The organism is Rhodoferax sp. (genome assembly GCF_030653815.1).
Taxonomy (GTDB): domain Bacteria; phylum Pseudomonadota; class Gammaproteobacteria; order Burkholderiales; family Burkholderiaceae_C; genus Rhodoferax.
In genome coordinates this window covers 1-56,285 of sequence record NZ_JAURYQ010000044.1, presented here as the reverse complement: position 1 = coordinate 56,285, position 56,285 = coordinate 1, and the positions used below count along the sequence as shown (strand labels likewise).

Sequence of the window (56,285 nt, the reverse complement as noted above, 5' to 3'; positions counted from 1 at the left end):
CCCAGGTACTTGGCCGAGGCGCCGGTGGCCAGAACGAGCGAATCGCAGGTGTAGGTTCCGCTGTCGCCGGTCAGGGTGAACGGTCGTTTGGAAAAATCGACCTTGTTGATGTGGTCAAACACAATTTCGGTTTTGAAACGCTCGGCATGGGCCAAAAAGCGTTGCATCAGCTCGGGGCCCTGCACGCCATCGACATCGGCGGGCCAGTTGTCGACCTCGGTGGTGGTCATCAGTTGCCCTCCCTGGGCGATGCCGGTGATCAGCAGCGGTTGCAGATTGGCGCGTGCGGCGTAAATGGCGGCGGTGTAGCCGGCCGGGCCGGAGCCCAAAATAAGCACTTTGGCGTGTCGTGTGTCAGTCATGTTGAACCTTGGGAAGTGGTGGCTTGTGCCGTGTATATTCAGCGAGAGTTTAAAGAAAACGGAAATGACCTACTCTCTCAATACTTTCAACGCGTCAGAAGCCGACACGGCCCGTCACGGCCTGATCCGGTTTGCCAAGGAAATTGGCCTGTTTTTTGGCTTTGTCGGGCTGGCCCTGTGGATCATGGCCTTGCTCACCTACACGCCGCAAGATTCGGCCTGGTCGACTTCGGGCGCGGGTGGAGCGACGCAAAACCTGGCTGGACAATTGGGTGCCTGGTTGGCTGACGCCAGTTATTTTCTTCTTGGATTTTCGGTGTGGTGGTGCGTTGCCGCCGCCGTGCGGGTCTGGTTGAGCGCGCTGGCGCACTGGCTGCGTGGCCATTCGGTGTGGGCGCTGGACGGCGCGCCCGGCGCAGCAACCGTGGCGCAGCGTCTGCGCCGACAGCTGACTTTTTGGGGCGGGCTGGCCCTGTTGCTGGGCGGCAGCGTGATGCTGGAGTGGTCCCGCTTTTACAGCCTGGAGGCGCAATTGCCAGGTCATGTGGGCGGCGTGCTGGGGTTCTGGTTGGGGCCTTTGAGCGTTCATTGGCTGGGTTTTGTCGGTTCGGCCTTGACAGCCATCGTGTCCGGTGTGGTGGGCGCCGCGCTGGTGTTCCGGTTTTCCTGGGGACAGCTGGCCGAGCGACTCGGCGCCTGGCTGTACTCGAAAATTGAGAACCGGCGTGAACAACTCGAACTGCAACAGGATTTTTCTCTGGGTCAGGAAGCGGCACGGGCACGGGAAGAGGTGCTGGTGGAGGAGCGTCAGGAGCGTCAGGAGCATCCTGCCAAGACGGTGCTGATCGAGCCGCTGTTGGTGGACCCGCCCAAGAGCGTGCGGGTGGCCAAGGAGCGCCAGAAGCCTTTGTTCCACGAATTGCTTGACACCAAACTGCCCCAGGTCGACCTGCTCGATGTCGCGCTGTTGCGCCAGGAAACTGTGGCGCCTGAAACCCTGGAGATGACCAGCCGCCTGATCGAGAAAAAGCTCAAGGACTTTGGTGTCACCGTGACCGTGGTGCTGGCACAGCCGGGCCCGGTCATTACGCGTTACGAAATCGAGCCTGCCACCGGCGTCAAGGGCTCACAGATTGTGGGCTTGGCCAAGGACCTGGCGCGCAGTTTGAGCCTGGTGTCGATCCGGGTGGTGGAAACCATCCCTGGCAAAAACTACATGGCGTTGGAATTGCCCAATGCCAAACGGCAAACCATCAAGCTGTCGGAAATCCTGGGCTCCAACGTCTACCACGAAGCCCGGTCGATGTTGTCCATGGGCTTGGGCAAGGACATCATTGGCAACCCGGTGGTGGCCGACCTGGCCAAAATGCCACATGTGCTGGTGGCCGGTACCACCGGTTCAGGCAAGTCGGTGGGGATCAACGCCATGATCTTGAGCCTCTTGTACAAGGCCGAGGCGCATGATGTGCGCTTGTTGATGATCGACCCCAAGATGCTGGAAATGTCGGTCTACGAAGGCATCCCGCACCTGCTGTGCCCGGTGGTCACCGACATGCGTCAGGCCGCCAATGGCCTGACTTGGTGCGTGGCCGAGATGGAGCGACGCTACAAACTCATGAGCAAGATGGGCGTGCGTAACCTGGCGGGCTTCAATACCAAGATCGACGATGCCAAGGCGCGTGGTGACTACATCGGCAACCCGTTCAGCCTGACGCCTGAAGAACCCGAGCCGTTGGACCGCCTGCCGCACATTGTGGTGGTGATCGACGAGTTGGCGGACCTGATGATGGTGGTGGGAAAAAAGATTGAAGAACTCATTGCCCGGCTGGCGCAAAAAGCCCGCGCGGCCGGCATTCACCTGATACTCGCAACCCAGCGCCCCAGCGTGGATGTGATCACCGGCCTGATCAAGGCCAATATTCCGACGCGCATTGCTTTTCAGGTCAGCAGCAAGATCGACAGCCGCACCATCCTGGACCAGATGGGCGCCGAGGCCTTGCTGGGCATGGGCGACATGCTCTACATGCCCAGTGGCACCGGGCTGCCGATTCGAGTGCACGGCGCTTTTGTCAGCGACGAGGAAGTGCACCGGGTGGTGACCTACCTCAAGAGCCAGGGTGAGCCCAATTACATTGAGGGTATTCTGGAAGGTGGTACTGTTGACGGTGATGACGAGGCGATGGGCGAAGGCGGCAGTGGCGGCGGCGAGAAGGACCCGCTGTACGACCAGGCCGTTGAAGTGGTGCTGAAAAACCGCAAGGCCAGCATTTCGCTGGTGCAGCGCCACCTCAAGATCGGCTACAACCGCGCCGCGCGACTGGTGGAAGATATGGAAAACGCCGGTTTGGTGAGCTCCATGAGCACCAGTGGCCAGCGCGAAATTCTGGTGCCTGCGCGCAACGAATAAGCGGCAACAAAGCTGTCATCGCGAGCGAAGCGTGGCTATCCATGCCTTTGCATTCATCCAACTCCGACGCAAAAGGTCAGCCTTGAAACAATTTTTATTAACGGCACTTTTAACGCTTACCTGCGTTAGCGGTGTGAACGCCAGCGGCCTGAAAAGCCTGGAGAGTTTTGTCAAGACCGTCAAAACCGGCCAGGCAGATTTCACCCAGGTCGTGACCTCGCCAGCGCGCGAAGGGCAGGTGCCCAAGGTCAAGACCTCCAGCGGTCAGTTTGAATTTTCCCGGCCCAACCGGTTCCGCTTCGACTATGTCAAACCCTTTGTGCAAACCATTGTGGCCGACGGCCAGACGTTGTGGCTGCATGATGTGGATCTGAACCAGGTCACGGCGCGCAAGCAGGCCGCCGTGCTGGGCTCGACACCTGCAGCGTTGATTGCGTCGGCGGACGACGTGCAGGCCCTGCAGGCTGATTTTGTGCTGACCGATGCGCCCGAAAAGGACGGCTTGCAGTGGGTTCTGGCCACGCCCAGATCAAAAGACGGGCAATTGCAGTCGGTTCGGGTGGGCTTCAGGGCAACGGGTGATGCGGCAGCCGCCAGCAGCACGCTCGAGGTGCTGGAAATCCTGGACAGCTTTGGCCAGCGTTCGGTCTTGACGTTCAGGCAAATGAAACTCAATCCGCCCCTTGCTGTCACGGCGTTTGCCTTCAAGCCCCCCATTGGCGCCGATTTGATTCGGCAGTAATGCTGGCTGAAAGTGTTGGCTAATGGGGCGTCTGCTTCTTTTCGGGAGGCTGTAGTTTGGCGCGCTCACCCAAACCGGAGGCCCGCGCTGATTTGTCTTCAGCTTCCGCGATGGCCTGGCTCATGTCCTGGTGAAACTCGCTGTCGGATGGCAGCCGCTTAAGCAGGCGCCGCCAGAAGTGCACGGCTTGTGCCCATTCTTCGCGCTGGAAGGCGGCCAGACCAGCCAGTTCCAGCGCTTTTTCGTCTTCAGGGTCCAGTTCCAGGGCTTGCTCAATCAGGGGGGCTGCCTCGCCTTGCAAATTGCCGTTGTGGTTCATGGCCAGCACTTCCGCGTATTGCGACAGCATGCGCGCCTCCTTGGGCGCCAGCCTGGCCGCCTTGGCCAGTGCGGTTTCGGCTTCTGCATGGCGCTGCAAGGCCAGGTAGGACCGCCCCAGCACATACAGGGTCTCGGTGTCGTCGGGGTTGGTCTTGAGTTTGGCTTCCAGGGCGGCCATCATGCTGTCCACGTCATGCTGGCCGCGTGCCTGCAGGAGTTGCTGCGCGCCCACTACAGAGGGTGCACCCAGGTGCAGGTACAGTCCCAGAGTGACCAGCGGCAGCAACAGGATCAGCAAACCGGCAGTCCCGCGATGGCCACGGCCGGGGGGCACTGCGGCTTCTGTCGCGGTGGGCAGTGGCTCACGGCGCAGCGGAAGCAAAACAAAAGCCAGGGCCAGCAGCACCAGAGCGGCGGCAAAGAACCAGAAATTCATGTCATGCTCCTCAGGCGGCGGGCAAGAATGGCGATGGCAGCGCCGCTGGCCATGACCAGGGCTCCGAGCCAGATCCAGATCACCAGGGGTTTGTGGTACAGGCGCACGCTCCAGGCGCCGTCTTTCAGGGGCTCACCTAAAGCGGCATAAAGATCGCCGGTGATGCTGTAACGGATCGCAGACTCTGTCATCTGTTTTCTGGAGGCATGGTAAACCCGCTTTTCCGGGTTCAGCCTGTCGACGTTGTTGCCATCCCGGCTGACGATCAGGTCGGCGACCACCGCCGAGAAGTTGGGGCCCGGGACTTCGGTCACGCCGCGAAAAGTCAGGGTGTAGCCCGCCAGGCTGGCGGTATCGCCCGGGCGCATGGCCAGGTCCTGCTCGCTCTCATAAGAACTCACAAAGCCTACCCCGACAACGCTGATCGCCAGGCCGATGTGGGCCACGCTCATGCCCAGCACCGACAAAGCCTGCCTGCCGCGTGCCTGGTACTGATGCACCAGGCCCTGGACCGTGGCCAGCGTGATCCAGCTCGCCAGGGTGATGGCCAGCATGGCGGGCCAGCGCAAGTCGCGGTAAAGCAAGGGCACGACGGCGCCAAGCATCAGGGCCGCCAGGCCGTGCCATTTGAGTTGGGCAGCGATGGCACGCAGGCGGGTGTCGTGCCCGCGGGCGTGCATGGCCAGACCAACCAGCAGCAGCACCGGAACCATCAAGGGGACGAAAACGGCATTGAAATAGGGCGGGCCGACTGAAACTTTTCCCAGGTCCAGAGCGTCCAGTATCAATGGGTAAAGCGTGCCAAGCAGCACGGTCGCGGCGGCCACCAACAACAGCACGTTGCCCGACAGCACCAGCACCTCGTGTGTCACCAAGGCTTGTTGTGCGTTGCGCAGCAGGCTGGACGCCCGCAGCGCAAACAGCAGCAGCGCGCCGCCAATGACCAGTACCAGAAACAGCAAGATGAACAAACCACGCGCCGGATCCAGGGCGAAGGCATGGACTGATGACAACACGCCCGAACGCACCAGGAAAGTGCCCACCAGGCAAAGTGAAAACACCGTGATGGCCAGAAAAATACTCCACAGGTGCAGCTTGCCGCGTTTTTCGGTCACGGTCAGCGCGTGCATCAGTGCGGTACCCGCCAGCCAGGGCATCAGCGAGGCGTTTTCGGTAGGGTCCCAAAACCACCAGCCGCCCCAGCCCAGTTCGTAATAGGCCCACCATGAACCCACGGTGATGCCAAGGGTCAGAAACCCCCAGGCCGCCTGGGTCCAGGGCCGAGCCCAGCGCGCCCAGTCGTTGCTGGTCGTGTTTCCCAGCATCGTCGCTATGGCAAAGGCAAAAGCCACGACAAAGCCGACATAGCCCATGTAGAGCAGTGGCGGATGAATGATCATGCCCGGGTCCTGCAGCAAGGGGTTGAGGTCCATGCCTTCGGGGGGCGGCGGGTCGAGCCGCAGAAACGGATTCGAGGTGAACAGCACAAACGCCAGCAGGACAGCGCTGACCCCCCCGATCACCCCCAGCACGCGTGCTTTGAGCTCGAGTGGCAACTGACGGGTCCCGAGGTTGAGTGCCACGGTCCAGCCAGACAGGATCAGCACCCACAGCATCATGGAGCCTTCGTGGGAGCCCCAGGTGGCGGTCAGGCGGTAAGGCGTTGGCAACTGGCGCGAGGAATGCTCGGCCACATTCAGCACGCTGAAATCGTTGGCGTAATAGGCCCAGGCCAGCGCGGCAAAGCTGGCCAGCACAAAGAGCAACTGCGCATTGGCGGCACTTTTGCCCGCGCGCATCCAGCCCGCCTGGTTGCGCGCAGCGCCGGCCAGGCAAAGCACGCTTTGCACCAGCGCCAACTGCAGGGCAAGAATAAGGGCCACATGGCCAAGTTCTGGGATCATGAGTCAAAAGTTCCAAAAAAATGGGGGCACGCCGAAGCGCGCCCCCCGTTCAACCAGGTTCAGTGCCTACTTTTTCGCAACAACGGCCTGCATGGCATCGTTGAGCACCTTGATGCCGGCTTGGGACTCGTTGACCGAGCGGGTCAGGGTCTCGCGGGCGGCACCCGGATTATGGAAGCCATCCGAGTTTTCTGCCGTCCACCACTCCCAGTAAATGTGGGCTTGATCGTGGTGGGCTTGCGCTTTTTTGATGGCTTCATCCGGTACACCGGCGGCCTTGGCCTTGGCAAAGGTGTCGATCAACTGGGCCAGCCAGTACTCGGCCTTGGCCAGTTTGCCGCGGGTGTAGTTCTGGATCGAATCGATTTGGTACAGCGCCTGTTCCTTGGTCATTTCGCCATGGCAACGCACGCAGGTGTCGGTCACGTTGTAGCGCGGCGACTTTTGCTGGTGCGAGGTGTAGGTCTTGCCATCACCAATGACCTTGGGCATGTGGCAGTCCTTGCACTCGACACCGGCGCCTTCGTGCTTGCTGCCCCAGAAGGTTTCACTCTCGGGGTGTTGCAGTTTGGACAGCAGGGCGCCCGTGGTGGCATGCTTGAAGTCCTTGAACTTGATTTTCTCTGCCGCAGCCTTGTAGTCAAACACGTTGGCCCAGAAGAAATGGTTGGTTCGGCGGTCGGCCATGGTCACGCTGTACTCGCCGGTGCTGGTGTCAAAGCCGGGATTGCAGTTGTATTCCACGTGGCATTGGGCGCACATCAGGTTGGAGTCGGACTTGCTCAGGATGCCGATGGAACGGAAGCCGTCGCGGAAGCTCACTTTTTTCATGGTGATCTTTTCGCTCTTGGCCTTGTTGTTGGGGTAGGTCCCCATGCCGCGATCTACCACCGCCTCGATCAGTGCGTCACGCACCACGCGGGGTGCCGTGGAGTGCGGGTCATGGCAGCTGTAGCAGTTCATCGGGTGCTTCAGGTCACGGACAAAGTCAACCACCTTGGAGGTGCGTGACCATTGTGCTTTGGGATCGGGGTCGCCCATGTATTTCCACTTCAGGATGTGGTCCTGCGTTTTGCAGTTCAGGCACACCGGGTTCGACGCCGCAGCGGTTTGGGGAAGAAAGATCTTCTGGTCGCTGGTGCCGGGTTCGGCATCTTTCAGCAGCACACTCCACAGTTGTGTTTCGGCGCCTTTGCCGTCGGTCAGGAAGGTCCAGTCCTTGAGCTGAAAGCGCCCGCCATAGCCACGGTCGACGATCAGCTGGTCCATCAGCATGAAGATATGGCTGCGTGGCTCGGCGTGTTCCTTGGTGAAGCCATGGGGTGCCATGAGCTTGTCAAACAGCGGCGAGCGGCCCTTGTAGGTTCCCTTCTCGACCCGGGCCTTGGATTCGTAATTGATCGCCAGGAACGAGTCGTACTGCGCCTGATGGCAGCTGCCGCAGGCCGCGTGGTCGGTACGTGTGCCAATCGCTGCCTTGCCGTCTTTGGCCAGATGCTCTTCGGGTTTGGTGTGGCACTGGGAACAGTTCACGCTGGCATGTTTGCTGTTGGCGTGAAACTCCTTGATGTCCTTGTGGCAGGCATAACAGGTGGCCGCATCGGTCGGGGGTGATTTGCCCGCCGTTGGCGTGGGGATGGCCAGGCGGATCTGGTCAATCGTGGCCTGCGCGCGCTGCTCCTGTTGCTTGACCACGGCGGGGTCGGGCTGTTTGGCAAACACGGCAGACGCCATCAGCAGCGAGGTGGCTGCCAGGGTCACCCAGGCCCGGATGCCCATTGTTTTCAATTCTTTTTTCATGGATCACCTGTATGTCAGTTGTGCTGTCAGCAGACTTGCAGCGAACGGGTTCGCGCTTGAAGTCAGTAAAGACCTCTTCATTTTTTGAAAAATGGCGTTTTTTTGCAAATGCAGTCTTGCAACTATTTGCGTTAAGTCAAAGAAAGCACGGCCTGACGTTGCATTTTGTGCAGAGTTAATCTCAGGGGTCGACTCGGTCACAATATTGCTGTATGCAACATTCCATCGCCCCTCTTTCGCCGCTGGCCGAGCGCCTGCGCCCCAAGACCCTGGGCGAAGTGGTGGGTCAGCAGCATTTGCTGGGTGAGGGTATGGCGCTGCGCCTGGCGTTCGAGTCCGGTCAGCCGCACAGTTGTATTTTCTGGGGACCGCCAGGCACCGGCAAAACCACCATTGCCCGGCTCATGGCCAGCGCCTTCGATGCCCAGTTCATTACCATCAGCGCGGTGCTGGGCGGCGTCAAGGACATTCGTGAAGCCGTTGAAAAAGCGCAACTGGCCCAGCAACAGGGGCGCCGCACGCTGGTTTTTGTCGATGAGGTGCACCGTTTCAACAAGGGCCAGCAGGACGCGTTTTTGCCACATGTGGAAAGCGGCCTGTTCACCTTTATAGGCGCCACCACCGAGAACCCGTCGTTCGAGGTCAATTCGGCGCTGTTGTCTCGTGCGGCGGTCTATGTGTTGCAGCCTTTGACAGCCGACGACCTGAAGCAGATTGTGGCGTCGGCGCAGGCGCTGCAGGCGGTGCCGGAGGTCGAGCCCAAGGCGATCGAGCGCCTGGTGGCCTACGCCGATGGCGACGCGCGCCGGCTGCTCAACACGCTGGAGACGCTGGCCGTGTCTGCCACCCAGGAAAAACGCGCCGAGATCACCGACGTGTGGCTGCTCAAGGTGCTGGGTGAGCGCATGCGCCGCTATGACAAGGGCGGCGAGCAGTTCTACGACACCATCTCGGCGCTGCACAAAAGTGTGCGCGGCTCCGACCCCGATGCCGCACTGTATTGGCTGGTGCGCATGCTCGATGGCGGTGCGGATCCGCGCTATATGGCGCGGCGCCTGATCCGCATGGCCAGCGAAGACATCGGCCTGGCCGACCCGCGCGCGCTGCGTTTGGCGCTCGATGCGGCCGAGGTCTATGAGCGCCTGGGCACCCCCGAGGGCGAACTGGCCCTGGCGGAATGTGTGATGTATCTGGCGGTGGCACCCAAATCCAACGCCGTCTACAAGGCGTTCAATGAAGCGAAAGCCTTTGTCAAGCAGGATGGTACCCGGCCGGTGCCGATGCACCTGCGCAATGCGCCTACGAAATTGATGAAAGACCTGGACTACGGCAAAGCCTACCGCTATGCGCATGATGAACCTGACGGTTTTGCAGCGGGCGAGCACTATCTGCCTGATGGCATGGCCGAGCCGGGTTTTTACCGACCGGTGCCGCGCGGCTTGGAGATCAAGATCGGTGACAAGCTGCGTGCGCTCAAGGCGCGCAACGATCAAGCGCGTTGAAGTGGCATTGCTCTTGCTTGCATGCGCTTGTGCAAGGGTAAACCCGCGCGTTTGGTGCAGATCCCTGAGGCGGCCTCGTGGCTACAATCTTTCGAAACAAACACGTCGTTGACAGGCTTGCCGTCAACTCACGGGCAAAGCTCACAAGGCTGTATAGCGGGTCAGCAAAAGTGTTGACACATCAACCGGCCAAAAATCGGAGAAAACTAAAGTATGGAAACCTTGATCCAGCAGATCATCAATGGTCTGGTGTTGGGCAGCATGTATGCCTTGGTGGCGTTGGGCTACACCATGGTGTACGGCATCATTGGCCTGATCAACTTCGCGCACGGCGAGGTGTTGATGGTGGGCGCCCTGACCAGTTGGACCATCATTGGCTTGATGCAGGAGGCCATGCCGGGTGCACCGGGCTGGATCATTCTGCTGATTGCGGTGGTCATTGCCTGCGTCGTGGCCGCGACGCTCAATTTCAGTATCGAAAAAATCGCCTACAGGCCGCTGCGCAACAGCCCGCGGCTGGCACCCCTGATCACCGCCATTGGCATGTCGATTTTTCTGCAAACGATGGCCATGATCATCTGGAAACCCAATTACAAGCCTTATCCCAACCTGATCGGCGGCACCCCGTATGAAATTGGTGGTGCGGTGATTTCGGTGACTCAGGTGCTGATTCTGGGCGTCACGGCGCTGTCGCTGGCGACCCTGATGTACCTGGTTAACTACACCAAACTGGGGCGTGCCATGCGCGCCACCGCTGAAAACCCCCGGGTCGCGGCACTCATGGGCGTCAAGCCCGACCTGGTGATTTCGGCCACCTTTGTGATTGGTGCTGTTTTGGCGGCCATTGCCGGTGTCATGTGGGCAGCCAACTATGGCACGGTGCAACACACCATGGGCTTTTTGCCGGGCCTGAAAGCCTTTACCGCTGCCGTCTTTGGCGGCATTGGCAACCTGTCCGGCGCCGTGGTCGGCGGCATTTTGCTGGGCCTGATCGAGGCGCTGGGGGCGGGCTACATTGGCAAGCTCACCGGCGGGGTGCTGGGCAGCCACTATTCGGATATTTTTGCCTTTGTGGTGCTGATCATTGTGCTCACGCTGCGGCCCTCGGGCCTGCTGGGTGAGCGGGTGGCGGACAGGGCTTAAGGAGACACAGCATGAAAAAAAAGAAAGAAATCATCGTTTTCCTGCTGGCGGCACTGGGTTTGCTGGTGCTGCCGCTGGTGCTGCAGGGCTTTGGCAACGCCTGGGTGCGCATTGCCGACATGGCGCTGCTGTATGTCCTGCTGGCGCTGGGCCTGAACATCGTGGTGGGTTACGCCGGCTTGCTCGACTTGGGCTACGTGGCATTTTTCGCTATTGGGGCCTACATGTACGCGTTGCTGGCCTCACCTCATCTCAGTGATACTTTCCCTGCCATTGCCGCCATGTTTCCCAATGGCCTGCATTTGCCGATCTGGCTGGTGATCCCGGCTGCGGCGGGCCTGGCTGGATTATTAGGTGTTTTGCTGGGCGCGCCCACTTTGCGGCTGCGCGGCGACTACCTGGCCATTGTGACGCTGGGTTTCGGTGAAATCATTCGCATCTTCTTGAACAACCTGGACCACCCGATCAACATCACCAACGGCCCCAAGGGCTTGGGTCAAATTGACTCGCTGAGCTTTTTTGGCGTAAGCCTGGGCAAGAAAGTGGAGGTGGCCGGGTTCGAGGTGGCTTCGGTCTCGCTGTACTACTACCTGTTTTTGGCGTTGGTGGTGGGTTGCGTGATTATTTCGCACCGGCTCCAACTCTCGCGCGTGGGCCGCGCCTGGATGGCCATTCGCGAAGACGAAATCGCCGCCAAGGCCATGGGCATCAACACGCGTAACCTGAAACTGCTGGCGTTTGGCATGGGCGCCACGTTTGGTGGTGTTTCAGGCGCCATGTTTGCGTCGTTTCAGGGCTTCATTTCGCCCGAGTCGTTCGCATTGATGGAGTCCGTCATGATCGTGGCCATGGTGGTCCTGGGCGGCATCGGTCACCTGCCGGGTGTGATTCTGGGTGCGGTGGCCTTGTCCGCCTTGCCCGAAGTCTTGCGCTATGTGGCCGGCCCGCTGCAAAACATGACCGATGGACGGCTCGACGCCTCCATCCTGCGCCAATTGCTGATTGCGCTGGCCATGATCATCGTGATGCTGTGGCGCCCGCGTGGCTTGTGGCCATCGCCAGAACATGGCAAGTCCCTGCAAACCACCAAGCCCTGACGCAGCCCTACCCAAGAAGAAACAACATGACAGACAACGTACTCAACGTGGCCGGCGTGTCCAAGCGTTTCGGCGGCTTGCAGGCTTTGAGCGATGTGGGCATCCTCATCAAACGCGGCCAGGTCTACGGCCTGATCGGCCCCAATGGCGCTGGCAAAACCACCTTCTTCAATGTGCTTACCGGCTTGTACACCCCCGACACCGGTACTTTCGAGCTGGCCGGAAAGCCCTACCAGCCCACGGCAGTGCACCAGGTGGCCAAGGCCGGTATCGCCCGCACTTTCCAGAACATCCGGCTGTTTGCCGAGATGACGGCGCTCGAAAACGTCATGGTGGGGCGCCATGTGCGCACCCATTCGGGCTTGCTCGGCGCTGTTTTTCGCACCGCCGGTTTCAAGTTGGAAGAAGCCGCTATTGCCCAGCGTGCGCACGAGTTGCTGGACTACGTGGGCATTGGCAACCTGGCCGACTTCAAGGCGCGCACCCTCAGCTACGGCGATCAGCGGCGGCTGGAGATTGCCCGCGCCCTGGCCACCGACCCGCAACTGATTGCGCTGGATGAACCGGCAGCGGGCATGAACAGCACAGAAAAAGTGATGTTGCGCGAGCTGATCGACAAGATCCGCAACGACAACCGCACCATTTTGCTGATCGAGCACGACGTGAAACTGGTCATGGGCTTGTGTGACCGTGTCACCGTGCTCGACTATGGCAAGCAGATCGCTGAAGGTACGCCAGCCGATGTGCAGCGCAACGAAAAAGTGATTGAAGCCTACCTTGGCACCGGAGGACACTGACATGGCCGAAGTTTTATTGAAAGTCAAAGGCCTTAAAGTGGCTTACGGCGGCATCCAGGCCGTCAAAGGGGTTGATTTTGAAGTCTGCGAGGGCGAACTGGTATCGCTCATCGGCTCCAACGGGGCTGGCAAAACGACCACCATGAAGGCCATCACTGGCTCATTGCCCATCAACGATGGCGACATCGAGTACCTGGGCAAAAGTATTCGCGGCCAAGGGCCCTGGGACCTGGTCAAGCAAGGCCTGGCCATGGTGCCCGAGGGCCGCGGCGTGTTCACCCGCATGACGATCATCGAGAACCTGCAGATGGGCGCTTATATTCGCAGCGATCAGGCCGACATTCTGCAAGACATCGACCGTGTGTTCACCACTTTCCCTCGCCTGAAAGAGCGCCGGGACCAGCTCGCTGGCACCATGAGCGGTGGCGAACAGCAGATGCTGGCCATGGGCCGAGCCTTGATGAGCCGGCCCAAGGTGCTGCTGCTGGATGAACCGTCCATGGGCTTGTCGCCGATCATGGTGGACAAGATTTTTGATGTGGTGCGGGAGGTTTATGCGCAGGGCGTCACGATCCTGCTGGTCGAGCAAAACGCCAGCCGCGCGCTGGGCATTGCCGACCGTGGCTACGTCATGGACTCGGGGTTGATCACCATGACCGGCGACGCCAAAACCATGTTGCACGACCCCAAAGTGCGGGCGGCTTACCTGGGTGAGTAAATCCGGGTTTTTTGATCTTCGTTGATCTTCCTCAAGTTTTGCCGGGGTCAGGCGCTGCAAAGTAGCGCCTATGTTTACCGTCAACACCATTGATCCCCGTGCCCAGTCCCAGAACATTGCCCGCGGACAGCGCTTGCTGCAGCGCGGTGGCAAGCCGGTATGGGTCAGTTATATTGAATCCGGGCGCGTGGCGCTGGGTGTGCTTGATGATGGCTTGATGGAGCATCAGATCGGCGTGCTCGAAGGTCCGTGCTGGCTGGACGCCAGTTCCGCGGTGCTTAATTTGCCGCACCTGGTTGACGCTCTGGCCGACACCCCGGTGCAGTTACGCCAGGTCAGCATCGACGACTTCAGCAAAGGCATCTCTGACCTGCCGGCAGCTGCCCAGGCCGTGCTCACGGACGTGGCGATGGCCCACCGCCGACAAACCGAATTTGCTGTGAGCCGACTGGCCAAGGATGCCGAGGCACGCTGCGCCGAGTGGTTGTTGAGCCACGCCCAGTCCGGTGCCCAAGGTCAGATGGCGGTGGAATTGCACCAGCGCAAGCGCAGCATTGCGGCGCAACTCGGCATTGCCCCCGAGACCTTTTCGCGCGTGCTGCGTCACCTGCGCGAGCAAAGCCTGATCAGCGGCTCCGGCCGCGTGCTCAATCTGGTCAACCCCAACGCCTTGCGCTCGCTGGCCGGGGTCTGAAACCTGAAACCTTGCGGGTCAGACCAAACTTGAAACTTTGTGGGTCAGACCACTCGCGCAGCGACGTGCTCTGACCCCAACTGATTAAGACAGCGCCGCCAACACCCGTTCCGCCGTGGCCGGTGCATCCAGTTTTACGGCCTGTTTGTCACCGCGCGCCTGGGCTACCGCGTCACGCAAGGCCTCGAACACGCTGATGGCCAGCATGAACGGCGGCTCGCCCACCGCCTTGGAGCCAAACACGTTGTCCTCGGGGTTGGCCTCCGGCCACAAATCGACCTTGAAATGACCGGGCACATCACCGGCCGTGGGTATTTTGTAGGTGCTGGGTGCGTGTGTGGTCAGCAGGCCCTGCTCGTTCCACACCAGTTCCTCGGAGGTGAGCCAGCCCATGCCCTGCACAAAACCACCTTCAATCTGGCCGATGTTGATGGCCGGGTTGATGGAGCGACCCACGTCGTGCAGGATGTCCACCCTCAACACACGGTTCTCGCCAGTCAAAGTGTCGATGGCCACTTCGGTGCAGGCTGCGCCATAGGCAAAATAATAAAACGGCCGCCCGGTCAGGGTGGTTTTGTCGTAGTGGATTTTGGGCGTGCGGTAAAAGCCGTCGCTCCAGAGTTGAATGCGATTCGCATAGGCCAGCGCCACCACGTCTTTAAAGCTGCGCCTGGCCTGGGGCGTGATCACCTGGCCGGCGGCAAATTCCACCGCACCAGCACCCACGCCGTCCAGGCCAGCCACAAACGCCGCCAGGTTATCGCGCACATGGCGTGCGGCAAACTGGGCCGCGCGGCCATTCAGGTCGGTACCCGCCGACGCGGCAGTGGCCGAGGCGTTGGGAATCTTGCTGGTGTCGCTGGCGCTGACCTGCACGCTTGCAAGCGGCACTCCCAGCTCGTCGGCCACGATTTGGGCCACTTTGGTGTGCAGGCCTTGCCCCATTTCGGTGCCGCCGTGGTTGACTGTGACGCTGCCGTCCAGGTAAACATGCACCAGCGCGCCAGCCTGATTGAACAGGGTGGCGGTGAAGCTGATGCCGAACTTGACCGGCGTCAGGGCAATGCCGCGCTTGACGACTGCGCTGTTTTGGTTCCAGCTGGCAATGGCTTCGCGGCGCTGGCTGTAGTTGGCAGTCTGCGCCAGTTTTGAAATCAGCGGCTGCAGGATGTTGCCCTCGACCTGCATGCCGTAGTGGGTGGTGTTGCGTTGGACCTCACCAATTTCATCGCTGTACAGGTTGCGTTGTCGCACTGTGAGCGGATCCAGCCCCAAGTGGCGCGCGATGTCGCCCAGAATCGCCTCGGTGACGATCATGCCCTGTGGCCCGCCAAAGCCGCGAAACGCGGTGTGGCTTTGGGTGTTGAGTTTGCAGCGGTACGAGGTGATCTCCACGTCCCGCAAAAAGTAGGCGTTGTCGGCATGAAAAATGGCGCGGTCTGCCACCGGGCCCGACAAGTCGGCGCTGAAACCGCAGTGCACCAGCATCTGCAACTGCAGCCCGCACAAGCGGCCACTGTTGTCAAAGCCCACGCGGTAGTCATAGCTGAACGGATGGCGCTTGCCGGTGATGAGAAAGTCATCATCGCGGTCAAGCCGTAGCTTGACGGGTCGCATCACCTTCTGCGCTGCCAGCGCAGCCCACACCGCCAAATGACCGGCCTGCGTTTCCTTGCCGCCAAAGCCGCCGCCCATGCGCCGGCATTGCACCGTGACCGCATGGTTGTCCAGACCAAGGGCATGGGCCACCCAGTGCTGCACCTCGCCGGGGTGCTGGGTGCTGCTGTGAATCAGCCACTGGTTTTGTTCCTGCGGCAGCGCATAAGCGACCTGGCCTTCCAGGTAAAAGTGTTCCTGGCCGCCAACCTCCAGCGTGCCGTGCAGGGTGTGCGGCGCGCTGGCCAGGGCTTGGGCCGCATCACCGCGGCGAACCGTCACGGGTGGCAGCACAAAACTTTGCGCCTGGCGGGCCGCGCGCACGTCCAGGACGGCAGGCAGCACCTCCATCTGCGGTGCCACCAGCCGTGCCGCACGGCGTGCCAGCATCACGCTGTCGGCCACCACCAGGCCAATCACCTGGCCCACATGCTGCACGCTGTCTATTGCAAACACGGGTTCATCACCGGCAAAGGCGGCCAGCATCTTGCTGCCCGGCACATCAGCCGCCAGCAGCACGGCGTGGACACCGGGCAGGGCCAGGGCAGCCTGTGTGTCCACCCCCAGCAACTTGCCGTGGGCCACCCTGGACAGCACGGGCGCTGCATACAGCGTGCCGCGCACTTCCGGGATGTCGTCGATGTAGGTCGCGGCGCCGGCAATCTGGGCGGCAGCGCTCTCATGCGGGTGGGACTGGCCGCTGGCCATGCGGGGGGCTGCGCGATCGGGCAGGGCTGCATTCATGTGTTCTCTCCTTCCAAGCACAAGCTGGTCAGGCTGGTGTTTGGCACGCCCTGTCTCTCCAGCCAGAAACGTTCCATCAGCCCGTCCAGCAGCTGCTCGCGGTAGGCAGCGCTGGCACGCATGTCCGAGATCGGCTGAAACGCGTTGCGCAGGCTCATCTTGGCTTGGTCCACGGTGTTGTGCGTCCAGGGCTGTCCGGTAAGCACGGCCTCGGTTTGCACCGCGCGCACCGGTGTGGCCGCCACACCCCCAGCGCCGATGGAAGCCTCGGTGATGCGCCCGTCCCGCATGTGCAGTTGGATGGCCAGACACACCGCAGAAATGTCGTCTTCGCAACGCTTGGAAACTTTATACACGCGCAGCAGCGCATCGGGCTTTGGCAGCGGCACACGGATGAAGGCCAGCACCTCGTCGGCCGCCATGACGTTTTTGCGATAGCCGGTGTAAAGGTCTTCCAGCGGCAGCTCACGCTGGCCGCGCAGACTCATCAGCACCACGCGGGCGCGCAGCGCGATCAGCAGCGGCATGCTGTCGCCAATCGGCGAGCCGTTGGCAATATTGCCGCCCAGGGTGCCGGCATGGCGCACCGGCAGACCGGCAAAGCGGTTGAAGAACGCGTGCAATTGCGGTCGGTCTGCTTCCAGCGCGGCAAAGGCGTCCTGCAAGCTGACGGCGGCGCCGATGACGGTATGACCGTCCTGCACTTCGATGGTCCTGAGTTCCGCCACCCGCGTGACGTCAAGCACCTGAGCAAAATCCATGTGCAGCTTGTTGACCCACAAGCCCACGTCGGTGCAACCGGCCACCAGTTGGGCCTGCGGCCGGGCGGCGCGGGCCGCCAGCAGGGCGTCGAGGCGGGTTGGTGCGTCGTAGGAGCAGGCGGCTTCCTGTGTTCGGTTCGCTGGCGCGATGGACGCCAACTGCTGGCGCAAGCGAGTCTCGTCCAGGTTCACGCGGGGCAGGGTGGTCATCTGCTCGGCCGCGTCCAAAATGGGTCGGTAACCCGTGCAGCGGCACAGGTTGCCCGACAGCGCCTCTTGCGCCTGGGTGCGGCTGACGGACAAGTCTTTCAGCACCGTGTTCTGGTACAGGCCAAACAGGCTCATGGCAAAGCCGGGGGTGCAAAAGCCGCACTGGCTGGCGTGGCACTGGTGCAGCGCCTGCTGCACCGGATGTGCCGCGCCTTCCGAGGAGGCCAGATCAGCGGCAGTCCAGAGCGCCAAGCCATTGAGGGCATGCGCCATTTTGATGCAGCTGTTGACGGCGCGGTAGCGGATCTGCCCGTCCTGCAACTCGCCCAGCACCACAGTGCAGGCACCGCAGTCGCCCTCATTGCAGCCTTCCTTGGTGGCGCTGTGGGCCAGGTCTTCGCGCAGCAATTGCAGCAGTGTACGGGTCGGCGGGACGTTTTGCAGCGTAACAATCTCGCCGCGCCAGACAAATTGAAGGACAGGTGGGTTCATGAAGGCACTCATTGGCTAGGGATGGAGGATGATCGGTGGCACCACGGCCACAAGCATAGAGCAAATGTCGTACCCGGTCTCGGTGTGGTCTGTAGCCCGGATGCAGCGAAGCGCCATCCGGGAAGCACTGGCATTGATCTTGCTGTATTTTTTTCTGATGCAGCCCGTCCCGGTCAGCGCCAAATTGCAGATTTCAGGGCATTTTGCTGGTAAAAACGACACCTTATTTAATCGACAAATCCGTTCATGATCACGCCCCGTCTTCAGCTCACAGGCATCACCAAGCGCTACCCCAGCGTGGTCGCCAACAGTGACGTGAACCTGACGGTGATGCCCGGCGAGACCCACGCGGTGCTCGGTGAAAACGGCGCTGGCAAGTCCACCCTGATGAAAATCATTTACGGCTCGGTCAAGCCCGATGCCGGCGAGGTCCGCATCAACGGTCAGCTCATGCAGATCCGCAACCCCAAGGACGCGCGCGCCAACGGTATCAGCATGGTGTTTCAGCACTTCAATTTGTTCGACACCTTGACCGTGGCTGAAAACGTCTGGCTCGGCCTGGCACGCAATTCCCTGGACCAGGTCACCGCCAGCATCGTCGCCAAAGCCACCGAGTATGGACTCGACATCGACCCCGAACGCCCGGTGCACACCCTCAGTGTGGGTGAGATGCAGCGGGTGGAAATCATTCGCGCCTTGCTGACGCGCCCCGAGTTGCTGATTCTGGATGAACCCACTTCAGTTCTGACGCCGCAGGCGGTTGACAAGCTTTTCGTGGTGTTGAAAAAGCTGGCCAGCGAGGGCTGCAGCATTTTGTACATCAGCCACAAATTGCATGAAATCCGCGAGCTCTGCAACGCCTGCACCGTGTTGCGGGGTGGCAAGGTGACCGGCGTCTGCAATCCCGCAGAGGAATCCAATGCTTCCCTGTCACGCCTGATGATCGGCGCTGAGCCACCGCAATTGCAGCACCGGCCGCAAAAAGCCGGCCCCGTGGTACTCGACGTGAAGGGGCTCAGCCTGGCGCGCGAGGACCAGTTTGGTATCGACCTCGAAGGTATTGATCTGCAGGTGCGCGCCGGCGAGGTGGTGGGTATTGCCGGTGTCTCGGGCAATGGCCAAAAGGAACTCATGCTGGCCTTGTCGGGCGAAGACTGCCGTGCGCCCAAAGGCAGCATTCGCATGGGCGACACCGATGTCTCGGCCCTGCACCCGGGTGAACGCCGCAAACTCGGCCTGCACTTCGTACCCGAAGAGCGGCTCGGGCGTGGCGCTGTGCCCAACCTGAGCCTGGCGCACAACCTGCTGTTGACACGCACCGGCGCCATTTCCCTGCCGAAATTTGTCGGCGGCTGGATCAAGGTGGGCGCGCTGGAGCAGCACGCTGCGCAGCTCATCAAAACCTTCAACGTCAAGGCCGGCGGCCCGCGTGCGCTGGCGCGGTCACTCTCGGGTGGCAATCTGCAAAAGTACATTGTCGGCCGTGAGATCGACGCACGGCCCAAGCTGTTCATCGTGTCGCAGCCGACCTGGGGTGTCGATGTGGGTGCGGCGGCACAAATCCGGGGTGAAATTCTGGCGCTGCGCGATGCCGGTTGTGCGGTGCTGGTCGTCAGTGAGGAACTCGAAGAATTGTTTGAGGTGAGTGACCGGCTGCATGTGATTGCCAAGGGCCAGTTGTCGCCGTCAGTGCCCATGGCCGAGGCCAGCATTGAGCGCATCGGGGTCTGGATGAGCGGGCTGTGGGACGAAGATCTGCAGCGCCATCTGGCCGAGCTTGAAGAGACCACCGAGTCTGCCTTGTCCCTTGCCCCAGGAGCGCACCATGTTCAAGCTTGAAGCGCGCCCGGAGCCCTCCAGGTTCTGGACCTATGGCTCACCTTTGCTGGCGCTGCTGTTCACGGTGCTGATCGGGGCGCTGATGTTCTCCATGCTCGGCAAGGACCCGCTCAAGGGCCTGGAAATGTTTTTCTGGCTGCCCATCCACAACGCCTACGCCCTGGGTGAATTGCTGGTCAAGGCCACGCCGTTGCTCATCATTGCATTGGGTCTGGCGGTGTGTTTCAGGTCGAATGTGTGGAACATTGGCGCTGAAGGCCAGTACATCATCGGTGCCATTTTTGCCGGCGGCATCGCGTTGCTGGCCAATGCCGACAGCAGCCGCTGGATCGTGCTGCCCATTCTGCTCGCCGGCGTACTGGGCGGCATGTTGTGGGCCAGCCTCACGGCGCTGTTGCGTGACCGCTTTCACGCCAATGAAATCCTGGTCAGCCTGATGCTGGTCTATGTGGCGGTGCAGTTGCTGAGTTATCTGGTCGGCGGGCCGTGGAAAGACCCGATGGGCTTCAATTTTCCGCAAAGCAAGACCTTTGAGGCGGTGACGCGCATTCCACGCTTGTTCGAGGGCTCGCGTGTGAGTATTGGCGCGCTGCTGGCGCTGCTCAGCGTGGCCGGGCTGTGGGTGTTTTTGTTTCGCACCCGCGCTGGCCTGGCCTTGCAGGTGGGCGGGCTGGCGCCGGCGGCGGCTCGTTATGCCGGCTTTTCTTCGCGCAAGGCGCTGTGGACGGCGCTGCTGATGTCGGGCGGCGCGGCCGGCCTGGCCGGTGCCCTGGAAGTGGCTGGCCCTATCGGGCAGCTCACGCCCTATGTGCCGGCCGGCTACGGGTTTGCCGCCATCATCGTGGCTTTTGTCGGCCGTTTGCACCCGGTCGGCATGGTGTTTTCTGCCCTTCTGATGAGCATGTTTTACATTGGTGGTGAGCTCGCGCAGTCGCGCCTGGGGCTGACCAAGTCGCTCACCGGGGTGTTTCAAGGGCTGCTGCTGTTCAGCCTGCTGGCCTGCGACACGCTGGTCAATTACCGTATGAAGTGGAGCAAGTGATGGAATCCTACGCCTTGCTGCTGGCCGCCACGCTCAACGCCGGCACGGTGCTGGCCATCGCCGCTTTAGGCCTGTTGATCAATGAAAAGGTGGGCATCGTCAACCTGGGTGCCGACGGCATGATGCTGTGCGCGGCCATAGCCGGCTTTGCCACCGTGGTCACTACCGGGTCTGATCTGGCGGGTTTTGTTGCGGGCATGGCCGTGGGCGCGTTGTTGGCGGCCATTTTTGGTGTGCTGGTGATCTGGCTCAACACCAACCAGTACGCCACCGGCCTGGCCCTCACCCTGTTTGGCACCGGGTTTTCAGCCTTTGTCGGCACCAATTTTGTGCAGGCCAGAATCCCCGAGCGCGCCAGCTTTGCCATTCCCGGCCTGTCTGATATACCCTGGTTTGGCCCCGCCCTGTTCCGCCACCACCCGCTGGTCTACCTGACGGTGGTGCTGGCGCTGCTGCTGATCTGGTTTTTGTACCGCACCCGCAACGGCCTGGTGCTACGCAGTGTCGGTGAAAGCCCGGAATCAGCTCATGCGCTGGGTTACCCGGTGCGCCTGATCCGGCTGCTGGCCGTGGTGACCGGCGGCGCGCTGTGTGGCCTGGCCGGGGCTTACCTGTCTGTGGTTTACACCCCCTTGTGGGTTGAGGGCATGGTGGCCGGCAAAGGCTGGATTGCGCTGGCCCTCACCACCTTCGCCACCTGGCGCCCGGCCCGCGTGCTGCTGGGGGCCTATCTGTTTGGTGGGGTCACCATGCTGCAGTTTCACCTGCAGGGCATCGGCGTTGAAGTGCCGCCGCAGTTCCTGACGATGTTGCCCTATGTAGCCACCATCGTGGTGCTGGCGCTGATCTCGCGCAACCCGCAGTGGATCCGTATCAACATGCCCACCAGCCTGGGTAAACCGTTTTACCCAGGAGCCTGAATTTTCAGGTTCATAATGCTTTTTTCTCGTTGTCCAACCCGTCCCTTGATAAGGAAATGACATGACTGATCTGCAAAAACGTTCGCTGCTCAAAGTAGCAGCCCTCACCGCTGTGGCCGTTGCCGCGCTGGTGGGCTGCGGCAAGAAGGAAGAGCCCGCGCCTGCCCCGGCTGCTGCACCGGTGGCTGCGGAACCGGCCAAGCCCGAGCCCCTCAAAATTGCCTTTGCCTACGTCGGCCCGGTCGGCGACGGCGGTTGGACCTTTGCCCACGACAACGGTCGCAAGGCGCTGGAGGCGGAGTTTGGCGACAGGATAGTCACTTCCTTTGTCGAAAACGTGCCTGAATCGGCCGATGCCGAGCGTGTGCTGCGCGACATGGCGGGTCAGGGTAACAAGCTCATTTTTGGCACCACCTTTGGCTACATGGAGCCCATGATCAAGGTGGCGGCTGACAACGCGGGCGTCAAGTTCGAACATGCCACCGGCTACAAGCAGGCCGACAACATGCGCACCTACGACAGCCGCACCTATGAAGGCGCGTACATGGCGGGTGTGATCGCCGGCAAGATGACCAAAACCAACACCCTGGGTGTGGTCGGCTCCATCCCGATCCCTGAAGTGATCCGTAACATCAACGCCTTCACGCTCGGTGCACAGTCGAGCAACCCCAAGGTCAAGACCAAGGTGGTCTGGGTCAACGGCTGGTTCGACCCACCGAAAGAAACCGAAGCCGCCACCAGCCTGATCAATGGTGGCGCTGACGTGCTGTTCCAGAACACGGATTCCCCCGCCGTGCTCAAGACCGCCGAAGCCAAGGGCAAACGCGCCTTTGGTTGGGACTCCGACATGACCGCCTATGGTCCCAAAGCGCACTTGGCCTCTGCGGTGATTAACTGGGGCCCGTACTACATCAAGGCCACCAAGGAAGCGCTCGACGGCAGCTGGAAAGCTGGCGCGGGTGCCCACTCCTGGTGGGGCGTGAAGGAAGGCGCGATCGACATCGTGTCGATCGCCGAAGACGTGCCCGCCGAAACCAAGGCCAAAGTCGAAGAGGTCAAAAAAGGCCTGGCCGATGGCAGCTTTGCCATCTGGAAAGGCCCCATCACCGACAACACCGGCAAGGTGCAGGTGGCCAAAGACACGGTGGCCGACGACAAGTTCCTGGGTGGCCTGAACTTCTACGTCAAGGGCGTGGACGGCAAGGTGCCGGGCGCCAAGTAAACTGAGCCCGAACCCTGACGCAACAAGCCGCCTTCGGGCGGCTTTTTTTAAGCCATGAGGTCACAATGCTGCAAGTCAAACCCGTCCCGCCAGAGCGCTTGCCCGCGCTGCTACGGCGCATGCCCAAGGCCGAGCTGCACATGCACATCGAGGGCTCACTCGAGCCCGAGCTGATGTTTGCTTTTGCCGAGCGCAACGGCATGAGCGTGCCCTACGCGGACGTGGCGGCGCTGCGCCGGGCCTATGTGTTCAACAACCTGCAGGAATTTCTGGACATCTACCACGCGGGCACACTGGTGTTGAGAGTCGAGCAGGATTTCTATGACATGGCCTGGGCCTACCTGCAGCGCGCCGCGGCCGACCAGGTGCTGCACACCGAAATTTTTTTCGACACGCAGACGCATACCGGCCACGGCCTGAGTGCCGAGGTGGTCATCAACGGCCTGCACCGGGCCTGTGTTGACGCCCAAACCGAGCTGGGCATCAGTGCCTCGCTGATCCTGTGTTTTTTGCGCCATTTGTCCGAGGCCGAGGCCTTTGAGGCGCTGGAGCAGGCGCTGCCTTACCGCGACAAACTGGTCGGTGTCGGCCTGGCATCCAGCGAAATGGGGCACCCCCCGGAAAAGTTCGCCAAAGTATTTGCCAGGGCGCGTGCCCTGGGCTTCCGGCTGGTGGCGCACGCCGGCGAAGAAGGTCCGCCGGCCTACATCTGGAGCGCCCTGGATGTGCTGAAAGTTGAGCGCATCGACCACGGCGTGCAGGCCCTGCGCGACCCGGCGCTGGTGGCGCGGCTGGTCCACGACCACATTCCGCTCACGGTGTGTCCGCTGTCCAATCTGAAATTAAAGGTATTCCCGACGCTGGTCCAACACAACCTTGGCCGCATGCTGGAGGCCGGGCTGGTGGCCACCGTCAACTCGGATGATCCGGCCTATTTTGGCGGCTACATCAATGAGAACTTCACGCAGACTTTTGCCGCACTGGGGCTCAATGCCCAGCGGGCTTACCAACTGGCGCACAACAGTTTTGCCGCCAGTTTCATTGACGCATCAACCAAGCAGGCTTTTCAGCACCGTCTGGCCGAAGTCTTTGAGACCTTTGAATGAACCAGGCGGTGGTTGATCAACGCACCGGCACCCAGAGTTGCAGGCGCGGCAGCATCACGCGGTAGGGCGCCAGCAGCACGGCGGCCATCAGCCATTTGATGCCCAGGTCGCCCGTGGCCAGCATCAGCCAGTCCATGTCGGAGCCGGCAAAAGCCAGGTAAAAGAAGATGCCAGTGTCAACCACCGAAGCCACCACCGAGCCGATCAGCGGTGCTTTCCACCAGGACATCGCGCGCAGCTTGTTGAACGCCGCAATGTCAAGCAACTGGCCGACAATGAACGCGATGCCCGAGGCCACGGCAATGCGCCAGGGCGCCAGCGCCAAAGACACCAGAACGGCAATGGAAAAACCGGTCCAGGCCACGCGGCGGGCGGCCTGGCTGCCGACCGCGCGGTTGGTCAGGTCGGTCACCAAAAAGGCCACCGGGAAGGTGAAAGCGCCCCAGGTCAGCCAGTCGTTGATGGGAAATTGCACCAGGTAATTGGACGCAACAATCACGACCAACATGGCCAAAATAGGCCGCCAGAGCGTCAAGAGGGGGATTTGCAGGGATTTTTTCATGCCTTAATTATCGCAACAGCCGAATGTGGCCTGCACAGTCCAATAAGGTTCATAACCGTAGCCCGCAATTTGGGTAAGCTCTACACCCATGAAAGCCTACCGCGCCGCCATCCTCCGCTTCGCCACTGACCGTGACCCTGGCCAGTCTGCCATCTACGAGTCAGACGGCTTGCTGGTGCTTGGAGCCAACGCGCAGGGCAGGGAGGTGGTGCAGGCCGTCGGACCCTGGCACGAACTGCGCGCACGGTTTTCTGATTTGGACGTGACGCATTGGCCCGGTCGCCTCATTGCCCCAGGTTTTGTCGACCTGCACAGCCACTACCCGCAAACCAATGTGATCGGCTCACCCGCCGAAGGCTTGCTGCCCTGGCTGGAAAACTACACCTTCCCGGAAGAAAGGCGCTTTGCGTCGCCCGACTACAGCACCGAGGCGGCGCAATTTTTCATTGCGGAGCTGCTGCGCCAGGGCGTGACCACCGCGCTCACCTTCGCCACCTCGCACCCGGCATCGGTGCAGGCCTTTTTTGCCGAGGCGCAAAAACATCACATGCGCCTGATCACCGGTTTGTGCCTGATGGACCGCCATGCGCCGGCCGAGTTGCTCAACCAGCCCTCCATGCGGGGCGCATCCGATGCCACAGAGCAAAGTCTGCTGGCCTCTGAGGCGCTGATTCAGCGGTGGCATGGCGTCGACCGCTTGGGCTACGCAATCACACCGCGTTTTGCGCCCACCAGTTCCAATGCCCAGTTGCGCGGTGCGGGCGAGCTGGCCGCCCGCCACCCGGAGGTCTGGATTCAGTCCCATGTCGCAGAAAACCACGAAGAGATTGCCTGGGCGCGCGATCTTTTTCCGGCATCCGACAGTTATCTGTCCACGTATGCTGACTTTGGTTTGCTGCGCGAACGCGCCATCTACGCCCACTGCATCCATTTTGACGATGCTGACCGCGCCTTGATGCGTGACACTGGCGCAGCTGGCGCTGTTTGCCCCACCAGCAACCTGTTTCTGGGCAGTGGCTTCTTCGACTATGCCGGCGCCGACCGCGTAGGGTTTCAGTACGGGCTGGCCAGCGATGTCGGCGGCGGCACCAGCTTCAGTCCGTTTCATACCATGCTGGCGGCCTACACCGTGGGCCGGGAAGGGCAGACCAAACCGGGCGTGAGCTTGAGTCCCCAGAACCTGTGGTGGCAGCACACCGCCGGCGCAGCGCAGGCGCTTGGCCTGGCTGGTGTGGTGGGCAACCTGCAACCGGGCTGCGAGGCTGATTTTGTGGTGTTGAACCCGCAGGCCACGCCCTTGCTGGCGCGCAGGACGGCCCTGGCAGAAAGTCTGGACGAACTGCTGTTCGCCATGATCGTGCTGGGCGATGACCGCCTGGTTGAAAGGACCATCATTTCTCAGGCGATTTAGCCGCCATTGGCGTACTTGACGCGTATGAAATTCACTTTTTCGCCCATTTAAAACTTACTTTCCCAAAAGTCGACATAACGCAATGTTGGCCCGCGGTGTCTTGGTGAAAATTCAAAGAGTGTTGTATGACGCATGCGAATTTTCACCCTGCACTGGACATGATGGACACCCCAACTGCCGACCCCCCACTGGTTTTCACGGCGCGTGGCCTGACCAAGGTCTATGGCGCGGGCGACACCGCCGTGCACGCCCTGCGCGGTGTCGACCTGGACATTGTGCGTGGCGAATTTGTCGTGCTGCTCGGCGCCTCGGGCAGCGGCAAGTCCACGCTGCTCAACATTCTGGGCGGCCTGGACTCGGCCACCAGCGGTTCGGCGTGTTGGACGCATGGCGGCAACACCCACGAGCTCATTGGTGCGGGTGATGCCGAACTCACGCGTTACCGGCGCGAGCACGTGGGTTTTGTCTTTCAGTTTTACAACCTCATTCCCAGCCTGACGGCGCGTGAAAACGTGGCCTTGGTCACCGACCTGGCCGAGCACCCCATGAAACCCGAGGACGCGCTGGCGCTGGTGGGCCTGGGTGAGCGTCAAGACCATTTTGTCTCCCAGCTCTCGGGCGGTGAGCAGCAGCGTGTGGCCATCGCCCGTGCCATTGCCAAGCAACCCGAAGTCCTGCTGTGCGACGAACCCACCGGTGCGCTGGATTGCGCCACTGGCGTCATGGTGTTGCAAGCCATCGAGCACGTGAACCGCACGCTCGGCACCACCACCATCGTCATCACCCACAACGCGCCCATTGCCGACATGGCCGACCGCGTGCTGCGCCTGGCCGACGGCCGTATTGTGGAAACCCGCGTTAACGCGCACAAGGTGGCGGCGTCCAGCCTGAACTGGTGACCTTGTCGTGAAAGCCCTCCACATCAAGCTCTGGCGCGACTTGACAAGGCTGCGTGCGCAGGCGTTCACCATTGCGCTGGTGGTGGCGATCGGTGTGGCCGGGTTCGTGGGCATGTTCTCGGTGCACGAATCGCTCAAGGGCTCGCGCGACGCCTTCTACCGCGACAACCGGCTGGCTGACGTGTTTGCCAACGTCAAGCGCGCCCCGATACAACTGCGCGAGCGCCTGGCTGCGCTTGATGGCGTGGCCGAAGTCAAGCTCGATGTGGTGTTCGACGCGCAGGTCGACCTGCCCGGCGTGGTGGTGCCGGTGACCGGGCGCTTTATCGGGCTCGACCTGGCGCGGGTGCACGCCAGTCGCCAGGGGATCAACGCGCTGACACTCAAGCGCGGGCGCTGGCCCGAGCCGGGCGCCACCCTGGAGGCGCTGGTCAGCGACCGTTTTGCCGCCGCGCGCAGCCTGAACCCCGGCGACAGCGTGCACGCCATCCTCAACGGCAAACGCGAACGCGTGTTGCTGGTGGGCACGGCGGCCTCGCCCGAGTACGTGTTTGCCTCACAGGGCGGCGCGCCCGACGACCAGCAGTTTGGCATCTGGTGGATCGAGCGCGTACGCATGACCGACGCCTTTGACATGCAGGGCGCGTTCAATCAGGCGTCCCTGCGGCTCGACGCGGGCAGGGCAGAGACGCCAGTGTTGGAAGCGGTTGACCGGCTACTGGAACCCTATGGCGCCATCGGCGCGGTCGGGCGCGACAAGCAGCTCTCGTCCAAGATCGTGGCCGACGAGCTGTCGCAGCTCAAGGTCATGGGCACCGTGTTGCCGTCCATCTTTCTGGCCGTGGCCATGTTCATTCTCAACGTGGTGCTGAGCCGCCAGGTGGCCACCCAGCGCAGCCAGATCGCCACCCTCAAGGCGCTGGGTTACAGCGACGCGGCGATTGCTTGGCATTACCTCCAGCTCGCCATGCTCATTGCCGGCCTGGGCGTGCTGGCGGGGCTGGGCTTGAGCGTCTGGATTGGCCGGGGCATGCTGAGCCTGTACGACGAGGTCTTTCGCTTCAACGGCCTGGCCTACGTCACCGACGCCTGGCTCATCGTGACCTCGGCGCTCATTGCCGCCACAGCGGCCGCCTTGGGCACCTGGACGGCCATTCACGCCGTGGTCCGCCTGCCCCCGGCGCAAGCCATGCAGCCACCGTCGCCACCGCTCTTCAAGCCCACGTTGCTTGAACAACTGGGGCTGGGCCGTTTTGTCAGCACCGGCGCCCTCATGGCGATCCGCAATTTCGAGCGCCGCCCGCTGCGCGCCGCCTTCACCGTGACCGGCATTGCGCTGGCGGTGGCGCTGCAAATCTCGGGCGCCTTCTGGGTCGACGGCATTGCCCACATCATTGACGTGCAGTTCCGCCAGGTGCAGCAGGGCGACGTTCTGGTCAATTTTCAGCACCCGGTGCCACTGACGGTGGTGCAAGACCTCAAGCGCCTGCCCGGTGTGATCAATGCCGAACCTTATCGCACCGAGGCCGTGCGTGTGCGACTGCAGGGCCGCAGTGTCGACACCGCGCTGACCGGTTACCGCCCCGATGCGCAGTTGATGCGCGTGGTCGACGAGCAGCGCGGTGCCGTGCCCATGCCGGCGCACGGCGTGGTGCTGTCGGCGCTACTGGCGGAGGAACTCGGTGCCCGTGTGGGTGACCGCCTCCAGCTCGAATTCCGCTTGTGGAACCAGGTGCACACCGAGGTTGAGGTCACCGACATTGTGCACACCCTGTTCGGCAAATTGCTCTACATGAATTTGGATGCCATGAACGCCTTGGCCCGCGACGGCGCCGGTGTGGCCGACGCCGTGCTGCAAGTTGACCCCCAGGCCATGGGTGCATTCTGGGCGGCGGTCAAGGCGGCCCCCAGTATCAACGCGGTGTTTGACAAGGCCGGGTCGCTGGCCAACTTCAACAAGACCACCTCGCGCACCATGGGTATCTTCAGCGGCATCCTGACGCTGTTTGCGGTGGCCATGGCGGTGGGCATCATCTACAACGCGGCGCGCATTGCGCTGTCCGAGCGTGCCTGGGAACTCGCCAGTCTGCGCGTGCTCGGCATGACGCGCGCCGAGGTCTCGGTGCTCCTGCTGGCCGAGTTGGGCGCCGAACTGCTGCTGGCATTGCCGCTCGGCGCGCTGGCGGGCTGGGGGCTGGCGTCGCTGATGATGCAACTCATGTCGTCGGACAGCATCGACTTTCCGGTCATCATTGCGCCCGCCACGTACGCCTCGGCCGCGCTCATTGTGCTGGCCGCCGGTGTCGCCAGTGGGCTGCTGGTGCGCCGCAAAATTGACCGGCTGGATCTGGTGGCCGTTTTAAAGGTACGCGAATGAACAACACAAGCCCCTCCAAAAAATACCGGCGCTGGCTCGGCGGCGCGCTGCTGCTTGCCGCCGCCGCGGCGCTGGTCTGGGCCGTGTACCGGCCGCGCCCGCTGCTTGTGGAAGTGGCCCCGGTCAGTCTGGGTAACTTCGAACAAAGCATCGAAGAAGACGGTCGATTGCGCCTGAAAAACCGTTACGTCATCACCGCGCCCACGCAGGCTGAATTGCTGCGCCCCACGCTCAAGGTGGGCGACCCCGTGCGCGCGGGCGAGGTGGTCGCCACCCTGGTGCCGGTGGCGCCGCAAATGATCGATGCGCGCTCGCGCAGCGTGCTGCAGCAGCGCGTGGGCAGTGCCGAGGCCGCGCGCCGTGCTGCCAGCGCGCAGGTGCAGCAGGCGCAAACCGCGCTGGCGCAGGCCACCCTGGAAGCCGGGCGGGCAAGCAAACTGGCGCAAGACAATTTCATCTCTGCTGCCGCGCGTGACCAGGCCGCGCTTTCCCGCCAGGCCGCGCAACAGGCGCTCACCGCCGCACAAGCCGGGCAGGGCGTCGCCGATTTTTCTCTGGCCGAAGCCCGAGCCGCCCTGGCCCGCGCCGAGCCCTCAGGCGGGAGTAGCCCCACCGGCCGCTGGGAACTCAGGAGTCCGGTCGACGGTCAGGTGCTCAAGCTCCATCTGGACAGCGCCGCCCCGGTCACCGTGGGCCAGCCGCTACTCGACATCGGCAACACGGCGGGCTTGGAAGCGGTCATCGACGTGCTGTCAGGCGAGGTGCGCCAGATTCAGCCCGGCGCCCCGGTGCAACTGTCGCTGGGCAGTGGCGCCGCGCCCATGGTCGGCCAGGTCACACGCATCGAGCCGGTGGCCTTCACCAAGGTCTCGGCGCTGGGCATCGAGGAGCAGCGCGTCAATGTGATCGTGGATTTGGTGCAGAGCAGCCCCGAGGTGCAGCGCCTGGGTGATGGTTTTCGGGTGGATGCCCGCATCACCCTGTTCCGACAGGCCAATGCCCTGCTGGTGCCCACCGCGGCATTGGTGCGCGACGGTGACAAGTGGCGCGTCTTTGTGGTCGAAGCCGGCCGTGCCCGCGCCCGGTCGGTTCAGCTCCAGGATCGCAATTCTGAGCTGGCCTGGCTCAAAGACGGCCTGCGTGACGGGGAAACGGTGCTGATGTACCCGGGCAGCATGGTTGCTGATGGGCAGGCGGTTCGGGTGCGCCAACCTTGATTCATTCTGAGTTTTCGCTGCGCCCCAAGCCATGATCTGCCGCGCGCAGCAAAAAAATATCAAGTGACGATCTCTCACGGCATTTGAAGTCCCCACTTGTCATGGACCCCGATGCTTACAATCGGCGCCTACCCCAGGAGTTGACCCCAATGACGATCAAAAGCGATAAATGGATCCGCCGCATGGCCGAGCAACACGGCATGATCGAGCCCTTCGAGCCCGGCCAGATTCGTCAGGACGCGGATGGCAAGAAAATCGTCAGCTACGGCACCAGCAGCTACGGCTACGACATCCGCTGCGCGCCAGAATTCAAGGTCTTCACCAACATCCACAGCACCGTGGTCGACCCCAAGAACTTCGACGAAAAAAGCTTTGTCGACTTCAACAGCGACGTTTGCATCATCCCGCCCAACAGCTTTGCGCTGGCCCGCACCGTCGAGTACTTCCGCATCCCGCGCAATGTGCTCACCATCTGCCTGGGCAAAAGCACCTATGCGCGCTGCGGCATCATCGTCAACGTGACGCCCTTCGAGCCCGAGTGGGAAGGGTATGTCACGCTTGAATTCTCCAACACCACACCGCTGCCCGCCAAGATCTACGCTGGCGAAGGTTGCGCCCAGGTGCTGTTTTTCGAGAGCGACGAAGTCTGCGAAACCAGCTACAAGGACCGCGGCGGCAAGTACCAGGGCCAGCGCGGCGTGACCTTGCCCAAGGCCTGACCCTCATGGGAGCAGCACCATGAAATGGGGCGGCAACCGTCAATCTGACAATGTCGAAGATCGTCGGGGCAGTGGCGGATCATCCGGTGGCGGCTTTGGCGGGCGCGGCATTGGCCTGGGCTCGGTGGCCATCGCGCTGGTGGTGTCGTATTTCCTCGGGATCAACCCGATGACGGTGCTGAACATTCTCAGCGGCGGCAGTCCGGAATCGCAAACCCAGTCGGCACCAGCGCAGAAACCCCCGGCAGATGACCCCATGGCGGCCTTTGTTTCCACCGTGCTGGCCGACACTGAAGACGTTTGGAAAGCGGTATTCGTCCAGGGCGGGTCCATGTACCAGGAGCCCAAGCTGGTGCTGTTTCGCGGCACCACGTCCACTGCCTGCGGCCAGGGTCAGGCGGCCATGGGGCCGTTTTATTGCCCGGCTGACCAGAAGGTGTACATCGACCTTGACTTTTACGAGACACTGAAAAACCAGCTGGGCGCGCCCGGCGATTTTGCCCAGGCCTACGTCATCGCCCACGAGGTGGGTCACCATGTGCAAAACCTCATGGGCATCACCACCAAAATGGAGCAAATGCGCGGCCGCGTCAGCCAGACCGACTACAACGCCCTGAGCGTGCGACTGGAATTGCAGGCCGATTGTTTTTCGGGTGTCTGGGCCAACCATGCGCAGGCGGCACGCCAGTTGCTGGAGCAGGGCGATGTGGAAGAAGCCATGAATGCCGCCGCCCGCATAGGCGACGACGCACTGCAGCGCTCCCGCGACGGTCAGGTGGTGCCCGACAGTTTCACCCACGGCACCAGTGCGCAGCGCCAGCGCTGGTTCGACAACGGCCTGAAAAACGGCAGCGTCAAGGGTTGCGATACCTTCGCCGCGCGTCAATTGTGAGCGTTGTAGGATAATACGGCTTCTTATCAAGAAACCTGCCCCGATTCCCGGGCACCACCAGCTATCGGATTGATAGCAATTGAACCTGAGCTTCAATGACCGAACTGACTCCTGCGAACGCAAACGAATTAACTTCCGACACCCCCATCATGGCCTTTGCCCAGTTGCAGCTGGCCGACCCTTTGGCCCGCGCTGTGGCCGAAATGGGTTACGAGACCATGACCCCGATCCAGGCCCAGGCCATCCCCGTGGTGCTGCAGGGCCGCGACGTGATGGGTGCGGCCCAGACCGGCACCGGCAAAACCGCCGCCTTTGCACTGCCGCTGATGCAGCGCATGCTCAAGCACGAAAACGCCTCCACCTCGCCTGCGCGCCACCCGGTGCGCGCCTTGGTACTGCTGCCCACGCGTGAACTCGCGGTGCAGGTGGCCGAGCAGGTCGAGTTGTACGGCAAGTACACCAACCTGCGCAGCGCGGTGGTGTTTGGCGGCATGGACATGAAGCCGCAAACCCTCGAACTCAAAAAAGGGGTCGAGGTGCTGGTGGCCACGCCCGGGCGCCTGCTGGACCACATCGAAGCCAAGAACTGCGTGCTGAATCAGGTCGAATATGTGGTGCTCGACGAGGCCGACCGCATGCTCGACATCGGTTTTCTGCCCGACCTGCAACGCATCCTGAGCTACCTGCCCAAACAGCGCACCACGCTGCTTTTTTCGGCCACCTTCTCGCCCGAAATCAAGCGCCTGGCCAGCAGTTACCTGCAAGACCCGGTCACCATCGAAGTGGCACGCTCCAACGCCGCCGCTTCCACCGTGGAGCAGCACTTTTACAGCGTCGAGGGTGAGGACAAGCGCCACGCCCTGCACCAGATCCTGCGCCAGCGCGGCATCAAGCAGGCCTTTGTCTTTGTCAACAGCAAGCTCGGCTGCGCCCGCCTGGCGCGCTCACTGGAGCACGAGGGTCTCAAAACCACCGCTTTGCATGGCGACAAAAGCCAGGACGAACGCCTCAAGGCGCTCGAATCCTTCAAGAGCGGTGGCGTCGACCTGCTGGTCTGTACCGACGTGGCCGCACGCGGGCTCGACATCAAGGATGTGCCCGCCGTCTTCAATTTCGACATCCCGTTCCACGCCGAAGACTATGTGCACCGCATTGGCCGCACCGGCCGCGCCGGCGCCGAAGGCCTGGCCGTGACCTTTGTTGCCAAGAGCGACCAGCGTCTGGTGACCGACATCGAGAAGCTGCTCAAGACCAAGATCGAGCTCGAAGGCATCGAATTCGAGGAAAACCTGCCCGACATCCGCAAGCAGGGCCACATCAACGACGGCCGCAGGCTTTACCGTGAAGACGGCAGCGACCAGCGTCGCCCCGAAGACTTTGCCCGCGGCCCGCGTTCCGAGCCCCGCCGCAGCCGGCCCGTGCCGCAAGATCCGTTCTTTGAAAAGCCTTACGAGCCGTCCTTGCCGCCAGAAGCCGCACCGGCCTGGGAGGCCGCCGCCGCGCGCCCGGGTGTGCGCACCATTTCCAGCAACATCAAGACCAAACGCAAGGTCGCCGCGCTGTTTCAGGCGGCCTGATTTTTGCCCCGGCAGCCATCGGCCCGAGGGTGGGCCTCCTACAAAAGCCAGGCCTCCACGCAAGCCAGGCAGTGCAAAAAATATCACCCCGGCTTTTGCGCCTGCTCGCACCTGACTTGAATCAGTTCGTGCGCGGCGGTGCCGGTGCCCAGTTTCAGAGCGCTCAGGCAGCCACCCCAAACGCAGCCTGAGTCCAGCGCGAACAGGTCGTCCCGGCCCAGCCAACCCAGCGTGGACCAGTGGCCAAACGCCACCGTGACACCGGCGGTCTTGCGCCCGGGCACCTCGAACCACGGCAGGTAGCCCGGCGGTGCGGCGTGGGCGCCGTCGCTGGTGTCGAACTCCATCACCCCCTGGGCAGTACAAAAACGCAGTCGGGTCAGGGCGTTCACAATCATCCGCAGGCGGTCCATGCCTTGCAGGCCATCGAGCCATTGGGCTGGTGTATTGCCATACATCTGATGCAAAAAGTCGCTCAGGTTCGGGCCACGCAACACCGCTTCAAACTCGGCCGCCAGCGCCAGCGTCTGCGTGGCCGTCCAGCTTGGCAGCACGCCGGCATGCACCATCAGGTACTGCCGGTTCTGGTGTTCCAGCAGAAAGGCCATGTGCTGCTGGCGCAGCCAGGCCAGCATGGCCTCGCGATCGGGTGCCTGCAGCACGTTGGCCAGCGTGTCCTTGCGGCTGGGTCGGCGCGCGCCCACGCTGGCCGCGAGCAAGTGCAGGTCGTGGTTGCCCAGCAAGCATTTCGCTGAGGCGCCAAAGCCCATCAGGCGGCGCAGCACGCCCGCCGAGTCCGGCCCACGGTTGACCAGATCACCCAAAAGGTAAAGCGTGTCCCTGCTGGGTGAGAAAGAAATGGTGTCCAACAAACCCTGCAAAGCGCTGTCGCAGCCTTGCACGTCGCCAATCAGGTAAAGTGCCATGGTCGTTATTGTCGTCTGAGGTCTATGGAATTTTTGCTGATTGTCTTTTTAACACTGCTCAATGGTGTCTTTGCCATGTCGGAACTCGCGCTGGCCGCCAGCCGCAAGTCGCGCCTCAACGGCATGGCCGACGAGGGCGACAAGGGGGCACAAGCCGCGCTCACGCTGCTTGGCAACCCGAATCAGTTTTTATCCACCGTGCAGGTTGGCATCACGTCCATCGGGGTGCTCAACGGCATCGTGGGGGAGGCGGCTTTCAGTGGTGGCCTGGCGGCCTGGCTACAGGGCTGGGGCCTGTCGGACAAGGCGGCGGCCATCACGGCCACGGCGCTGGTGGTGACCATCATCACGTACACCACCATCATTTTTGGCGAACTGGTGCCCAAGCGCATCGGCCAGCTGTACCCCGAACAAGTCTCGCGCTGGGTGTCGCGCCCCATGCTGTGGCTGGCCCGTGCGGCGGGTCCGTTTGTCAAGCTGCTGTCAGGCTCCACGGCCGCCATGCTCAGGCTGCTGCGCATCGATACCAACGCCGCGCGCGCCATGACCGAAGAAGAAATCACCGCCAGTCTCGAAGAAGGTGTGGACGCCGGCGTGATCGAAGAACATGAGCATCAGATGGTGCAAAACGTGTTCGGACTTGATGACCGGCAGCTCACCTCGCTGATGGTGCCGCGCGCCGAGGTCGACTGGCTCGATGCCGACATCAGCGTGGCGCAGGCGCTGCAGAAAGTCGGAACGGATGGCGCCGAGCGCGCTCATTCCTGGTACCCGGTGTGCCGGGGTTCCATGGACGACGTGGTCGGCAAGGTGAGTGTGGCGCACATGCTGGCGCTCGGCAGCCATGCGCCCGGCACGCTGGCCGACTATGTGACCACGGCGGTGTTCGTGCCCGAAACCCTCAGCGCCATGACCCTGCTCGAGCAGTTTCGCGCCAAGGTCGGCCGCCTGGTGCTGGTGGTGGACGAATACGGTGTGGTGCAAGGCCTGCTGACGCCGCACGACCTGCTGGAAGCCATCACCGGTGAACTGCAGCCCAGCGTCAAATCCGAGGCTTGGGCGGTTCAGCGCGAGGATGGCAGCTGGCTGCTTGACGGCATGATGCCGGTGAGCGAACTCAAGGCCCGCCTGGCCATGGACGAACTGCCGCTGGAGGAGCGCGGCCGCTACAACACACTGGCCGGCCTGCTGATGGCAGTCAGTGGCCACATGCCGGTGACCGGCGAGAAGATCGAGTGCGAAGACTGGCTGTTTGAGGTGGTGGACCTGGACGGAAAGCGGGTCGACAAGGTACTGGCCAGCCAGATGCCATCTGCGTAGGAGGCCCGCCCCGGGCCGATGGTTTTTGGGCTATGGCGGCCTCAGGCACGACCGCTCAGTCGATAAGCCAGCAGCCCGAGCACTTCATGCAGCGCCAGTTTCCATTTTTTAACCCCCTGGACCATGCTGTATTGCGTCCTCGGAGTGGCCAAGCCGGCGCGAAAGTCGACCGGGAAGGCTTGCACGTTCCAGCCGGCTTTCTGAAAACTGGCCATGGCGCGTGGCATGTGCCAGGCCGAGGTCATCAGCAGCCAGTGCTGTGCCGGGTCGATGCCGGGTAGCGCCTTGCTGAGCAGGGCATTTTCATACGTGGTGCGCGAGGCCGACTCGTATAACACCTGACTCGGCCCGATGCCCTGGGCACTAAAAAAGCGTTCGGCGCGCCGGGCTTCTGACAGACTGCCGCCGAACCATTCACCTTCGCCTCCGGTAAACAGCACACGCAATGCCGGCTGGCGGCGCAGCAGCGGCAGCACCTCGGTCATGCGCTCGGCGGCGTCATTGAGCGCACTTTGGTCGGGCTGGGTCCAGACATAAGCCGATTCCAGCGCGCCGCCCAGCACCACCACGCCCGCGTAGCCGTTCAAGTCAGCAGAGGCAGGCAGGGCCGGGTACCGGGTTTCGAGTTGCCGGATCAGTGCATCGGGCAGCGGCTCCCAGCCCAGCAACAGCAGCAGGGTGATGGCACTTGCGCCCACACGCTGGCTGGTTGTGGGGCGACGGCGCACCAGCAGCACGGCCACCAGCATCAGCAATGCCACCCAGGCCAGTGGCTGGGTCAGGAAAGCCAGCAGTTTGGCGGCGATGAACATGGCTGAAAAGCTTACAGAATGAAGGGAATGAAGCGTCGGGTACGCGCCTGGTAGTGCGCATAAGTCGGATGCATCGTTGTCATCCAGCGTTCTTCCAGCAAAGCCTTGGTGAGCAGGACGAGCGACAGCACCAGCCACAGCAGCCAGGCCAGAGCAGAGCCCAGCGCCAGCGCGCAGGCCAGGCCAAGCAGGCTCACTGCCGTGTACATGGGGTGGCGAATCCAGCGGTAGGGACCATGGGCGACGAGTTGGCCGCGCGCGTGCGGGGTGGGGCGAATGTTGAAATTGCCGGGCCGGTTGGCCAGCAGCGCCCACAGGCCAACGCATCCGCTGAGGCCAATCGCCAGCCAGGCCAGGGCAGGAAGGGGTGTATGCATGAGGCCTGGCGCCGCCAGCAACAGCAGGGCACCGAGCGTGCCGAACTGCGCAGCGACAAGCAGGCTACCCAGGGTGTGTGATTTCATGTGGCTGCGCTGTGGTGGCTAAGTTGGAAGACATGGATGTCGCCAAATTGTAGGGTCTGCCTGCAGGTCGGCTGCCCTTGGCGGAACTGGCCCGATACTGGCGTGTCTATGAATGAACGGATCGCAAAAAATGGACTCTGGTAAACCTCTTGCCAAAGGAACGCAGCGTCTTTTCCTGGCGCTTTGGCCTGACGAGGCTGTCCGCGCGCAATTGGCCGCCCATGCCGGCCAATGGCAATGGCCTGCGGGTTGCGCGCGTTACGCACCAGCCGACTGGCATGTCACCCTGCATTTCATGGGTGATGTGGCGAGCGAAAAGGTCGACCTGATTGCCAATTGCGCAGAGGTGCCGTTCCAGCCGTTTGAGCTGGTGCTGGATCAGTCCGGGCTTTGGCCCCGTGGCCTCGTGGTGCTGTGTGCGTCGGAGGTGCCATCGGCGCTGATGCGCCTGCACGCGCAGCTTGGGCACGCGTTGAGCGCGCTGGATGTTGCGCTGGATCCCCGGCCCTATGTGCCTCATGTCACGCTGGCGCGCCATGCCGGGGCAGCGATTGCGCCAGCGGCCTTTGCACCTGTGAGGTGGCCGGTGTCGGGCTTTGCGCTGGTGCTGACAACCGGGCTCAAGGCGCCGCGTTACCGGGTCCTTGGGCAATATCGTCAGGGTCGATGACATGCGCAGCCATCACCCATGCGAAATATCAAGCGCCTCTGCGGCGCGCGGCCTAGAGTGGTGTCACCTCTTCACATCACCCCTGAAACACCATGAACATGCTCGATTCCCTCAAACAAACCGGCCAGACTCTGGGCCGCGAAATTACCCGCGCCTGGGAGTCGCTCTCAGAGGGCTGGCACGAGCTGCTGAGCCGCAGCAGCAATGCCCTGACCCATTTCAAGCGCAACAAAACTGGAACCGCGGAATCCGGTGGCGCGTTGGCCGCTTTTCCCAGCTGGAGCCTGCTGGCCGGCGAGCTCGAGGAAACCGCCAAAGACATGGTGGTGCGCGTTGAGCTGCCCGGCCTGGACAAGGACGACTGCCAGATCCGCATCGAGGGCAACGTGCTCTACCTGAGCGGCGAAAAGCGCTTCGAGCGCGACACCGACGACAGCACCTATCACGTCATGGAGCGGGCCTATGGCGCCTTTCAGCGCGCGATTCCGCTGCCGCGCAACGTGGCCATCGACCAGGCCGAGGCCACTTTCAAGAATGGCGTGCTGACCGTGCGGCTGCCCAAGGAAGGCGGGGACAAGGGCAAGTCGATCGCGGTTTCCTGAGCCATGGCTCCTGCTGAACCGCTTCTGCCGTCCCTGCGGCTCGCGCCTCAGCCGTAGCACCGGGCCTGCGACCCGGCGCAGTTTGGCTTTCAGACCACAGCCGAACTGGAACCGCTGGGCGAGTTGATCGGTCAGATGCGCGCTTTTGATGCCGTGCGTTTTGGTGCCGGCATCCGCCACGACGGCTTCAACATTTTGCAACAACAGCTGGCGCTGGCGGGCAGTACCCGACGGACAGCATCAACAAAAGGGTGGCAACGCGGGTGGCCGAGCTGGGCGCGCTGCGCAAGGTGTTTGCCAAGCCGCCTGAAGACAAGAAAAAAAAACCGCAGCAAGTGAGCGCCCGTGGCTGTGCAAAAGCGCGCCGATTTTGACGCCTGGGGCTTTGACGGGGTCGCCGGTTTCAGGCGTACATGTAGGCGCGTGACCAGGGCGTTGGGTTGAGCAACTCGCGGGTGCCCGCCTTGCAGGCCAGCACCTGGTAGATCGACACCCAGTTCTGCGCAAACGCATGGGCGCAACCGGCCAGGTAAATGCGCCAGACCCGGTAGGTGGTCTCGTCGACCAGGGCGCGAATGGCGTCCTGTTGGTGCTCGTAGTTGTCCGACCAACAGGCCAGTGTGCGCATGTAGTGGCGGCGCAGGCATTCCACATCGAGCGCCTCCAGCCCGGCGCTCTGCATGTCCTTGAGCGCCAGGCTGATGTGCGGCAGCTCACCGTTCGGGAACACGTATTTTTCAATAAAACTGGCTGCCCCCAGCGGTGTGGTGCCGCTGTCCGGATCGGTCGAGGTGATGCCGTGGTTCAGTACCAGGCCGCCGTCCTTGAGCAAAGCATGGATTTTGGCGAAATAGGAAGCCAAGTGGTTCAGCCCGACATGCTCGAACATGCCGATCGAGGTGATCTTGTCAAACTGTCCGTCACCCGGCTCAATGTCGCGGTAGTCCTGCAGCCGAATTTCAACCTGGCCCGCCATACCGGCTTGCGCCACCCGCTCGCAGGCCAGCGCGTGCTGGTTTTTGGACAGGGTCACACCCAGCACCCGGGCACCGTACTTTTGCGCCGCGCGAATCGCCAGCGCGCCCCAGCCGCAACCGATGTCCAGCAGGCGCTCACCTGGCTGGAGCATGAGCTTGCCCAGGATGTGGTCGAGCTTGGCACTTTGTGCGGCTGCCAGTGATTCGGCCCGGCTGGGAAAGTAGGCGCAGGAGTACACCATGGCCTCGTCGAGCCAGAGCTGGTAGAAATCGTTGGAGACATCGTAGTGGTGCGCGATGGCGTGCGCGTCGCGTCCGCGGTCGTGGCGCAGGGCACTGACCAGGCGACCAAACCGGCCGCGCATGGGCACGCTGTGCCGGGCCAGTCTGTCGGCGGTTGCCACAATATCAGCCGCCTGCCCGAGCACGTCGAAGTGGCCGTTGACATAACCTTCAGCCAGGTTGTCCAGGCTGGGCGGCACAAAGTACCTGAGCGCGCCCGGACTCAGGATGTTGACCGTGACGCTGGGCTGCGGCCCCAGATCATGCTGCATGCCGTTCCAGAGTGTCAGACGCAAGGGAATGTCCGATCCTGGCGCCAGGCGGGTCAGGCAATGGGTGAGTCCTTGATGGGCGATGCCCAGCGGGGCAACACGGGCGTCCATCAAACCTGCTCCACGGTGTCAAGCCCCACACTGTCGCCTCGCCCGGAGGGCGAGGCAGGCGAGGGCGGCGAGAACAGACTGAACGCAGCCGAGGTGGCCGCCGCCACCAGGGCGGCGGCGATCAAGGCCAGAATAATTTTGTGTCGATTCATGATGGCTCCATGCGCTGCGGCAGGGTGTGCTACCCATGCCATGGGTCAGGATGCTAGAGCGCCAGCATTCGCGTCGATTGAGAATTGTCATTGGCGCCGCAACTGGCGGGCGTATCCTTGGAATTTGAGATGCCGCCGTTTGAAGGGCGCAAATTGGACAAGAAACAAACCTGGAATGTGGGCTATTGGCTGCTGGCCGCAGTGCTGTTGCTGTGGCTGCAGGGCATCTGGCAAAGCGCCAGCCAGTCCGAGGTGGTGCCCTACAGCGCGTTCGAGCAGGCGCTCAGCGAGGGCCGCATTGTCGATGTCACGGTGACCGACCTCACCATGAGCGGCCGCCTCAAGGCCACCGAGGGGCAAAAGAGCGTGCTCGTGACCGCGCGCATCGAACCCGACCTGGCGGCGCGCCTGGACAAGTACAACGTGCCGTACACGCGCGTGGTCGAGAGCACCTGGCTCAAAAACCTGGCGTCATGGATCGTGCCGTCGCTGGTGTTCTTCGGGCTGTGGTTTTTTCTGTTTCGCAGTTTTGCCGACAAGCAGGGCATGGGCGGTTTTTTGTCGATCGGCAAGAGCCGCGCCAAGATTTATGTCCAGACCAACACCGGCGTCACCTTTGCCGACGTGGCCGGGGTTGATGAGGCGCGCCACGAGCTCGAAGAGGTGGTGGACTTCCTCAAGCATCCGCAGGAATACGGCCGCCTGGGTGCGCACATTCCCAAAGGTGTGTTGCTGGTGGGGCCGCCCGGCACCGGCAAGACGCTGCTGGCCAAGGCCGTGGCGGGGGAGGCCGGCGTGCCCTTCTTTTCGATCTCGGGCAGCGAGTTTGTCGAGATGTTCGTCGGCGTGGGCGCCGCCCGCGTGCGCGACCTGTTCGACCAAGCGCGCAAAATGGCCCCGGCCATCATTTTCATCGACGAGCTCGACGCGCTGGGCCGCGCCCGCGGCGCTTTTCCAGGCCTGGGCGGGCACGACGAAAAAGAGCAGACGCTGAACCAGTTGCTGTCGGAAATGGACGGCTTTGATGCGTCGGTGGGGCTGATCATTCTGTCGGCCACCAACCGGCCCGAAATCCTCGACCCGGCGCTGTTGCGCGCCGGACGCTTTGACCGTCAGGTGCTGGTGGACCGCCCCGACCGCAAGGGCCGCACCGACATCCTCAAGGTCCATGTGCGCAAGGTCAAGCTTGATGCCGCGCTCAGGCTTGAAGACATCGCGGGGCTGACGCCGGGCTTCAGTGGTGCCGACCTGGCCAACCTGGTCAATGAGGCCACGCTGGTGGCCACCCGGCGCAAGGCCGACCAGGTCACGCTGCCCGACTTCACGGCCGCGGTGGAGCGCATCGTGGCCGGCCTGGAGCGCCGCAACCGGGTCCTCAACCCGAAGGAGCGCGAGGCCGTGGCGTTTCACGAGATGGGCCACGCGCTGGTGGCGCTGGCCCAGCCGGGCACGGACCCGGTGCACAAGGTGTCGATCATTCCGCGCGGTATTGGCGCATTGGGTTACACCATCCAGCGCCCCACCGAGGACCGCTACCTGATGACGCGCCCCGAGCTCGAGAAAAAGATTGCCGTGCTGATGGGTGGCCGCGCCGCCGAAAAACTGGTGTTCGAGGTGCTGTCCACCGGTGCCGCGGACGACCTGGCCAAGGCCACCGACATGGCCCGCGACATGGTGACGCGCTACGGCATGGACGAGGGCCTGGGGTATGTTGCCTACGAGCCCAAGCGCCAGCAGATGCTCGAGCTGCCAGCGGGCGTGCTGCCGCAGGCCAGCCCGGTGTCTGAGCACACCCAGCAATGCATCGACGACGCGATTCGCGGCATCGTGATGGCCGGCTTTGCTCAGGCCAGTGCCATCCTGCAGGCCAACCGGGCGGTGCTGGAGCGCGGTGCGCGCGCGCTGCTGGAAAAGGAAACCCTCGACGAGGCAGCCATTCGCGCCTTGGCGCTGGAGCTGAAGCAAATCGATGCTTCTGAGACGCGATCAGGGCCAGCTTGATCGGCGCCGCAGTGTGCGGCTGCCCTGATTCACCACCAAAGACCACCGCCTGCGCGGGTATTTGGCGAATCGAGGGCTGCGAGTGGCAGGTGCCTGGAACACAATCCACCGGCTTCACCGAACCCACCCAAAGAATCATCATGACCGCACGCAATGTGTTGGGCACCGAGCTGCTGCCCTGTTCTTACGATCCGCTCACCGGCTTTTACCGCGACGGCTGTTGCAACACCGACGCACAAGACCCAGGCACGCATGTGGTGTGCGCCCGCATGACGCGTGAATTCCTGGATTTTTCGCTGGCGCAGGGCAACGACCTGATCACCCCCCGGCCCGAATACCGCTTTGCCGGGCTGAAGCCCGGCGACCGCTGGTGCCTGTGTGTGCTGCGCTGGCGCGAGGCCCTGGCTGAGGGTGCGGCGCCGCCGGTTTACCTCAACAGCACCCACAGCCAGGCGCTTCAAAAGGTGAGCCTGGACCAACTTCAAGCCCATGCGGCAGTTTGAGACCACACCATGAATGCTTCTGATAACGCCCGCCCTGCGGTCGTGGCCTGGCTGGGCTACGGCGGCCTGCTGCCGTTCGTGGGCACCGCGCTGCTGCTCTGGCTGGCGCCCGGCCAGCACAGCAGATGGCTTGAGATGCTGCTGACGTATGGCGCCGTGATTTTGAGTTTTGTCGGCGCGCTGCACTGGGGGTTTGCCATGGTGCACCCGGCCACGGTGGCTCGCCCCATGAACGGCATGTATGCCTGGAGCGTGATGCCCTCGCTGCTGGGCTGGGTGGCTTTGCTGGTGCAGCCGGCGGCGGGTGCCACCTTGCTGATTGCCGGCTTTTTGGTGCAATACCGGCAAGACCTGCGGCTGGCCCGGGTGTTGGTCTTGCCGGCGTGGTACTTGCCGCTGCGCCTGCAGCTCACGGTGGTGGCCTGTCTGTGTCTGGCCAGCGTATACGTGTTGGGGCCAGGCCTGCCGCAAGGGGCTTGAACGCATGAGTTATGGCGTGGTCTGGTTCAAGCGCGACCTGCGACTGCACGACCACGCCGCGCTAAACCATGCGCTGGCAACCGGGCCGGTGCTGTGCCTGTACCTCATCGAGCCCAGCCTGTGGGCGCAACCCGATGCCAGTGCGCAGCATTACGCGTTCATCAAGGAGAGCTTGCGCGAGCTGGCCGGTGAACTCAAGCAACGCGGCGGGCGCCTGCATGTGCGCACCGGTGAGGCGGTGGCGGTGCTGGACGAATTGTTTGCGCTGGCGCCGTTTGCCAGCTTGCATGCGCACGAAGAGACCGGCAATGCCGCCAGCTACACGCGTGACCGCGCGGTGGCCTGCTGGTGTCGCCAGCACCAGGTGCGCTGGCAGGAGTCGGCCCAGTTTGGTGTGGTGCGTCGCCTGCGCAACCGCGACCAATGGCTGTCGCACTGGGAGACCCATGTGCGCGCGCCTTGCCATGCGCTGCCCGACCTGAATGCCGCGCACTTTCAGCCTGGCCCCGGGCCACGTCAGGCGGCGCCCGATGCGCAGGCGCTGGGTCTGGACGCCTGGGTGCCACCGCAGCGCCAGCGTGGCGGGCGCAGCCAGGGCGAGGCGGTGCTGGAAGATTTCTTGCTGGACCGCTGCCGGGGATACCGGGGCGGCATTTCGTCGCCGCTGTCGGCGCCCACCGCGTGTTCGCGCCTGTCAGCCCACCTCGCCTACGGGAATTTAAGCCAGCGCGAAGTGGTGCAGGCCACGCGCGCCCAAATCGCCCACTTGAACGCCCAAGGCAGGGGGCAAGGCGCCTATGCGGCCCAAGGATTGACCGCGTTTTTAAGCCGCTTGCACTGGCATTGCCATTTCATCCAGAAGCTGGAAAGCGAACCTGAACTGGAGTGGCGCAATGTGCACCGTGGCTACGACGATCTGCGCGAGCCCGACTGGAATTCGGCGCACTTTGATGCCCTCGGCCAGGGTCGCACCGGCTGGCCGATGGTCGATGCCTGCGTGGCCATGTTGCGTGAGACCGGCTGGCTTAACTTCAGGATGCGCGCCATGCTGGTGTCGGTGGCGGCCTACCCGCTGTGGTTGCACTGGCGCGAGGTCGGCCTGTGGCTGGCGCGAGAATTCCTCGACTACGAGCCCGGCATTCACTGGAGCCAACTGCAAATGCAGTCGGGCACCACCGGCATCAACAGCACCCGGGTCTACAACCCCGTCAAACAGGCGCAAGACCACGACCCCCATGGCGTGTTTGTGCGGCGCTGGTTGCCGGCCCTGCGCCGGGTGCCCGATACCTGGCTGTTCGAGCCTTGGCGCATGCCCGAGAGTGTGCAACTGGCCTGCGGTGTGCGGGTGAGCGTTGATGCGCCCGCTGGCGCGCCGGATGCCTGGCCGCTGCCGCGGGTGGACCTGGCTGGCGCGACCCGCGAGGCCAAAACGCGCTTGCATGCGCGCCGTGCACAGCCCGAGGTGCGCGCCGCCAAAGCCGCCATTGTCGAAAAACACGCCTCCCGCCAGGGCCGCACAGTACGCCGCAAGCCGGCAACTGCGCCCAGCGCCCAACTCAGCCTGGACTTGTCATGAGCATGCGCCGCAAAGTCGATTTGCCGAGCAAGATTTGCCCGGTGTGCCAACGCCCGTTTGCCTGGCGCAAAAAATGGGAACGTGACTGGGAGAACGTCAAGTTCTGCTCGGAGCGTTGTCGCCGAGCGCCTGCAAAGCCCGAGGGCGGCGCATGAGCACCTGCACAGGGTGCCTGTCGCTTCAAGCTGTAAATACAAGCCAATGAGCATAACCGTTAACGCAAGCCCGGCCCACACTCTGCGCCTGATCCTGGGCGACCAGCTCAACCCGCAGCACACCTGGTTTGCCAGTGTGGACCCCGGCGTGGTCTATGTGCTGATGGAGATGCGCCAGGAAACCGACTACGTGTTGCACCACGCGCAGAAAATATTGGCCATTTTTGCCGCCATGCGCGATCTGGCGCGTGTGCTGAAGCAAGCCGGGCACCGGGTGTTTTACTTGGCGATTGATGACCCCGGTAACACCCAGACCTTGCCCGGCAACCTGACCGCGCTGCTGTTGCACCACGACTGCAAAAACTTTGAGTACCAGTCGCCGGACGAATACCGGCTGAGCCAGCAATTGCAAAGCTTTTGTGCCGTTGATCTGGCGGGCTTGGGGCTAAGCAGCACGGAGGCCGACAGCGACCATTTCTACACCCATCGCCATGAGGCTGCCACTCTGTTCGCCAGCCGCAAACAGTGGCTGATGGAATCTTTTTACCGCCACATGCGTGTGCGCCACCGGGTGCTGATCGACGGCCAGGACAAGCCCGCCGGTGGCCAGTGGAACCTGGACGCCGACAACCGCAAACCCTGGAAAGGCACGCCGCCCGAGCCGCCTGACACCCGCCCCTTGCACGACCACAGCGCCCTTTGGCAAACGATTGAGGCGGCAGGCGTCAAAAGCTTTGGCAAGCCGCAGGCGGCGCAGTTTCGCTGGCCCCTGAACCGGCCTGAAGCGCTGCACCAGCTCGACACATTCATTCATCATGTGCTGCCCCACTTTGGCGACCACCAGGACGCCATGAGCGCGGGCCACTGGCGGCTGTTCCATTCGATGTTGTCATTTGCGCTGAACACCAAAATGCTCAACCCGCGCGAGGTGGTGGCCCTTGCCGAGGCCGCCTACCGCAGCGGTGGCGCACCACTGGGCGCGGTGGAAGGCTTCATTCGGCAGATTTTGGGCTGGCGCGAGTATGTGCGCGGCATTTACTGGGCGCAAATGCCAGGTTATGACCAGCACAACGCGCTGGGTCACGACTTGCCCTTGCCGCCCTGGTTCTGGACCGGCCAGACCCGCATGCGCTGCCTGCAGCATGCCATCGGCCAGTCGCTGGAACACGCCCATGCGCACCACATCCAGCGCCTGATGGTGATCGGCAACTTTGCGCTGCTGATGGGGCTGGAGCCGCAGGCGCTGCACCACTGGTACCTGGGCGTCCACATCGATGCCTTTGAGTGGGTGGAGTTGCCCAACACCCTTGGCATGAGCCAGTTTGCCGACGGTGGCTTGCTGGCCACCAAGCCCTATGTGAGCAGCGCGGCTTACATCGACCGCATGAGCGACTATTGCAAGGGTTGCGCGTATGACAAAAAGCAGCGCCTGGGTGAACAGGCCTGCCCGTTCAACGCGCTCTACTGGGACTTCTTCGACCGCCACGGGACTCGCTTTCAACACAATCCGCGCATCGGCATGGCCTACCGTCAGCTCGAAAAAATGCCCGCGTCCGAGCGGGAAGCGATCCGTGCTCAGGCACTCGCCTTGCGCGCGCGAATCGACCACTTGTGAAGTTGTCGCAGTGGTTTCCAGGGCATCACGCGCCAGGAATGCGATTTATCAAGGCTCGGCAGGCCACAAAAGTTACCCTGAAGGCTACGCAAAATCCTGAAGGCGCATCATGCAGAGCACCCACATCCTTGAGCCCATTTCGGACCATGTCTGGCGCACCCGGTACTGTTGGCTGGAGCCTGGCCGGCTACCCGAGCCCTCGATCGAAGTCACCTGGGACCGGGTGGCGTTGGCGGTCTCGGCGGCAGAGACACATCACCGCGATGAATGGCGCGAGCGCTTTTGCACCATCCTGCACGACTTCCGCTTTTTGCCGGGCGGGCGCATTCTGGCCAGTGCCGGCACAGGGCACCACAGCACCTTGTTCAACTGTTTTGTGGCCGGGCCGCTGGAAGATTCGATCCAGGGCATCTTCAACGCCTTGCGCGAAGCCATGGTGACGCTGCAAGCCGGTGGCGGGGTCGGGGTTGACTTTTCCACCTTGCGCCCAGCGGGGTCACCGGCGGTGGCCAGCGCGGGGGTGGCTTCGGGCCCGGTCTCGTTCATGGACGTGTGGGAAGCCGCCAACACCGTGCTGGCGTCGCACAATGTGCGCCGGGGCGCCATGATGGCCACGCTGCGCTGTGACCACCCCGACATCGAAGCCTTCATTGATGCAAAAATGGCGGGTGCAGCCTTGGCGCACTTCAACCTGTCGGTGGCCATCAGCGACGACTTCATGCGCGCTGTCGAAACCGACGGCCCCTGGCCGCTGGTCTTTCCGCTGGGCCAGCGCCCGGTTCCGGTGGGTGTGGAGGTGTGCGAGCGCATCTGGTCCGGCGACACCACCCCCAGGCTTTGCCTGGTGCACCGTCGCGTTCCGGCCCGCCTCATTTGGGACAAGTTGCTGGCCGCGCAACTGGCCTGCGCCGAGCCTGGCGTGCTGTTCATTGACCGCATCAACCGCGACAACAACCTCTGGTACAGCGAACAAATAGCCACCACCAGCCCTGGTGGCGAAGTGCCCTTGCCGCCCCATGGTGGCTGCAATCTGGGGTCCATCAACCTGACGCGCTTTGTGCAGGACCCCTTCGCCGCGCACCCTCAGGTGGATTGGGTCGGCCTGAAGGCGGTGGCCGGCATTGCCACGCGCTTTCTCGACGATGTGCACGACATTTCCCTGCTGCCGCTCAAGGCGCAGGAGAAAACGGTGCGCGCCAGTCGAAGGATCGGGCTGGGTGTGACCGGCCTGGCCGACATGTTGGCGATGCTGGGCCTGCGCTATGGCTCCGAGGCAAGTCTTGACCTGACACGCGCCCTCATGGGCGCGATTCGCGACACTGCCTACAGCACCTCCGTCGAGATCGCCAGGGAGAAGGGTGCCTTCCCCGAGTTCGACAAAATCAAATACGGCGCCAGCCCGTTCGTATTGGGCTTGTCGCACGAGCTTCAGGACGCGATTGCCGAGCACGGCATTCGCAACAGCCACTTGCTGGCGGTGGCGCCGGCCAAGGCCATCAGTTTGCTGGCCAACAAGGTGTCGAGCGGCATCGAGTCCACTGCGGCCGACATCAGCCCCGAAGCGCAGTTGCGCATGATGTCGGTGGTGCAGTCCTGCGTGGACAGCGCCATCAGCAAAACCGTGCACTTGCCGCAAGGCATACGGCCCCAGGAACTGGAACTGGTGCTGCTGCAAGCCTGGGAGTTGGGGCTCAAAGGCTGCGCGGTGTACCGCGAGGGCCGCCGGGAGGGTGAGGCCGTTTAGCCGGGTAATTCCAAAGCCCGATCCACATGCTTTCTCAGCTCGGGGCCGGCAAATTGGGTCAGATCGCTGGCAATGCTGTGCGCCAGTGCATTGCTGGCAGCCAGGTTCAGCAGGGGTTTGATTTCACCCAGCACCTTGCTGCTGGCGATCAGCACGATCGAACTGCAGCGTTTGCCAGCCACCGCGTCGTTGAGGTAATCGGCCAACTGCCGGGCAAAGTTGGTGCGCGCCTTGTCATCGACCTGTGTCTTGGGTTCAAACTGCGTGCCTGCGTGTCCGGTGCGGCCATGGCCCTTGCCGGCCGCGCCGGTCAGGTCACCGCCGCCGGCTTGGCCGCCAAGGCTGGCGTGCGGAAACACAAAGTCGGTCAGCTCGGTGAGCGAATGGTCTGACGGCTGCCGCTCGAAACAACGCGCCCGCTCACTGTTGGCGATCAAAATCCAGGTCTTTTCCATGATGCTCCTCTGGGTGGGTTTGGGTTAATACATCGGGGCCATGCCGCCTTCCGGCATTTGTGCCCCTGACTCGGAAGACGGTTTGGGCGCCGTGGCAATCATGCAATCGGTGGTCAGGATCAGGCTGGCAATCGACGCCGCGTTTTGCAGTGCCAGCCGCGTGACCTTGGCCGGGTCGATCACGCCCATCTGCAGCAGGTCGCCATAGGTGCGCGTGGCGGCGTTGTAGCCGAAGGCCGGGTCGGGCGATTCGTCCACCCGGTTCAGGATGACGGACGGCTCGTCGCCCGCGTTGCTCACGATGCGCCGCAGGGGTTCCTCGACGGCGCGCGCCACCAGGCGAATGCCCGAGGTCTCGTCCAGCGTGCTGCCGGTCAGATTGGCCAGCGCCCGGCGCGCCCGCAACAGGGCCACACCGCCGCCCGGAACAATGCCTTCCTCGACCGCCGCGCGGGTGGCGTGCAGGGCATCTTCCACGCGCAGTTTGCGCTCCTTCAGTTCGGTCTCGGTGGCTGCGCCGACCTTGATCAGCGCCACACCGCCCGAGAGCTTGGCGGCGCGCTCGTCGAGCTTCTCGCGGTCATAGTCGCTGGTGGCAAGTTCGCGCTCCTTGCGGATCACGGCGATCCGGTCCTTGATGGCCTGCGGGTTGCCGGCGCCGCCAATCAGCGTGGTGGCCTCCTTGGTGATCTCGGCGCGGGTGGCACGCCCGAGGTCGCTCATCTTGACCTTGCTCAGGGTCAGCCCGACCTCGTCACTCACCACCTTGCCGCCGGTCAACACCGCAATGTCCTGCACCATGGCCTTGCGCCGGTCGCCAAAGCCGGGCGCTTTGACAGCGCAGGTGCGCAGGGTGCCGCGGATGGTGTTGATGACCAGTGCGGCCAGCGAGTCATTGTCGAGATCCTCGGCGATCACGAGCATAGGCCGTCCGGCCTTGACAATTTCTTCGAGCAAGGGCAACAGGTCTTTCAGTGACGACAGCCGGCCTTCGCACAACAGAATGGCCACGTCTTCCAGCACAGCGCTTTGGCGCTCGGCGTTGTTGATGAAGTAGGGCGACAAACAGCCACGGTCAAACTGCATGCCTTCTACGACTTCCAGCACGCTCTCCAGGCCGGAGCCGTCCTCGATCGAGATCGCGCCCTCGCGCCCCACCTTGTCGATGGCGCTGGCGAGCAGGTCGCCGATGGAGCGGTCGTTGTTGGCCGAGATGGCGGCCACGTGCGCAATTTCCTGCGAGGTGGCGCAGGGCTTGGCCATGCTCTTGAGCTCTGCCACCAGCGTGGTGATGGCCAGTTCGATGCCGCGTTTGAGGTCCATCGGGTTCATGCCGCCAGCCAGGTAGCGCAAGCCTTCCTGGATCATGCCGTGGGCCAACACGGTGGCGGTGGTGGTGCCGTCGCCGGCCATTTCACTGGTGCGTGCCGCCACCTCACGCAGCAACTGTGCGCCCATGTTCTCGAAGCGGTCCTCGAGCTCGATCGACTTGGCCACCAGCACACCCGAGTTCACGATCTGCGGCGGACCAAAGTCGCGCTCCAGAATCACGGTGCGCCCGCGCGGCCCCAGCGTGACCTTGACGGCCTCGGCCAACGCGTCCACCCCACTGCGGATCTTGGCGCGGGCGTCGTCGTGGAACAGCAGTTTTTTGGGGTTCATGGTGCATGCCTTGAAGTGTGACTTGGGACTATGCTAGGTCCGGTTGATTGCGTCGCGAATGAGAAATCTCAATTCAGCAGAAGTTAATGCTTTCAAAATGAGACCATGAATTCAGCAAGAAAGTAGCAGGTGGCGACCATGAAAAATTTTTCCTTCAATCTCGCGCGCGGTGCTGCGTTGGCATCGGCATTGATGCTGGGCGGATGTGCCTTGGAGGTCGAAAACACCAAGGCCGCCGAGGAGCTTGCGCAGCGCGCACAGCCGCCGGGTTCGGTCTACACCGGTTGGCGTGTTTTTCAGGATCGCTGCGCGGGTTGCCACGGCGCACCGGCGACCGGCAGCGTGGCCGCTCCGGACCTGTTGCCCATCGTGCGCAACATGGGTCCGCGCCGCTTTGTCGGACTGGTGCTGATGCGTTACGACTGGAGCCTTCCGGCAGGGCAGTCCGGTGCTGACAGCGCCGCGCGTGACGCCCTGATCGAAGGTGTCATGCAGCGCAAGCAGGGCACGCTCACCATGCCCGCCTGGCAGGGCGAGCCGCGTGTGAACGCCCACATCATGGACCTGTATGCCTATCTTTCGGCCCGTGCTGACGGGTCACAGGGGCCAGGCCGTCCGGCACCGTAGCGTCGTTGAAGTGCTAAGGGGTCATGCCAAGGTCGAGTCTCAAAAGTCTGGCGAATTGTGGCATCGTAATAACGACGATGGCGCTCAGAACTTGCGCTGAATCGGGTCGGTGCCCGCCCAGCGCAGGCTAAAGCCAAGAAGCAAGGCCAAAAAACAGTTTTGATCGAGCAATCAAAGTAAGCCCTGATGCCGTTAAAAACCCGAATTCACCTCATGAAAATCTCATAAGTGCCTGATTTTCAGAGGTTTTCTGACTCATCCAGTTTTTCTGTGGATAACTATGTTGATAGCTCGTCAATAGCGTGCCCCAAGCCTTATAAATCAAGGCTTTCCTTAGACTGCTTAAAAATAAAGCAAAGAAAAAACGCTTTTAAAATCAATAACTTAAATTTTTCCTATGGATCGATAGCATAAGGTCCAGGCGTTTCATCGGTTCCAGAAACCTAGCCTGTTTTTGTGCATAAGTAATAAATTTTTTTAATAAATTTACGACGGAGTGATAGCTAAAAACTGCTGGCTGACATCTGCATGACTACACTGCCCTGGCACAGGGCCGGTCCGCTGCGCCGCGCTGGTGAATCGAGCGGGAATTGAGTTTTTACCAGGGCTGAAACCTCGCGATTGAATGGTTTCAAGCGACCACTGTTCTTCCGCCGTGCTCCCGTTTTTGCTGGTACATCAATGCGTCGGCATCGGCCAAAAGCTCAAGCAATGATTTTTCTTCCTGCGGCAGGCATCGGACGGTGCCAATGCTGAACGACAACGGGTAAGGAGCCGACGAGCACACTTGCGCCGACAAGCATCACGAGAACAGCTGCGCTCTTGGACACCAGGATCGAGAGGGACGCGCGTGCCGACGGACTGGACTTGAGGTTCATGGCGGCGGCATGTGTTCCTGTAAATTGAACACTAATTTATTGGAAACAGAAGATGGGCCTGAGTTTATTCATCAGCTCAGCTGCGCCCTGACGTGCCGCAGCAAACCTTCGCTGGCGTCCTCCACCAGGTCCAGCACCTGCTCAAAACCTTCCTTGCCACCGTAATAAGGGTCTGGCACCACCGGACTGTCAAACTTCAGGCAGAACTCGGTGAAGCGGCGCACCTTGTGTTGATGTTGGGGCGGGCATTCGAGCTGGACCAAAGCCAGGTTATCCCAGTCCATGACCAGAACGAGGTCGAAAGTCTCAAAGTCCCTGGCCTGAATTTGCCTTGCCCTCAAGTCGGACAAGTCATAGCCACGCAACGCGGCATGGGCCTGTGATCGATTGTCCGGCGGGCTGTTGGGGTGGTAGTTGTGTGTGCCGGCAGAGTCCAACATCAGTGTGTTGGCCAGGCCCAGTTCGCTGGCCTTGTGGCGAAAAACGCCGTGCGCAGTGGGACTTCGGCAGATATTGCCCATGCACACAAACAGGACCGAAAAGGGTTTCATAGGCGCAACTCGGAAGGCAGGGCTGGCGCCGTTATGCGGCGTTCAGCGCGGCTGTGATATCGGCGGCTTGCGTTGGGCGCACCAGGCGCGCCACTTCCTGCCCGTCACGCAGCAGCACCAAGGTAGGCCAGAGCTTGACGCGGTAGCTGCGCCCAAGCGGGCGGCCTGGACCATCTTCAAGCTTGAGGTGGCGCCACTGAGGGTGTTTTGACAGCGCTTCTGCCAGTGCAGGTTGGGCGGCGCGGCAATGGCCGCACCAGTCGGTGCCGAATTCGAGCAAGGTCAGGCCCACAAGGGCATCGGTCTCGGCACGGGTCGGGGCTTCGGTTTCTGAGAGGTAAGGTTGCGGCTTGTTCATGTCCGGATTGTGACCTTTTGCAATACACAAGTTAAGGGTCGAGGCGGGCACTCGCTGGGATTTTTTTTCGTCTGCTGGCTTGCTTTTCCGGTGCTGGATTGGGTGGCTACGCGGTCCAAAAACGTGTATTGCTGGCTACATGGTGGCTACATGAAGCACAAAGAGAAAGGGCTCATGGCTAACTTAACAGCAATGAACCCTTATCAATATTGGTGCCGGAGAGATGCATTTATGCACCAAACTGCATCGCCTAAGTTGTTGATTCACAAGGCCTTACCAGAGCGGTATGGGTTGAAGTTACCACGGAATTTACCACGTTTACTTTCGGGCATGTAGTCCGCGTCTGGGCTATGCCGGCCCTTCAGCGATTACAGTCGGTCACCTCGAAATCGGAAACACCCGGTTTGGACCAGTTGCTGACGGTCACGAACGGCGGGCATCCTCCTTTGCTACTTGAGGAGCGCTGTTCAACAACGCCTGAAGTGGCACTTGGATCCACACTATCGATCAAGGGAGGCTGTCACCGACGGACAAAGGGCGGGGAATCGCCTGACTTATCATGGGTCTATCGTGCTTTTGGCGTGCAGCCTTCGCAAAGCCAAAATTTCACCATCATCAAATAAACGAAACCGCAGCCATCCGATGCCCCTACTCTCCAGCTTACTTGCACTGATCGTTACAGCACGCCTTCTCGGCCACCTCTTTGTGAAATGGGGGCAGCCTGCCATCGTTGGCGAAATGATCGCCGGGGTTTTGCTCGGGCCTGGTGTTCTGGGGCTGATACAGCCTGACGCAGCACTTTCGGGCATCGCGTCGTTGGCCATCTTTTTGGTGGTTCTGGCCGCAGGTCTGGAGATGAGCTTGCTCGATGTCGTTGGAGCCATGCGTGGCCGTGGACTCATCATCGCTTTGGCCGCGTTCGCACTACCGTTTGCGGCCGGACTGGGCGTGGCGTGGGTATTTGACCTGGACCTCATGCGTTCCTTGTTCATCGGCTTGTGCATTTCCATCACAGCTTTGCCGGTCGCGGTCAAGATGCTCGATGACATGGGGTTGCTGGCGACAGCAATTGGTCGTTATGCGGTTTCAACGGCTGTGATCAACGATGTCACGGCGCTTTTCATCCTTGGTGTGCTTCTGGCCCTACCTGAACAGACCAGCTTAAAGGAGGTGCTCACCATCGGCTCGGTCGTGACACTCAAGCTGATGGCTTTGGCTGCCGCAGTGATTGGATTGAACGCACTGCTGACCTGGCTGGATCGTCGCGGTATCAATGTTTCTGCCGGGCCTGAACGCTTGGTCGCACTCTTCGGTCCAGAGGCGCTGTTTGGCATCGTGCTGGTGTTTGTTCTGGTCTTCGGATCACTGAGCGAGAGCCTGGGGTTTCATTTTGTGATTGGTGCGTTTTTTGGCGCACTGCTGCTTGATCAGCGCCATTTTGTTGCTTCACGGTATGACGACTTGCGTCTGACGCTCAATTCCATCACCGGGGGCTTCCTGGCCCCGGTGTTTTTCGCCTCGCTGGGTTTGGAATTCCAGTTCGCCGCGCTAACTGATGTTGCTTTCGTGGTCGCTGTTCTGGCCGTCGCCATCGCCACGAAGGTGGCCGCTGGTTGGTGGGGTGGCCGCATGATTGGCATGTCGCACCGCGAGGCTGTCGGCCTGGGCTTCATCCTCAATGGCCGCGGGGCGATGGAACTGGTGGTGGCAGGCATTGCCTATGAGCGTGGGTTCATCGATGCCAACCTGTTCTCGGTTCTGGTGCTGGTCGGTGTGGTGACCACGTTGGTGACACCAATGGCCTTTAATGCGGTGGTATCACGTGCGCAACGTGAGCGCTACCGCGAAACAGGTGCCATGTAGTTCTTGTGGCATCGAAGCGCGAAGCAGTTCATCCGGTCGCCACCAATGAGCAACAGACTGAACAACGGCAAAGGAACGAAGAATTTTGCAAGGTGACTGACGGCAATGGGGAACCTGTCCGTCGCGGCGAAAACCTTAAGGGCTGTTTTGGGTCTAGTGCCGAAATTCTGAGAAAAAATGCGAGGTGACATCCATCGATCAACTGTGTGACTTTTCCCCCGTGGCCCCCTCAGTTCTATCGACAGGTTGCGGATCGTGGGGATGCCGAAGGTGCATACTTCATGCGGCCAGTTACGTGAGGACAGCCCTACTGTTCGTCCCGTGATTCTGGTACCCGACAAGCGCCACAACGACCGACCTGAAGCCGCCGCACTGGGCGAGGTGCCTAAAGTATTGCGCCCACACCATGTCCAGAATCGTCCGGTTACGGACAGCCGCGCCAGCTATGTCCATAAAATAGCTTGACATTGTTTCGGACATGCTGCACAATTCGGACTCCTTATTCGTACATGCCAAAGGAGTCCACCATGTCCCGTGTCTTTGCTTACTGCCGTGTTTCCACCAGCGACCAAACCACCGATAACCAAGTACAGGAGATAGCAGCTGCAGGCTACAAGGTCACACCACAGCGCACCATCACGGAGACCGTATCGGGGTCGCTGGCCGCTGCAGAGCGTGAAGGCTGGGGCAGACTGGTGAACAAGCTGGAGGATGGCGATGTCCTCATAGTCACCAAGCTGGACAGGTTGGGTCGCAATGCGATGGATGTCCGTGCCACGGTCGAGGGCCTTGCAGGTATGGGTGTGCGGGTTCACTGTCTTGCATTGGGCGGCATGGACTTGACCAGTCCTGCCGGCAAGATGACTATGGGGGTCATCAATGCGATGGCTGAATTTGAGCGGGACTTGTTGATTGAGCGTACTCAGGCCGGGTTGTCTCGTGCCAAGGCTGAAGGCAAGACGCTGGGCAGGCCCATGAGCCTGACCCCTGAGCAAGCCAAGGCGGTCCAACAGCGGCTTGATGGCGGGGATGCCATCGCGGCCATTGCCCGGGACCTTGGAACCAGCCGCCAGACCATCATGCGGATCAGGGATGCAGCGGCCACTGTGTAGGACTCGATATTACGTAGTCGGAATGTTGTGGTTGGTCGCTATAACAATGGTAGCATCATGTCTATAAATGGAGAGCTTTGCAGAGGAATTTTGCCTAAAACCCGCCCTTCGCCTAAGCACAATTTGCCAATATCGAAACTCACGAGGTCTCGTGGCAACTGCTGAGAGACGGCGCTAAACCCTGCCTCTCGCTAAAGCAGAAAACCAAACCCCTGTCGGGACTCACAAGGTCTTGGCAGGGGTTTTCCTTTTGGACGCGGCTAAACCGCCATCCTCGCTAAAGCACATCCGCTGAAGTACACCGCCATTCCGGCACAACCTTAACCTTGGAAGATTGAATCAAATGAAAACCACCACCAAAACTGCATCTACGACCAACACCACTAGCGCATTGACTGCGCCTGATGTTTGAATCGCCCCGGGAATTGAGGAGGCTCCAAACTTTGAGAAGATGGAGCCATGAGCAAGAAATCAAATCGTTTTTCCCCTGAAGTGCGCGAACGCGCCGTACGCATGGTGCAGGACCACCGTGGCGAATATGCATCCCT

The 56,285-nt window shown here is 62.0% G+C and carries 51 protein-coding genes (1 of these 51 running past the window's edge); 35 read left to right on the top strand and 16 right to left on the bottom strand.

Annotated elements, in window-relative coordinates; genetic code table 11:
- Positions 1-362, bottom strand: partial view of a thioredoxin-disulfide reductase gene (gene trxB / locus Q7U49_RS17160; RefSeq protein ID WP_304766630.1) — the beginning only. 589 nt of this gene lie to the left of the window's left edge; only the first 362 of its 951 coding nucleotides appear in the window; its start codon is at positions 360-362; its stop codon lies beyond the left edge, outside the window.
- 64 nt (positions 363-426) lie between these two features.
- Here trxB and Q7U49_RS17155 point away from each other — a divergent pair, with 64 nt between their 5' ends.
- A complete protein-coding gene (locus Q7U49_RS17155; protein WP_304766628.1) occupies positions 427-2,769 on the top strand; it encodes a DNA translocase FtsK in 2,343 nt (780 codons plus the stop codon).
- An 82-nt stretch (positions 2,770-2,851) separates the two neighbouring features.
- Complete coding sequence (lolA, locus tag Q7U49_RS17150; protein ID WP_304766625.1) at positions 2,852-3,511, top strand: outer membrane lipoprotein chaperone LolA; 660 nt, start codon at positions 2,852-2,854, stop codon at positions 3,509-3,511.
- Positions 3,512-3,530: 19 nt separating this feature from the next.
- Here the strand turns inward: lolA and Q7U49_RS17145 are convergent, their stop codons facing one another.
- The 3 genes from Q7U49_RS17145 to Q7U49_RS17135 all read right to left on the bottom strand — a co-directional run bounded on the left by Q7U49_RS17145 (position 3,531) and on the right by Q7U49_RS17135 (position 7,972).
- Positions 3,531-4,268, bottom strand: a complete 738-nt coding sequence (locus Q7U49_RS17145; protein WP_304766622.1) for a tetratricopeptide repeat protein — start codon at positions 4,266-4,268, stop codon at positions 3,531-3,533.
- On the bottom strand, positions 4,265-6,172 hold the full coding sequence (locus Q7U49_RS17140) for a heme lyase CcmF/NrfE family subunit (protein ID WP_304766619.1): 1,908 nt from the start codon (positions 6,170-6,172) through the stop codon (positions 4,265-4,267). Before Q7U49_RS17140 ends, Q7U49_RS17145 begins: the two co-directional genes overlap by 4 nt.
- Before the next feature lie 66 nt (positions 6,173-6,238).
- Complete coding sequence (locus Q7U49_RS17135) at positions 6,239-7,972, bottom strand: ammonia-forming cytochrome c nitrite reductase subunit c552 (protein WP_304766616.1); 1,734 nt, start codon at positions 7,970-7,972, stop codon at positions 6,239-6,241.
- 212 nt (positions 7,973-8,184) lie between these two features.
- Between Q7U49_RS17135 and Q7U49_RS17130 the strand changes: the two genes are divergently transcribed.
- The 6 genes from Q7U49_RS17130 to Q7U49_RS17105 all read left to right on the top strand — a co-directional run bounded on the left by Q7U49_RS17130 (position 8,185) and on the right by Q7U49_RS17105 (position 13,923).
- Positions 8,185-9,474: a replication-associated recombination protein A gene (locus tag Q7U49_RS17130; protein ID WP_304766613.1), complete on the top strand. Its 1,290-nt coding sequence runs from the start codon at positions 8,185-8,187 to the stop codon at positions 9,472-9,474.
- Between the two features lie 213 nt (positions 9,475-9,687).
- A complete protein-coding gene (locus Q7U49_RS17125) occupies positions 9,688-10,617 on the top strand; it encodes a branched-chain amino acid ABC transporter permease (protein ID WP_304766611.1) in 930 nt (309 codons plus the stop codon).
- Between the two features lie 11 nt (positions 10,618-10,628).
- Positions 10,629-11,714 (top strand): branched-chain amino acid ABC transporter permease, encoded by a 1,086-nt coding sequence (locus tag Q7U49_RS17120; RefSeq protein ID WP_304766608.1) that lies wholly within the window; start codon positions 10,629-10,631, stop codon positions 11,712-11,714.
- Between the two features lie 26 nt (positions 11,715-11,740).
- Positions 11,741-12,511 carry an ABC transporter ATP-binding protein gene (locus Q7U49_RS17115; protein WP_304766605.1) on the top strand — a complete coding sequence of 257 codons (771 nt, stop codon included), beginning with the start codon at positions 11,741-11,743 and terminating at the stop codon, positions 12,509-12,511.
- A gap of 1 nt (position 12,512) precedes the next feature.
- Positions 12,513-13,229, top strand: coding sequence for an ABC transporter ATP-binding protein (locus Q7U49_RS17110; RefSeq protein WP_304766602.1), 717 nt, complete (start codon positions 12,513-12,515; stop codon positions 13,227-13,229).
- Between the two features lie 70 nt (positions 13,230-13,299).
- Positions 13,300-13,923: a Crp/Fnr family transcriptional regulator gene (locus tag Q7U49_RS17105; RefSeq protein ID WP_304766600.1), complete on the top strand. Its 624-nt coding sequence runs from the start codon at positions 13,300-13,302 to the stop codon at positions 13,921-13,923.
- Positions 13,924-14,007: 84 nt separating this feature from the next.
- On the opposite strand, the gene xdhB is transcribed toward Q7U49_RS17105, so the two are convergent.
- Both xdhB and xdhA read right to left on the bottom strand, forming a co-directional pair.
- Positions 14,008-16,323 (bottom strand): xanthine dehydrogenase molybdopterin binding subunit, encoded by a 2,316-nt coding sequence (gene xdhB / locus Q7U49_RS17100; protein WP_304766598.1) that lies wholly within the window; start codon positions 16,321-16,323, stop codon positions 14,008-14,010.
- Complete coding sequence (gene xdhA, locus Q7U49_RS17095; protein ID WP_304766595.1) at positions 16,320-17,786, bottom strand: xanthine dehydrogenase small subunit; 1,467 nt, start codon at positions 17,784-17,786, stop codon at positions 16,320-16,322. Before xdhA ends, xdhB begins: the two co-directional genes overlap by 4 nt.
- Before the next feature lie 28 nt (positions 17,787-17,814).
- Between xdhA and Q7U49_RS17090 the strand changes: the two genes are divergently transcribed.
- From Q7U49_RS17090 to Q7U49_RS17065, 6 genes are all read left to right on the top strand, one after another.
- Positions 17,815-18,036, top strand: a complete 222-nt coding sequence (locus Q7U49_RS17090) for a hypothetical protein (protein WP_304766593.1) — start codon at positions 17,815-17,817, stop codon at positions 18,034-18,036.
- Positions 18,033-19,625: an ABC transporter ATP-binding protein gene (locus tag Q7U49_RS17085; RefSeq protein ID WP_304766590.1), complete on the top strand. Its 1,593-nt coding sequence runs from the start codon at positions 18,033-18,035 to the stop codon at positions 19,623-19,625. The genes Q7U49_RS17090 and Q7U49_RS17085 overlap by 4 nt, the downstream gene beginning before the upstream one ends.
- Complete coding sequence (locus Q7U49_RS17080; RefSeq protein ID WP_304766587.1) at positions 19,612-20,667, top strand: ABC transporter permease; 1,056 nt, start codon at positions 19,612-19,614, stop codon at positions 20,665-20,667. Before Q7U49_RS17085 ends, Q7U49_RS17080 begins: the two co-directional genes overlap by 14 nt.
- Positions 20,667-21,587, top strand: a complete 921-nt coding sequence (locus Q7U49_RS17075; RefSeq protein ID WP_304766585.1) for an ABC transporter permease — start codon at positions 20,667-20,669, stop codon at positions 21,585-21,587. Before Q7U49_RS17080 ends, Q7U49_RS17075 begins: the two co-directional genes overlap by 1 nt.
- 61 nt (positions 21,588-21,648) lie before the next feature.
- A complete protein-coding gene (locus tag Q7U49_RS17070; protein ID WP_304766582.1) occupies positions 21,649-22,809 on the top strand; it encodes a BMP family ABC transporter substrate-binding protein in 1,161 nt (386 codons plus the stop codon).
- Between the two features lie 65 nt (positions 22,810-22,874).
- Positions 22,875-23,915 carry an adenosine deaminase gene (locus Q7U49_RS17065; RefSeq protein WP_304766580.1) on the top strand — a complete coding sequence of 347 codons (1,041 nt, stop codon included), beginning with the start codon at positions 22,875-22,877 and terminating at the stop codon, positions 23,913-23,915.
- 16 nt (positions 23,916-23,931) lie between these two features.
- Here the strand turns inward: Q7U49_RS17065 and Q7U49_RS17060 are convergent, their stop codons facing one another.
- Entirely contained in the window at positions 23,932-24,477 is a 546-nt protein-coding gene (locus tag Q7U49_RS17060; protein WP_304766577.1) for a VUT family protein, read from the bottom strand.
- Between the two features lie 88 nt (positions 24,478-24,565).
- Here Q7U49_RS17060 and guaD point away from each other — a divergent pair, with 88 nt between their 5' ends.
- From guaD to Q7U49_RS17025, 7 genes are all read left to right on the top strand, one after another.
- On the top strand, positions 24,566-25,888 hold the full coding sequence (guaD, locus tag Q7U49_RS17055) for a guanine deaminase (protein ID WP_304766575.1): 1,323 nt from the start codon (positions 24,566-24,568) through the stop codon (positions 25,886-25,888).
- A gap of 161 nt (positions 25,889-26,049) precedes the next feature.
- On the top strand, positions 26,050-26,787 hold the full coding sequence (locus Q7U49_RS17050) for an ABC transporter ATP-binding protein (protein WP_304766760.1): 738 nt from the start codon (positions 26,050-26,052) through the stop codon (positions 26,785-26,787).
- Positions 26,788-26,794: 7 nt separating this feature from the next.
- Positions 26,795-29,164 carry an FtsX-like permease family protein gene (locus Q7U49_RS17045; RefSeq protein ID WP_304766572.1) on the top strand — a complete coding sequence of 790 codons (2,370 nt, stop codon included), beginning with the start codon at positions 26,795-26,797 and terminating at the stop codon, positions 29,162-29,164.
- Complete coding sequence (locus tag Q7U49_RS17040) at positions 29,161-30,381, top strand: efflux RND transporter periplasmic adaptor subunit (protein WP_304766569.1); 1,221 nt, start codon at positions 29,161-29,163, stop codon at positions 30,379-30,381. Before Q7U49_RS17045 ends, Q7U49_RS17040 begins: the two co-directional genes overlap by 4 nt.
- A 149-nt stretch (positions 30,382-30,530) precedes the next feature.
- Positions 30,531-31,100, top strand: a complete 570-nt coding sequence (gene dcd, locus Q7U49_RS17035) for a dCTP deaminase (RefSeq protein ID WP_304766566.1) — start codon at positions 30,531-30,533, stop codon at positions 31,098-31,100.
- A gap of 19 nt (positions 31,101-31,119) precedes the next feature.
- Positions 31,120-31,992 carry a neutral zinc metallopeptidase gene (locus Q7U49_RS17030; RefSeq protein WP_304766563.1) on the top strand — a complete coding sequence of 291 codons (873 nt, stop codon included), beginning with the start codon at positions 31,120-31,122 and terminating at the stop codon, positions 31,990-31,992.
- Positions 31,993-32,141: 149 nt separating this feature from the next.
- Positions 32,142-33,569, top strand: coding sequence for a DEAD/DEAH box helicase (locus Q7U49_RS17025; RefSeq protein WP_305596831.1), 1,428 nt, complete (start codon positions 32,142-32,144; stop codon positions 33,567-33,569).
- Positions 33,570-33,652: 83 nt separating this feature from the next.
- On the opposite strand, the gene Q7U49_RS17020 is transcribed toward Q7U49_RS17025, so the two are convergent.
- Positions 33,653-34,495, bottom strand: coding sequence for a symmetrical bis(5'-nucleosyl)-tetraphosphatase (locus Q7U49_RS17020; protein WP_304766557.1), 843 nt, complete (start codon positions 34,493-34,495; stop codon positions 33,653-33,655).
- 24 nt (positions 34,496-34,519) lie between these two features.
- On the opposite strand from Q7U49_RS17020, the gene Q7U49_RS17015 reads away from it, so the two are divergent.
- Entirely contained in the window at positions 34,520-35,815 is a 1,296-nt protein-coding gene (locus Q7U49_RS17015) for a hemolysin family protein (RefSeq protein WP_304766554.1), read from the top strand.
- 41 nt (positions 35,816-35,856) lie between these two features.
- Here Q7U49_RS17015 and Q7U49_RS17010 read toward each other — a convergent pair whose 3' ends face one another.
- Complete coding sequence (locus Q7U49_RS17010; RefSeq protein WP_304766551.1) at positions 35,857-36,627, bottom strand: YdcF family protein; 771 nt, start codon at positions 36,625-36,627, stop codon at positions 35,857-35,859.
- An 11-nt stretch (positions 36,628-36,638) separates the two neighbouring features.
- The gene (locus Q7U49_RS17005) at positions 36,639-37,091 is read right to left on the bottom strand and encodes an isoprenylcysteine carboxylmethyltransferase family protein (protein ID WP_304766549.1); all 453 of its coding nucleotides are present in this window, start codon (positions 37,089-37,091) and stop codon (positions 36,639-36,641) included.
- A 130-nt stretch (positions 37,092-37,221) separates the two neighbouring features.
- Here Q7U49_RS17005 and thpR point away from each other — a divergent pair, with 130 nt between their 5' ends.
- The 3 genes from thpR to Q7U49_RS16990 all read left to right on the top strand — a co-directional run bounded on the left by thpR (position 37,222) and on the right by Q7U49_RS16990 (position 38,702).
- On the top strand, positions 37,222-37,761 hold the full coding sequence (gene thpR, locus Q7U49_RS17000; protein ID WP_304766547.1) for an RNA 2',3'-cyclic phosphodiesterase: 540 nt from the start codon (positions 37,222-37,224) through the stop codon (positions 37,759-37,761).
- A 92-nt stretch (positions 37,762-37,853) separates the two neighbouring features.
- Complete coding sequence (locus tag Q7U49_RS16995) at positions 37,854-38,363, top strand: Hsp20/alpha crystallin family protein (RefSeq protein ID WP_304766544.1); 510 nt, start codon at positions 37,854-37,856, stop codon at positions 38,361-38,363.
- 135 nt (positions 38,364-38,498) lie between these two features.
- A complete protein-coding gene (locus Q7U49_RS16990) occupies positions 38,499-38,702 on the top strand; it encodes a hypothetical protein (RefSeq protein WP_304766542.1) in 204 nt (67 codons plus the stop codon).
- Positions 38,703-38,766: 64 nt separating this feature from the next.
- Here Q7U49_RS16990 and Q7U49_RS16985 read toward each other — a convergent pair whose 3' ends face one another.
- Together Q7U49_RS16985 and Q7U49_RS16980 are read right to left on the bottom strand one after the other, a co-directional pair.
- On the bottom strand, positions 38,767-40,005 hold the full coding sequence (locus Q7U49_RS16985) for a cyclopropane-fatty-acyl-phospholipid synthase family protein (protein ID WP_304766539.1): 1,239 nt from the start codon (positions 40,003-40,005) through the stop codon (positions 38,767-38,769).
- Positions 40,005-40,157 (bottom strand): hypothetical protein, encoded by a 153-nt coding sequence (locus tag Q7U49_RS16980; protein WP_304766536.1) that lies wholly within the window; start codon positions 40,155-40,157, stop codon positions 40,005-40,007. The genes Q7U49_RS16985 and Q7U49_RS16980 overlap by 1 nt, the downstream gene beginning before the upstream one ends.
- A 153-nt stretch (positions 40,158-40,310) precedes the next feature.
- On the opposite strand from Q7U49_RS16980, the gene ftsH reads away from it, so the two are divergent.
- From ftsH to Q7U49_RS16945, 7 genes are all read left to right on the top strand, one after another.
- The gene (ftsH, locus tag Q7U49_RS16975) at positions 40,311-42,158 is read left to right on the top strand and encodes an ATP-dependent zinc metalloprotease FtsH (protein ID WP_304766757.1); all 1,848 of its coding nucleotides are present in this window, start codon (positions 40,311-40,313) and stop codon (positions 42,156-42,158) included.
- Positions 42,159-42,298: 140 nt separating this feature from the next.
- Complete coding sequence (locus tag Q7U49_RS16970) at positions 42,299-42,661, top strand: DUF2237 family protein (protein WP_304766533.1); 363 nt, start codon at positions 42,299-42,301, stop codon at positions 42,659-42,661.
- 9 nt (positions 42,662-42,670) lie between these two features.
- Complete coding sequence (locus Q7U49_RS16965) at positions 42,671-43,141, top strand: DUF3429 domain-containing protein (protein WP_304766531.1); 471 nt, start codon at positions 42,671-42,673, stop codon at positions 43,139-43,141.
- 4 nt (positions 43,142-43,145) lie between these two features.
- Positions 43,146-44,717: a cryptochrome/deoxyribodipyrimidine photo-lyase family protein gene (locus Q7U49_RS16960; RefSeq protein ID WP_304766528.1), complete on the top strand. Its 1,572-nt coding sequence runs from the start codon at positions 43,146-43,148 to the stop codon at positions 44,715-44,717.
- Positions 44,714-44,872 (top strand): DUF2256 domain-containing protein, encoded by a 159-nt coding sequence (locus tag Q7U49_RS16955; protein ID WP_370654031.1) that lies wholly within the window; start codon positions 44,714-44,716, stop codon positions 44,870-44,872. The genes Q7U49_RS16960 and Q7U49_RS16955 overlap by 4 nt, the downstream gene beginning before the upstream one ends.
- A 46-nt stretch (positions 44,873-44,918) precedes the next feature.
- Positions 44,919-46,487 (top strand): cryptochrome/photolyase family protein, encoded by a 1,569-nt coding sequence (locus tag Q7U49_RS16950; protein ID WP_304766527.1) that lies wholly within the window; start codon positions 44,919-44,921, stop codon positions 46,485-46,487.
- Between the two features lie 109 nt (positions 46,488-46,596).
- Complete coding sequence (locus Q7U49_RS16945) at positions 46,597-48,231, top strand: adenosylcobalamin-dependent ribonucleoside-diphosphate reductase (protein WP_304766524.1); 1,635 nt, start codon at positions 46,597-46,599, stop codon at positions 48,229-48,231.
- On the opposite strand, the gene Q7U49_RS16940 is transcribed toward Q7U49_RS16945, so the two are convergent.
- Together Q7U49_RS16940 and groL are read right to left on the bottom strand one after the other, a co-directional pair.
- Positions 48,228-48,686, bottom strand: a complete 459-nt coding sequence (locus tag Q7U49_RS16940) for a host attachment protein (protein ID WP_304766521.1) — start codon at positions 48,684-48,686, stop codon at positions 48,228-48,230. The genes Q7U49_RS16945 and Q7U49_RS16940 overlap by 4 nt on opposite strands.
- 24 nt (positions 48,687-48,710) lie before the next feature.
- Positions 48,711-50,348 carry a chaperonin GroEL gene (gene groL, locus Q7U49_RS16935; protein ID WP_304766518.1) on the bottom strand — a complete coding sequence of 546 codons (1,638 nt, stop codon included), beginning with the start codon at positions 50,346-50,348 and terminating at the stop codon, positions 48,711-48,713.
- A gap of 138 nt (positions 50,349-50,486) precedes the next feature.
- On the opposite strand from groL, the gene Q7U49_RS16930 reads away from it, so the two are divergent.
- Positions 50,487-50,975: a c-type cytochrome gene (locus Q7U49_RS16930; RefSeq protein WP_304766515.1), complete on the top strand. Its 489-nt coding sequence runs from the start codon at positions 50,487-50,489 to the stop codon at positions 50,973-50,975.
- Positions 50,976-51,924: 949 nt separating this feature from the next.
- On the opposite strand, the gene Q7U49_RS16925 is transcribed toward Q7U49_RS16930, so the two are convergent.
- Together Q7U49_RS16925 and Q7U49_RS16920 are read right to left on the bottom strand one after the other, a co-directional pair.
- Positions 51,925-52,404: a low molecular weight protein-tyrosine-phosphatase gene (locus Q7U49_RS16925; RefSeq protein ID WP_304766512.1), complete on the bottom strand. Its 480-nt coding sequence runs from the start codon at positions 52,402-52,404 to the stop codon at positions 51,925-51,927.
- 31 nt (positions 52,405-52,435) lie between these two features.
- Positions 52,436-52,762: a thioredoxin family protein gene (locus tag Q7U49_RS16920; RefSeq protein ID WP_304766509.1), complete on the bottom strand. Its 327-nt coding sequence runs from the start codon at positions 52,760-52,762 to the stop codon at positions 52,436-52,438.
- Between the two features lie 489 nt (positions 52,763-53,251).
- Between Q7U49_RS16920 and Q7U49_RS16915 the strand changes: the two genes are divergently transcribed.
- Positions 53,252-54,625 (top strand): cation:proton antiporter, encoded by a 1,374-nt coding sequence (locus Q7U49_RS16915; RefSeq protein ID WP_304766506.1) that lies wholly within the window; start codon positions 53,252-53,254, stop codon positions 54,623-54,625.
- Between the two features lie 527 nt (positions 54,626-55,152).
- Complete coding sequence (locus Q7U49_RS16910; protein WP_304766503.1) at positions 55,153-55,737, top strand: recombinase family protein; 585 nt, start codon at positions 55,153-55,155, stop codon at positions 55,735-55,737.
- Positions 55,738-56,285 lie beyond the last annotated feature (548 nt).

Excerpts from the sequence above, each read along its gene's own strand:
- Q7U49_RS17155 (WP_304766628.1), top strand. The coding sequence starts at position 427 with ATGACCTACTCTCTCAATACTTTCAACGCGTCAGAAGCCGACACGGCC.
- Q7U49_RS17145 (WP_304766622.1), bottom strand. The coding sequence starts at position 4,268 with ATGAATTTCTGGTTCTTTGCCGCCGCTCTGGTGCTGCTGGCCCTGGCT.
- Q7U49_RS17140 (WP_304766619.1), bottom strand. The coding sequence starts at position 6,172 with ATGATCCCAGAACTTGGCCATGTGGCCCTTATTCTTGCCCTGCAGTTG.
- Q7U49_RS17135 (WP_304766616.1), bottom strand. The coding sequence starts at position 7,972 with ATGAAAAAAGAATTGAAAACAATGGGCATCCGGGCCTGGGTGACCCTG.
- Q7U49_RS17130 (WP_304766613.1), top strand. The coding sequence starts at position 8,185 with ATGCAACATTCCATCGCCCCTCTTTCGCCGCTGGCCGAGCGCCTGCGC.
- Q7U49_RS17125 (WP_304766611.1), top strand. The coding sequence starts at position 9,688 with ATGGAAACCTTGATCCAGCAGATCATCAATGGTCTGGTGTTGGGCAGC.
- Q7U49_RS17120 (WP_304766608.1), top strand. The coding sequence starts at position 10,629 with ATGAAAAAAAAGAAAGAAATCATCGTTTTCCTGCTGGCGGCACTGGGT.
- Q7U49_RS17115 (WP_304766605.1), top strand. The coding sequence starts at position 11,741 with ATGACAGACAACGTACTCAACGTGGCCGGCGTGTCCAAGCGTTTCGGC.
- Q7U49_RS17110 (WP_304766602.1), top strand. The coding sequence starts at position 12,513 with ATGGCCGAAGTTTTATTGAAAGTCAAAGGCCTTAAAGTGGCTTACGGC.
- Q7U49_RS17105 (WP_304766600.1), top strand. The coding sequence starts at position 13,300 with ATGTTTACCGTCAACACCATTGATCCCCGTGCCCAGTCCCAGAACATT.
- xdhB (WP_304766598.1), bottom strand. The coding sequence starts at position 16,323 with ATGAATGCAGCCCTGCCCGATCGCGCAGCCCCCCGCATGGCCAGCGGC.
- xdhA (WP_304766595.1), bottom strand. The coding sequence starts at position 17,786 with ATGAACCCACCTGTCCTTCAATTTGTCTGGCGCGGCGAGATTGTTACG.
- Q7U49_RS17090 (WP_304766593.1), top strand. The coding sequence starts at position 17,815 with ATGATCGGTGGCACCACGGCCACAAGCATAGAGCAAATGTCGTACCCG.
- Q7U49_RS17085 (WP_304766590.1), top strand. The coding sequence starts at position 18,033 with ATGATCACGCCCCGTCTTCAGCTCACAGGCATCACCAAGCGCTACCCC.
- Q7U49_RS17080 (WP_304766587.1), top strand. The coding sequence starts at position 19,612 with ATGTTCAAGCTTGAAGCGCGCCCGGAGCCCTCCAGGTTCTGGACCTAT.
- Q7U49_RS17075 (WP_304766585.1), top strand. The coding sequence starts at position 20,667 with ATGGAATCCTACGCCTTGCTGCTGGCCGCCACGCTCAACGCCGGCACG.
- Q7U49_RS17070 (WP_304766582.1), top strand. The coding sequence starts at position 21,649 with ATGACTGATCTGCAAAAACGTTCGCTGCTCAAAGTAGCAGCCCTCACC.
- Q7U49_RS17065 (WP_304766580.1), top strand. The coding sequence starts at position 22,875 with ATGCTGCAAGTCAAACCCGTCCCGCCAGAGCGCTTGCCCGCGCTGCTA.
- Q7U49_RS17060 (WP_304766577.1), bottom strand. The coding sequence starts at position 24,477 with ATGAAAAAATCCCTGCAAATCCCCCTCTTGACGCTCTGGCGGCCTATT.
- guaD (WP_304766575.1), top strand. The coding sequence starts at position 24,566 with ATGAAAGCCTACCGCGCCGCCATCCTCCGCTTCGCCACTGACCGTGAC.
- Q7U49_RS17050 (WP_304766760.1), top strand. The coding sequence starts at position 26,050 with ATGGACACCCCAACTGCCGACCCCCCACTGGTTTTCACGGCGCGTGGC.
- Q7U49_RS17040 (WP_304766569.1), top strand. The coding sequence starts at position 29,161 with ATGAACAACACAAGCCCCTCCAAAAAATACCGGCGCTGGCTCGGCGGC.
- dcd (WP_304766566.1), top strand. The coding sequence starts at position 30,531 with ATGACGATCAAAAGCGATAAATGGATCCGCCGCATGGCCGAGCAACAC.
- Q7U49_RS17030 (WP_304766563.1), top strand. The coding sequence starts at position 31,120 with ATGAAATGGGGCGGCAACCGTCAATCTGACAATGTCGAAGATCGTCGG.
- Q7U49_RS17025 (WP_305596831.1), top strand. The coding sequence starts at position 32,142 with ATGGCCTTTGCCCAGTTGCAGCTGGCCGACCCTTTGGCCCGCGCTGTG.
- Q7U49_RS17020 (WP_304766557.1), bottom strand. The coding sequence starts at position 34,495 with ATGGCACTTTACCTGATTGGCGACGTGCAAGGCTGCGACAGCGCTTTG.
- Q7U49_RS17015 (WP_304766554.1), top strand. The coding sequence starts at position 34,520 with ATGGAATTTTTGCTGATTGTCTTTTTAACACTGCTCAATGGTGTCTTT.
- Q7U49_RS17010 (WP_304766551.1), bottom strand. The coding sequence starts at position 36,627 with ATGTTCATCGCCGCCAAACTGCTGGCTTTCCTGACCCAGCCACTGGCC.
- Q7U49_RS17005 (WP_304766549.1), bottom strand. The coding sequence starts at position 37,091 with ATGAAATCACACACCCTGGGTAGCCTGCTTGTCGCTGCGCAGTTCGGC.
- thpR (WP_304766547.1), top strand. The coding sequence starts at position 37,222 with ATGGACTCTGGTAAACCTCTTGCCAAAGGAACGCAGCGTCTTTTCCTG.
- Q7U49_RS16995 (WP_304766544.1), top strand. The coding sequence starts at position 37,854 with ATGAACATGCTCGATTCCCTCAAACAAACCGGCCAGACTCTGGGCCGC.
- Q7U49_RS16990 (WP_304766542.1), top strand. The coding sequence starts at position 38,499 with ATGCGCGCTTTTGATGCCGTGCGTTTTGGTGCCGGCATCCGCCACGAC.
- Q7U49_RS16985 (WP_304766539.1), bottom strand. The coding sequence starts at position 40,005 with ATGGACGCCCGTGTTGCCCCGCTGGGCATCGCCCATCAAGGACTCACC.
- Q7U49_RS16980 (WP_304766536.1), bottom strand. The coding sequence starts at position 40,157 with ATGAATCGACACAAAATTATTCTGGCCTTGATCGCCGCCGCCCTGGTG.
- Q7U49_RS16970 (WP_304766533.1), top strand. The coding sequence starts at position 42,299 with ATGACCGCACGCAATGTGTTGGGCACCGAGCTGCTGCCCTGTTCTTAC.
- Q7U49_RS16965 (WP_304766531.1), top strand. The coding sequence starts at position 42,671 with ATGAATGCTTCTGATAACGCCCGCCCTGCGGTCGTGGCCTGGCTGGGC.
- Q7U49_RS16960 (WP_304766528.1), top strand. The coding sequence starts at position 43,146 with ATGAGTTATGGCGTGGTCTGGTTCAAGCGCGACCTGCGACTGCACGAC.
- Q7U49_RS16955 (WP_370654031.1), top strand. The coding sequence starts at position 44,714 with ATGAGCATGCGCCGCAAAGTCGATTTGCCGAGCAAGATTTGCCCGGTG.
- Q7U49_RS16950 (WP_304766527.1), top strand. The coding sequence starts at position 44,919 with ATGAGCATAACCGTTAACGCAAGCCCGGCCCACACTCTGCGCCTGATC.
- Q7U49_RS16945 (WP_304766524.1), top strand. The coding sequence starts at position 46,597 with ATGCAGAGCACCCACATCCTTGAGCCCATTTCGGACCATGTCTGGCGC.
- Q7U49_RS16940 (WP_304766521.1), bottom strand. The coding sequence starts at position 48,686 with ATGGAAAAGACCTGGATTTTGATCGCCAACAGTGAGCGGGCGCGTTGT.
- groL (WP_304766518.1), bottom strand. The coding sequence starts at position 50,348 with ATGAACCCCAAAAAACTGCTGTTCCACGACGACGCCCGCGCCAAGATC.
- Q7U49_RS16930 (WP_304766515.1), top strand. The coding sequence starts at position 50,487 with ATGAAAAATTTTTCCTTCAATCTCGCGCGCGGTGCTGCGTTGGCATCG.
- Q7U49_RS16925 (WP_304766512.1), bottom strand. The coding sequence starts at position 52,404 with ATGAAACCCTTTTCGGTCCTGTTTGTGTGCATGGGCAATATCTGCCGA.
- Q7U49_RS16920 (WP_304766509.1), bottom strand. The coding sequence starts at position 52,762 with ATGAACAAGCCGCAACCTTACCTCTCAGAAACCGAAGCCCCGACCCGT.
- Q7U49_RS16910 (WP_304766503.1), top strand. The coding sequence starts at position 55,153 with ATGTCCCGTGTCTTTGCTTACTGCCGTGTTTCCACCAGCGACCAAACC.